59 protein-coding genes and 2 tRNA genes (2 of these 61 cut by a window edge) are annotated in these 54,737 nt (G+C 66.8%); 31 read left to right on the forward strand and 30 right to left on the reverse strand.

Annotation, left to right across the window (positions count from 1 at the left end; genetic code table 11):
• On the reverse strand, positions 1–948 hold the 5' portion of the coding sequence (locus G432_RS18260) for a sulfotransferase family protein (protein ID WP_015460303.1). It extends 222 nt beyond the left edge of the window; 948 of the gene's 1,170 nt are visible here — the first part of the coding sequence; its start codon is at positions 946–948; its stop codon lies off the left edge, out of view.
• Between the two features lie 232 nt (positions 949–1,180).
• Between G432_RS18260 and G432_RS18265 the strand changes: the two genes are divergently transcribed.
• Positions 1,181–2,206 carry a DUF2268 domain-containing putative Zn-dependent protease gene (locus G432_RS18265; RefSeq protein ID WP_015460304.1) on the forward strand — a complete coding sequence of 342 codons (1,026 nt, stop codon included), beginning with the start codon at positions 1,181–1,183 and terminating at the stop codon, positions 2,204–2,206.
• Here G432_RS18265 and G432_RS18270 read toward each other — a convergent pair.
• Together G432_RS18270 and G432_RS18275 are read right to left on the reverse strand one after the other, a co-directional pair.
• Positions 2,167–5,166 (reverse strand): TonB-dependent receptor plug domain-containing protein, encoded by a 3,000-nt coding sequence (locus tag G432_RS18270; RefSeq protein ID WP_015460305.1) that lies wholly within the window; start codon positions 5,164–5,166, stop codon positions 2,167–2,169. The genes G432_RS18265 and G432_RS18270 overlap by 40 nt on opposite strands.
• 212 nt (positions 5,167–5,378) lie before the next feature.
• The gene (locus G432_RS18275) at positions 5,379–6,980 is read right to left on the reverse strand and encodes an ABC-F family ATP-binding cassette domain-containing protein (RefSeq protein WP_015460306.1); all 1,602 of its coding nucleotides are present in this window, start codon (positions 6,978–6,980) and stop codon (positions 5,379–5,381) included.
• Positions 6,981–7,149: 169 nt separating this feature from the next.
• Between G432_RS18275 and G432_RS18280 the strand changes: the two genes are divergently transcribed.
• Both G432_RS18280 and G432_RS18285 read left to right on the forward strand, forming a co-directional pair.
• Positions 7,150–7,596 carry a DUF1801 domain-containing protein gene (locus G432_RS18280; RefSeq protein ID WP_015460307.1) on the forward strand — a complete coding sequence of 149 codons (447 nt, stop codon included), beginning with the start codon at positions 7,150–7,152 and terminating at the stop codon, positions 7,594–7,596.
• A 25-nt stretch (positions 7,597–7,621) separates the two neighbouring features.
• A complete protein-coding gene (locus tag G432_RS18285) occupies positions 7,622–8,026 on the forward strand; it encodes a DUF1801 domain-containing protein (protein WP_015460308.1) in 405 nt (134 codons plus the stop codon).
• Between the two features lie 22 nt (positions 8,027–8,048).
• Here the strand turns inward: G432_RS18285 and G432_RS18290 are convergent, their stop codons facing one another.
• From G432_RS18290 to G432_RS18310, 5 genes are all read right to left on the reverse strand, one after another.
• Complete coding sequence (locus G432_RS18290) at positions 8,049–8,450, reverse strand: DUF1801 domain-containing protein (RefSeq protein WP_015460309.1); 402 nt, start codon at positions 8,448–8,450, stop codon at positions 8,049–8,051.
• A 117-nt stretch (positions 8,451–8,567) separates the two neighbouring features.
• Positions 8,568–8,643 (reverse strand) — tRNA-Thr (locus G432_RS18295).
• A 17-nt stretch (positions 8,644–8,660) separates the two neighbouring features.
• A complete protein-coding gene (locus G432_RS18300; RefSeq protein ID WP_015460310.1) occupies positions 8,661–9,527 on the reverse strand; it encodes a hypothetical protein in 867 nt (288 codons plus the stop codon).
• A complete protein-coding gene (locus G432_RS18305; RefSeq protein ID WP_015460311.1) occupies positions 9,527–9,868 on the reverse strand; it encodes an MmcQ/YjbR family DNA-binding protein in 342 nt (113 codons plus the stop codon). Before G432_RS18305 ends, G432_RS18300 begins: the two co-directional genes overlap by 1 nt.
• The gene (locus G432_RS18310; protein WP_015460312.1) at positions 9,865–11,175 is read right to left on the reverse strand and encodes a replication-associated recombination protein A; all 1,311 of its coding nucleotides are present in this window, start codon (positions 11,173–11,175) and stop codon (positions 9,865–9,867) included. The genes G432_RS18305 and G432_RS18310 overlap by 4 nt, the downstream gene beginning before the upstream one ends.
• Positions 11,176–11,292: 117 nt before the next feature.
• Between G432_RS18310 and G432_RS18315 the strand changes: the two genes are divergently transcribed.
• Together G432_RS18315 and G432_RS18320 are read left to right on the forward strand one after the other, a co-directional pair.
• On the forward strand, positions 11,293–11,940 hold the full coding sequence (locus G432_RS18315; RefSeq protein WP_015460313.1) for a PadR family transcriptional regulator: 648 nt from the start codon (positions 11,293–11,295) through the stop codon (positions 11,938–11,940).
• Between the two features lie 140 nt (positions 11,941–12,080).
• Positions 12,081–12,407, forward strand: a complete 327-nt coding sequence (locus G432_RS18320; protein ID WP_015460314.1) for a DUF2218 domain-containing protein — start codon at positions 12,081–12,083, stop codon at positions 12,405–12,407.
• Positions 12,408–12,483: 76 nt separating this feature from the next.
• Here the strand turns inward: G432_RS18320 and G432_RS18325 are convergent, their stop codons facing one another.
• The 4 genes from G432_RS18325 to G432_RS18340 form a co-directional block, all read right to left on the reverse strand.
• Positions 12,484–13,107: a YceI family protein gene (locus G432_RS18325; protein ID WP_015460315.1), complete on the reverse strand. Its 624-nt coding sequence runs from the start codon at positions 13,105–13,107 to the stop codon at positions 12,484–12,486.
• A 229-nt stretch (positions 13,108–13,336) separates the two neighbouring features.
• On the reverse strand, positions 13,337–13,558 hold the full coding sequence (locus tag G432_RS18330) for a hypothetical protein (RefSeq protein WP_015460316.1): 222 nt from the start codon (positions 13,556–13,558) through the stop codon (positions 13,337–13,339).
• A gap of 272 nt (positions 13,559–13,830) precedes the next feature.
• Entirely contained in the window at positions 13,831–14,310 is a 480-nt protein-coding gene (locus G432_RS18335) for a glutathione peroxidase (protein ID WP_015460317.1), read from the reverse strand.
• Between the two features lie 87 nt (positions 14,311–14,397).
• Positions 14,398–14,880 (reverse strand): MarR family winged helix-turn-helix transcriptional regulator, encoded by a 483-nt coding sequence (locus G432_RS18340; protein WP_015460318.1) that lies wholly within the window; start codon positions 14,878–14,880, stop codon positions 14,398–14,400.
• Positions 14,881–15,058: 178 nt separating this feature from the next.
• Here G432_RS18340 and G432_RS18345 point away from each other — a divergent pair, with 178 nt between their 5' ends.
• Positions 15,059–16,381, forward strand: coding sequence for a methyl-accepting chemotaxis protein (locus G432_RS18345; RefSeq protein ID WP_236626819.1), 1,323 nt, complete (start codon positions 15,059–15,061; stop codon positions 16,379–16,381).
• Between the two features lie 35 nt (positions 16,382–16,416).
• Here G432_RS18345 and G432_RS18350 read toward each other — a convergent pair whose 3' ends face one another.
• The 3 genes from G432_RS18350 to G432_RS18360 form a co-directional block, all read right to left on the reverse strand.
• Complete coding sequence (locus G432_RS18350; protein WP_015460320.1) at positions 16,417–16,920, reverse strand: MliC family protein; 504 nt, start codon at positions 16,918–16,920, stop codon at positions 16,417–16,419.
• 88 nt (positions 16,921–17,008) lie between these two features.
• Positions 17,009–17,084, reverse strand: a tRNA-Lys gene (locus G432_RS18355).
• A gap of 84 nt (positions 17,085–17,168) precedes the next feature.
• Complete coding sequence (locus G432_RS18360; RefSeq protein WP_015460321.1) at positions 17,169–18,314, reverse strand: helix-turn-helix transcriptional regulator; 1,146 nt, start codon at positions 18,312–18,314, stop codon at positions 17,169–17,171.
• A gap of 117 nt (positions 18,315–18,431) precedes the next feature.
• On the opposite strand from G432_RS18360, the gene G432_RS18365 reads away from it, so the two are divergent.
• The 7 genes from G432_RS18365 (at position 18,432) to G432_RS18395 (ending at position 24,824) form a co-directional block, all read left to right on the forward strand.
• Positions 18,432–19,364 carry an alpha/beta hydrolase gene (locus G432_RS18365; protein ID WP_015460322.1) on the forward strand — a complete coding sequence of 311 codons (933 nt, stop codon included), beginning with the start codon at positions 18,432–18,434 and terminating at the stop codon, positions 19,362–19,364.
• Positions 19,365–19,528: 164 nt separating this feature from the next.
• A complete protein-coding gene (locus G432_RS18370; protein ID WP_015460323.1) occupies positions 19,529–20,317 on the forward strand; it encodes an SDR family NAD(P)-dependent oxidoreductase in 789 nt (262 codons plus the stop codon).
• A complete protein-coding gene (locus tag G432_RS18375; protein ID WP_015460324.1) occupies positions 20,314–21,072 on the forward strand; it encodes an SDR family NAD(P)-dependent oxidoreductase in 759 nt (252 codons plus the stop codon). Before G432_RS18370 ends, G432_RS18375 begins: the two co-directional genes overlap by 4 nt.
• A 12-nt stretch (positions 21,073–21,084) precedes the next feature.
• Entirely contained in the window at positions 21,085–22,341 is a 1,257-nt protein-coding gene (locus G432_RS18380) for an NADH:flavin oxidoreductase (protein WP_015460325.1), read from the forward strand.
• On the forward strand, positions 22,331–23,110 hold the full coding sequence (locus G432_RS18385; protein ID WP_015460326.1) for an SDR family oxidoreductase: 780 nt from the start codon (positions 22,331–22,333) through the stop codon (positions 23,108–23,110). Before G432_RS18380 ends, G432_RS18385 begins: the two co-directional genes overlap by 11 nt.
• 134 nt (positions 23,111–23,244) lie before the next feature.
• Positions 23,245–24,327: a DUF1214 domain-containing protein gene (locus G432_RS18390; protein WP_015460327.1), complete on the forward strand. Its 1,083-nt coding sequence runs from the start codon at positions 23,245–23,247 to the stop codon at positions 24,325–24,327.
• Entirely contained in the window at positions 24,324–24,824 is a 501-nt protein-coding gene (locus G432_RS18395; protein ID WP_015460328.1) for a nuclear transport factor 2 family protein, read from the forward strand. Before G432_RS18390 ends, G432_RS18395 begins: the two co-directional genes overlap by 4 nt.
• 114 nt (positions 24,825–24,938) lie before the next feature.
• Here G432_RS18395 and G432_RS18400 read toward each other — a convergent pair whose 3' ends face one another.
• From G432_RS18400 to G432_RS18430, 7 genes are all read right to left on the reverse strand, one after another.
• Positions 24,939–25,703, reverse strand: coding sequence for a phosphoadenylyl-sulfate reductase (locus G432_RS18400; RefSeq protein WP_015460329.1), 765 nt, complete (start codon positions 25,701–25,703; stop codon positions 24,939–24,941).
• Positions 25,696–26,121, reverse strand: a complete 426-nt coding sequence (locus G432_RS18405; RefSeq protein WP_015460330.1) for a DUF934 domain-containing protein — start codon at positions 26,119–26,121, stop codon at positions 25,696–25,698. The genes G432_RS18400 and G432_RS18405 overlap by 8 nt, the downstream gene beginning before the upstream one ends.
• Positions 26,114–27,748, reverse strand: a complete 1,635-nt coding sequence (locus G432_RS18410; protein ID WP_015460331.1) for a nitrite/sulfite reductase — start codon at positions 27,746–27,748, stop codon at positions 26,114–26,116. The genes G432_RS18405 and G432_RS18410 overlap by 8 nt, the downstream gene beginning before the upstream one ends.
• Entirely contained in the window at positions 27,748–28,044 is a 297-nt protein-coding gene (locus tag G432_RS18415; RefSeq protein WP_015460332.1) for a DUF2849 domain-containing protein, read from the reverse strand. Before G432_RS18415 ends, G432_RS18410 begins: the two co-directional genes overlap by 1 nt.
• Entirely contained in the window at positions 28,041–28,829 is a 789-nt protein-coding gene (cobA, locus tag G432_RS18420; RefSeq protein WP_015460333.1) for a uroporphyrinogen-III C-methyltransferase, read from the reverse strand. The genes G432_RS18415 and cobA overlap by 4 nt, the downstream gene beginning before the upstream one ends.
• 84 nt (positions 28,830–28,913) lie before the next feature.
• A complete protein-coding gene (gene astD, locus G432_RS18425; protein ID WP_015460334.1) occupies positions 28,914–30,326 on the reverse strand; it encodes a succinylglutamate-semialdehyde dehydrogenase in 1,413 nt (470 codons plus the stop codon).
• Between the two features lie 102 nt (positions 30,327–30,428).
• Positions 30,429–31,826 (reverse strand): protein adenylyltransferase SelO family protein, encoded by a 1,398-nt coding sequence (locus tag G432_RS18430; RefSeq protein ID WP_015460335.1) that lies wholly within the window; start codon positions 31,824–31,826, stop codon positions 30,429–30,431.
• Between the two features lie 37 nt (positions 31,827–31,863).
• Here G432_RS18430 and G432_RS18435 point away from each other — a divergent pair, with 37 nt between their 5' ends.
• Both G432_RS18435 and G432_RS18440 read left to right on the forward strand, forming a co-directional pair.
• Positions 31,864–32,733, forward strand: coding sequence for an alpha/beta fold hydrolase (locus G432_RS18435; RefSeq protein ID WP_015460336.1), 870 nt, complete (start codon positions 31,864–31,866; stop codon positions 32,731–32,733).
• Positions 32,734–32,818: 85 nt separating this feature from the next.
• The gene (locus G432_RS18440) at positions 32,819–33,109 is read left to right on the forward strand and encodes a hypothetical protein (protein WP_015460337.1); all 291 of its coding nucleotides are present in this window, start codon (positions 32,819–32,821) and stop codon (positions 33,107–33,109) included.
• Between the two features lie 31 nt (positions 33,110–33,140).
• On the opposite strand, the gene acs is transcribed toward G432_RS18440, so the two are convergent.
• Entirely contained in the window at positions 33,141–35,081 is a 1,941-nt protein-coding gene (gene acs / locus G432_RS18445; protein WP_015460338.1) for an acetate--CoA ligase, read from the reverse strand.
• 68 nt (positions 35,082–35,149) lie between these two features.
• Complete coding sequence (locus tag G432_RS18450) at positions 35,150–36,136, reverse strand: bile acid:sodium symporter family protein (RefSeq protein WP_015460339.1); 987 nt, start codon at positions 36,134–36,136, stop codon at positions 35,150–35,152.
• Between the two features lie 403 nt (positions 36,137–36,539).
• On the opposite strand from G432_RS18450, the gene G432_RS18455 reads away from it, so the two are divergent.
• Positions 36,540–36,995 carry a PEP-CTERM domain protein gene (locus tag G432_RS18455; protein WP_015460340.1) on the forward strand — a complete coding sequence of 152 codons (456 nt, stop codon included), beginning with the start codon at positions 36,540–36,542 and terminating at the stop codon, positions 36,993–36,995.
• Between the two features lie 74 nt (positions 36,996–37,069).
• On the opposite strand, the gene G432_RS18460 is transcribed toward G432_RS18455, so the two are convergent.
• A complete protein-coding gene (locus G432_RS18460; protein WP_015460341.1) occupies positions 37,070–37,957 on the reverse strand; it encodes a class I SAM-dependent methyltransferase in 888 nt (295 codons plus the stop codon).
• Between the two features lie 56 nt (positions 37,958–38,013).
• Between G432_RS18460 and G432_RS18465 the strand changes: the two genes are divergently transcribed.
• The 7 genes from G432_RS18465 to G432_RS18495 are packed head-to-tail and all read left to right on the forward strand — an operon-like array spanning position 38,014 to position 42,879.
• Positions 38,014–38,793: a ComF family protein gene (locus tag G432_RS18465; RefSeq protein WP_015460342.1), complete on the forward strand. Its 780-nt coding sequence runs from the start codon at positions 38,014–38,016 to the stop codon at positions 38,791–38,793.
• A 56-nt stretch (positions 38,794–38,849) separates the two neighbouring features.
• Positions 38,850–39,107 carry a glutaredoxin 3 gene (gene grxC / locus G432_RS18470; protein ID WP_015460343.1) on the forward strand — a complete coding sequence of 86 codons (258 nt, stop codon included), beginning with the start codon at positions 38,850–38,852 and terminating at the stop codon, positions 39,105–39,107.
• Positions 39,107–39,934 carry a carbon-nitrogen hydrolase family protein gene (locus tag G432_RS18475; protein WP_015460344.1) on the forward strand — a complete coding sequence of 276 codons (828 nt, stop codon included), beginning with the start codon at positions 39,107–39,109 and terminating at the stop codon, positions 39,932–39,934. Before grxC ends, G432_RS18475 begins: the two co-directional genes overlap by 1 nt.
• Positions 39,935–39,976: 42 nt before the next feature.
• The gene (gene npdG / locus G432_RS18480) at positions 39,977–40,645 is read left to right on the forward strand and encodes an NADPH-dependent F420 reductase (RefSeq protein WP_015460345.1); all 669 of its coding nucleotides are present in this window, start codon (positions 39,977–39,979) and stop codon (positions 40,643–40,645) included.
• Positions 40,645–41,421: a coenzyme F420-0:L-glutamate ligase gene (cofE, locus tag G432_RS18485; protein WP_015460346.1), complete on the forward strand. Its 777-nt coding sequence runs from the start codon at positions 40,645–40,647 to the stop codon at positions 41,419–41,421. The genes npdG and cofE overlap by 1 nt, the downstream gene beginning before the upstream one ends.
• Complete coding sequence (gene cofD / locus G432_RS18490) at positions 41,418–42,380, forward strand: 2-phospho-L-lactate transferase (RefSeq protein ID WP_015460347.1); 963 nt, start codon at positions 41,418–41,420, stop codon at positions 42,378–42,380. The genes cofE and cofD overlap by 4 nt, the downstream gene beginning before the upstream one ends.
• Positions 42,381–42,423: 43 nt before the next feature.
• Complete coding sequence (locus tag G432_RS18495; protein WP_041865565.1) at positions 42,424–42,879, forward strand: DUF1178 family protein; 456 nt, start codon at positions 42,424–42,426, stop codon at positions 42,877–42,879.
• A gap of 28 nt (positions 42,880–42,907) precedes the next feature.
• Here G432_RS18495 and G432_RS24170 read toward each other — a convergent pair whose 3' ends face one another.
• Complete coding sequence (locus G432_RS24170; RefSeq protein ID WP_236626820.1) at positions 42,908–43,045, reverse strand: hypothetical protein; 138 nt, start codon at positions 43,043–43,045, stop codon at positions 42,908–42,910.
• Between the two features lie 32 nt (positions 43,046–43,077).
• Here G432_RS24170 and G432_RS24175 point away from each other — a divergent pair, with 32 nt between their 5' ends.
• Complete coding sequence (locus G432_RS24175) at positions 43,078–43,257, forward strand: hypothetical protein (protein WP_015460349.1); 180 nt, start codon at positions 43,078–43,080, stop codon at positions 43,255–43,257.
• A 19-nt stretch (positions 43,258–43,276) separates the two neighbouring features.
• On the opposite strand, the gene G432_RS18505 is transcribed toward G432_RS24175, so the two are convergent.
• The 3 genes from G432_RS18505 to G432_RS18515 form a co-directional block, all read right to left on the reverse strand.
• Positions 43,277–43,717, reverse strand: coding sequence for a MaoC family dehydratase (locus G432_RS18505; RefSeq protein ID WP_041865566.1), 441 nt, complete (start codon positions 43,715–43,717; stop codon positions 43,277–43,279).
• 22 nt (positions 43,718–43,739) lie between these two features.
• Positions 43,740–44,042 carry a DUF1330 domain-containing protein gene (locus G432_RS18510; protein WP_015460351.1) on the reverse strand — a complete coding sequence of 101 codons (303 nt, stop codon included), beginning with the start codon at positions 44,040–44,042 and terminating at the stop codon, positions 43,740–43,742.
• A 128-nt stretch (positions 44,043–44,170) separates the two neighbouring features.
• On the reverse strand, positions 44,171–44,710 hold the full coding sequence (locus tag G432_RS18515; RefSeq protein WP_041864998.1) for a helix-turn-helix domain-containing protein: 540 nt from the start codon (positions 44,708–44,710) through the stop codon (positions 44,171–44,173).
• Between the two features lie 68 nt (positions 44,711–44,778).
• Between G432_RS18515 and G432_RS18520 the strand changes: the two genes are divergently transcribed.
• From G432_RS18520 to G432_RS18535, 4 genes are all read left to right on the forward strand, one after another.
• A complete protein-coding gene (locus tag G432_RS18520; RefSeq protein ID WP_443024294.1) occupies positions 44,779–45,972 on the forward strand; it encodes a cytochrome P450 in 1,194 nt (397 codons plus the stop codon).
• Positions 45,973–46,049: 77 nt separating this feature from the next.
• Positions 46,050–48,560, forward strand: a complete 2,511-nt coding sequence (locus G432_RS23815; RefSeq protein WP_051128759.1) for a TonB-dependent receptor — start codon at positions 46,050–46,052, stop codon at positions 48,558–48,560.
• A 28-nt stretch (positions 48,561–48,588) separates the two neighbouring features.
• Positions 48,589–49,623 (forward strand): NADPH:quinone oxidoreductase family protein, encoded by a 1,035-nt coding sequence (locus G432_RS18530; RefSeq protein ID WP_015460355.1) that lies wholly within the window; start codon positions 48,589–48,591, stop codon positions 49,621–49,623.
• 13 nt (positions 49,624–49,636) lie between these two features.
• Entirely contained in the window at positions 49,637–50,800 is a 1,164-nt protein-coding gene (locus G432_RS18535) for a sulfotransferase family protein (protein WP_015460356.1), read from the forward strand.
• 21 nt (positions 50,801–50,821) lie between these two features.
• On the opposite strand, the gene G432_RS18540 is transcribed toward G432_RS18535, so the two are convergent.
• On the reverse strand, positions 50,822–51,934 hold the full coding sequence (locus tag G432_RS18540) for an aldo/keto reductase (RefSeq protein WP_015460357.1): 1,113 nt from the start codon (positions 51,932–51,934) through the stop codon (positions 50,822–50,824).
• Positions 51,935–52,042: 108 nt separating this feature from the next.
• Between G432_RS18540 and G432_RS18545 the strand changes: the two genes are divergently transcribed.
• From G432_RS18545 to G432_RS18555, 3 genes are all read left to right on the forward strand, one after another.
• Positions 52,043–52,936, forward strand: coding sequence for a LysR family transcriptional regulator (locus tag G432_RS18545; RefSeq protein WP_015460358.1), 894 nt, complete (start codon positions 52,043–52,045; stop codon positions 52,934–52,936).
• Between the two features lie 284 nt (positions 52,937–53,220).
• Positions 53,221–53,592, forward strand: a complete 372-nt coding sequence (gene mobC / locus G432_RS18550) for a plasmid mobilization relaxosome protein MobC (protein ID WP_015460359.1) — start codon at positions 53,221–53,223, stop codon at positions 53,590–53,592.
• Positions 53,589–54,737, forward strand: the 5' portion of a protein-coding gene (locus G432_RS18555; protein WP_015460360.1) for a relaxase/mobilization nuclease domain-containing protein. 201 nt of this gene lie beyond the right edge of the window; only the first 1,149 of its 1,350 coding nucleotides appear in the window; its start codon is at positions 53,589–53,591; the stop codon falls past the right edge of the window. Before mobC ends, G432_RS18555 begins: the two co-directional genes overlap by 4 nt.

A 54,737-nucleotide genomic window follows, 5' to 3' on the forward strand; every position in this document is an offset into this window, starting at 1 on the left:
CTGTTCGGTATAGCGCACGTCGATGAAGTTGCGGCCGCCCACCTTCTCGCGCTCGGCAACGAAGGTGTTGAGCAGTTCCGCCAGGCGATCGATCCAGAAGGCGCCGACTTCCTCGCGCGTCACTTCATCCGATACCATCGAATAGAGATTGGCCATCATGCTGGAATAAGACGGCACGGTCTGCACCGGATCGCGGTGCGTCATGACGATCTTGGCCTCGGGGAACACCTCGATCACGCCATCGATGCCCATCAGGTGGCCCGGCGTCTTCAGCACCCACTTGGCGCCCTTGCGGCTGGGATCGGACCATTGCAGCAGCTTCAATATCTGCTTGAGGTCGCGATAGACCTGGATGCGATCATGCTGCATCAGCCAGCGCGCGAAGCTCGGCACGAAGAAAGTGCCCTCGATCATCGTCGAGGAGAAAAGCTGCCCCATGATGATCAGCTCTTCATCCGGCTGGTCGATATCCATCGGATGGATCGACATCAGTTCCGGGATGGCCTGCACCATATAATCCATCAGCACCTTCGCCTCGGCGCGGCGCGGCTCGGGATTGCCGCGTTCCTCGCCGGGGAAGGGGACGTAGTTCTTGGTTTCGTACCAGCGGCACCCGGTCATCCCCGGCGCCGCCGCCAGCATGCGGTGAAGCATGGTGCTGCCAGTGCGCGGCAGGCCGACGACGACGGCCGCGACCTCGACCTCCTCCTCGTCGATTTCGGGATGCTGCTTGAACATCTCGACGAAGCGGAGGCGGTTCACCAGCGACGTGACCACCGTTTCGCGCGCATAGGCCGCGCCCGCATCGCTCAGCTTCGCCTCGCCGTTGAAGGCGGGGATGAGGGCATCGATGTGCGAGAAGAACCAGGTATCGCCGAAATCGTCGAGCCCGGTCTTCGCCTTCGCTTCCGCGATCAATGCCTCGCGATCGGGAACCTTCGCCGTCATATCCCCTCCATATTCCGCATTTTGTCAATCATAGCGGTTGTAAATGATGAACTACGCAATCCCATATGGCGGCGGGTGCGCATGAGCGTCAACGCCCCCGCCATCGCGCATCGGACGCGGATTTATCGTGGCGGACATTAATGGCCGTGGGAAGTCAGTGCCGGAATTTGACCCGTGCGGTCGCCCCGAACAGGATGGCTGCCGATTGCCGTCGATCGAAAAGGAATAGCCCGTGCCCAGCGCCAACAGCCTTCGCCAGCGCCTGCTGATCTGCGCCGCGCTGGGCTTCGCGGCGGCACATGCGGGTGGGGCAGGCGCCGGGCCGCCCGCTACGCCGATAATCGACGTCGATGACGTGACGCGCTTCTACAGGCTTTATGACGCGACCGGGGGCAAGCCGAGCGCGGAGCGGCTGCAGCGCGAATATCTGGATGCGGGATCGGCGGGGCTCCACCAGTTGGCGGCGCAGCGCAACGTGACGGGGGCGACGATCGCGGCCGCCATCGCCGCGCGGCCCCAGGCTTATGAGAATGCACGGGCGTGCATGGCCGTGCTGCCGCGCGTAAAGCCGAGAGTGGCTGTCGCGCTGGAGCGGTTCCGCGAACTTTATCCCGAGGCCCGCTTCCCGCCGATCACGATCGCCGTATCGCGGACCAAGCCCGTGGGCATGACGGACGGGGAGGGCGTGCGCATCGGTCTGGAGGGGCTTTGCGCCACCCGTTACATGAACCCCGATCCGGAAGATCGCTTCGTCCACGTGATCGCGCACGAATATGCCCATATCCAGCAGAGCCCCGAGCCCGAGGATGGCCGGATGACCGTTCTGGAAGCGGCCTTGCGGGAAGGGGGCGCGGAGCTGGTGGCGGAGCTGATTTCAGGCAATGTCGGCAATATGGCGCCCGCTGCGATCGCCAAGGGGCACGAGGCGGAAATCGAGGCCCGGTTCATGGCCGACCAGGACAAGGCCGACCTTTCGGACTGGTTCTACAACGGCACGAACGAGACGCCGGGCGATCTGGGCTATTGGGTCGGCTACCGCATTGCCAAGGCCTATTACCAACGCGCGAAGGACAAGCATCGGGCGCTGCGTGACCTGTTCGAGCTGCGCGATCCGAAGGCTATCCTCGCGGCGAGCGGCTGGCGGCCGGGGATGGCGTTGCAACAGGAGGCGGGCGATGCCGGCGCCGCCCGGCGATGGAGCGGCGCCGAGAGATCGCTTCAGAAGATATCGGTCAGCTTCACCTTGGCACCGGCGTAGAAATAGCGGCCGACGCCGGAGATAGGCAGGAAATCCTCGGCAAAGTCCGGTTTCTGGTCGAATAGGTTGTTGACGCCGAAATAGACGTTGAACCGTTCGTTGATGTCGTAGCTCAGCTGGATTTCATGTTCCTGCTTGGATTTCAGGTGGAAATATTTCTTCTCCACATAATCGTCGTCCCCGGTCGTGGTGGACCGGAGGAAACGCAGGGTCTTGCCGAAATAGTTGAAACCGTAATTGACGGTGAGCGGGCCGTGCTTCCACGTCGCGTCGAAGTTCAGCAGCCATTTCGGCGCGGGGCCGCCATTGACGCTCTGGGCGACGTTGCGGTCGTTGGAAGGGTCCGCCCCCGGTGAGCCGATGAAGGTCAGCTTGTCGAGATAGCCGCCGACCAGGTTCAGGGCGATGCGATCGGCCTCGCCCACCGCGAACTGGTAGTTGACGGTGAAATCGACGCCGCGCGTGTGGAAATTGGCGACGTTCTGGGGCAGCAACGTGAAGCCCGTTATCCCGCCCGCATTGGCGCCGCCCACCTGCCGCGTGATGTTCGCGCAGAACTGGTTGTCGATGGTGGCCTGATCGACGCAGAGATCGGCCAGGCGCTGCGCCGTCACCGTGGTGATCGCGCTCTTGAGCTTGATATTATACCAGTCGACCGAGGCGGTGAGGCCGGGCAGGAAGCGCGGCTGCAGCACGATGCCGGCGGTGGTCGTCTTGGCGGTCTCCTCGGTCAGATCGGGATTGCCGGTCTGCACGCCGGGAATGGAAGCGGAATTGGGGTCCCGGAAAGTATTGGGATCGGCGCCCGCTGCGGTGAGGAGGGCCGCGCAATTGGCCCGCCGGGTAGAGGCGCCATTGTTGACGTTGTTGACGTCGCATGGGTCATCAATGAACAGGAAGGTCTGGTTCGCCGGATCGAACAGTTCGGAGATGTTCGGCGCGCGCACCGCTTCGGCATAGGTGGCGCGGAAGCGGACGTCGCGGATCGGTGCGTAGACGCCGTCCACCTTCCACGTCCATGTGCTGCCGACGGTGCTGTAATCCGAATAGCGGACGGCACCGCCGAAGCTCAGCTCCTCGGCAAAGGGCCTGTCCTTGAGCAGCGGCACATTGATTTCGCCGAAAATCTCCCAGACATCATAATGCCCCTTGGAGGGCAGCAGCACATTGTTGAAGGTGAAGCCGGCCGTGTCGGCCGGATCAGGCGTGGATTTGCTGCCTTCCCGCCGATATTCGGCGCCGATCGCATAGCCGACGTCGCCGCCCGGCAGCGAGAAGAGGCCACCGAGATCGCCGCTGACCGACCCGGACACGACATGCTGGGTCAGCTTGTCGCGGGCGATGCTGGTGAGCGTGACCCAGTCGATCGCCTGCTGGCTGGGCGATCCCTCGCCGAACGGATTGAGCGGCACGCACCCGCTATTCGGGCCCGGAGTGAAGGAACCGAAATTGTTGATGCCGGGGCTCGCCAGCGGCTGGAAAGGCAGGGCCGTCGGATCGAGGTTCGATCGGCAGACGATATTGCCGTTGGGCGTGCCGGTGAGGAACTGGCCTTCGTCCACCGCGTCCACCGCCGCGTAGAAGCGGTCATTGTAGCGGTTGCCGATCTGGCGGTTCTTCACCTTGGTCTGGCCATAGACGTAGCTGATCTCGAACCGGGCGTGCGAGCTGATATCGCCTTCGAAGCCGACGACGCTGCGGATCGTCTCGCGATCGACATCCTCGCCCCGCGTCCCGAGATCGAAATTGTCGCGGTTGAGGAGGACGCCCGCCATCTCGATATCGGGATTATTGGCGTTATCCAGCGCGATCTGGCGCAGATTGGCGGGAAGATAGGGATTGTCCGGCTGGATCAGCGAGTAGAAATCGAAGGTCGGCTGGCTGATCGTGAAGGTCTTGGTCTTCACATATTTGCCCTGGACGAAGAAATCGATGCCATCCGTCACTTCGTAGCGGAACAGCGCATTCACATTATGCCGTTCGATGTCCGGCAGCAGATCGCCGATATAGTCCGATCGCGGCGTGCCGTCGCCGCCCTGCTGGTAGAAGGGCGGCACGAAGCGGCCTCCATCCCAGGGTGAACCGTCCCACCGATAATCCGGCACGCCATCGAAGTCGACGTCGATGCCGCCGGCGCGTGAACTGTCGTAGAAGCGCACGTCTTTCAGCGGCACGTTGTCGGGGATGTTGGGATCGTCGTCGGGATCGTCCGGATTGTTCTGGAAGGTGGTGCGGTTCTGGGTGAGGTTGCGCTTGCGCTGATACGCCTGAAGCCGTTCGTCGCGATCATATTCGTAATTGAGCGTGAAATTGCCGCGCCCGTCGGCGAAATTCTTGCCGGCGGTGATCGAGAAGAAGCGGTTGCCGGCGTCGCCGCGCTCGGAGATGCCCATCTGGCCGCGAGCGAGAATACCCTCGAAATCCTTCTTGGTAACGAAATTCACCACGCCGGTGACGCCGTCCGCGCCGTATATGGCTGAAGCGCCGCCGGTGAGGACGTCCACACGCTCGATCAGGTCGACCGGGATGGTGTTGATATCGACCGCGGCCGTGCCCGGCAGCGAGGCGACATGGCGCCGCCCGTCCACAAGCACCAGGGTCCGCTGCGGGCCCAGATTGCGAAGGTTGAGAAGGTTCAGGCCGCTGGTGCCGATCGCGGCATTGGAGCCCGCGTTCGTGTTGCTGGTCTGCGAACCCACCAGCGCCGGTGTCTGCGTCAGCAGATCGGTGATGTTGGTGCGCCCCGATTCCTGGATCTGGGTGGCGGTGATCGCGGTTATGGGATTGGGGAAATCGATCTGCGGCCGGGCAATGCGGGATCCGGTGACGATGATGTCCCCGCCCTGCTCGGGTTCCGCGTCGGCCGTCTGGGCCTGGGCCAGCGCCGGCCAGGCGAGGATGGCGATCGTCGCTTGCGAAATCCCGGCCAAAAGGCGCGGCTTGATGATGATGCGGGTCATGGCGGTCGCTCCCTGTCAGCTCCCGATCCGGCACAGACGCCGCCGACCCCGATTTGATCCCCTTGCCGGCCGTGAAAGGATGCCAGCGGCGATTTTGTTTCAGCGCCTGATGCCGTTGTGCAACAGGATGCGCGCCTCGGGGCCGCTTCGGACCCATTTTGCGACCAACGGCTGCAACATTTCTGCAAACGGCGTTCGCAGCCGGCCGTCGTTCATTCGTCGATGCCGTTCCCGCCGCCGAGCCTTATCCGGCGGGTGATGCCGATGGCTTCGAGAAAAGCCTCGTCGTGGCTGACGACGATCAGCGCGCCGTCATAGGCGCGCAAACCCGCTTCGACAGCCTCGATGGAATCGATGTCGAGATGGTTGGTCGGCTCGTCCAGGATCAGCAATTGCGGCGGCGCCGTTCCGCCCAGCGCGCAGGCGAGGCCCGCGCGGAGCATCTGGCCGCCGCTGAGCGTGGCGACTTGCTGGAGCGCGGCATCGGCACGGAACATGAAGCGGGCGAGCGCCGCGCGGCAGGCATTCTCGTCCGCGCCCGGATGGAGCCGGCGATAATTGTCGCGGATGGAGGATGACGGGTCGAGCAGATCGACCTGCTGGTCCAGCATCGCCATGTCGACCATCACCCGCACCGACCCAGCCTGTGGCCGGAGCCGGCCCGCAATCAGTGCCAGCAGGCTGCTTTTCCCCGATCCGTTGGGGCCGGCGACGGCGATCCGCTCCGGCCCGGTGACGGTGAGGGAAAGATCGCGGAATAGCGGGCGGGCGGCATCATGGCCGAAGCCGAGGCCATCGATGCGAAGCACCGTCCGGCCGGCGGGGAGGCCGGTGGGCGGCAGGGCGACGGTGAGCGGCTGGAGCACTTCGATCCGTTCGCGCAGCGATGCGGCGGCGCTTTGCGCATCGTCGCGCTGCCGCTCGGCCAGCCGGGCATTGGTGCCGCCGGTCGCCTCCGCGCGGTTCTTGCGGGTGCCGAGCAGGATGCGGGGCATATCGCCCTTCGCGGCCTTGCGCCGGCCGCCGGCATCCTTGCGCGCCTTGCGCTCGGCCATCTTCTGGGCATCGCGGGCGGCATCGGCCACGCGCTTTTCGGCATCGGCCAGGTCGTGGCGGGCGGCGGCCAGCTCCAGCGCCTTGCGTTCGCGATAAAGGCTCCAGTTGCCGCCATAGCGCGTGGCGCCGAGCGACGTCAGCTCGACGATCGCGTCCATCGTCTCCAGCAGCTCGCGATCATGGCTGACGACGATGGCGCCGGCGCGCCAGCCGTGGAGAAGATCGATCACAGCGCGGCGGCCGTCGCGATCGAGATTGTTGGTGGGTTCGTCCAGCAGGATGAAATCGGGCTCGGCGAAGATCAGGGCGGCCAGCCCGGCCCGCGTGCGCTGCCCGCCGGACAAAGCGGCCAGCGGCGTTTCGGGCGGCACGTCGAGCTCGACCGTGGCAAGCGCCTCGGCGAGGCGGGATTCCAGCAGCCAATCGGCGTCGCCCAGCTCCTCCATCGTCGCCTCGCCGCGTTCGGCGCGGGCGAGAAGGGCGAGCGCGGGGGCGATGCCGAACAGGTCGGCGATCGTCTCGCCCGGCCGTGGCTGGACGGCCTGGTGAAGGAAGCCGAGGCTGCCGTTGATCGTGACGGTGCCCGAGCGGGGTTGGCGCTCGCCCGAGATGAGCTTCAGCAGCGCCGTCTTGCCGACGCCGTTGCGGCCGACGAGGCCGGTGCGTTCCGTGGTGAAGCTGAGCGTGAGGCCCGAAAGGACCGGATGGCCTTCAGGCGTGGACCAGGCGAGGTTGGAAAGAGCGATCGAGGCGGACATGGATGCGGGTTTCCCGAGCAGCGGAACGGACAAAGGTTGCTGTCGGGTTGAAATCCATGATCTGGTATATCCGCTTATGCGATTGACGGGCAATGAGATAGGACATGCGAGGGCCATGTTCAACCACCCGTCCGCCCGGCCGGATGGGTTGGGCCCAAGGAGAGGATGGATGGCGCGCAAGGCATCCGGGGGATCGGCGAAGGGCGGGACAAGGCAGCCCGTGCTGCTTTCGGGCGGCAATCCGCAGATCGCCAAGGGCGACGGTGATGGCCCGGTGCAGGCCTATATCGCCGCCATGCCCGGCTGGAAAAGCGAAGCCGGGCGCCGGCTGGACGCGCTGATCGAGCGGACCGTGCCCGGCGTGCGCAAGGCGGTGAAGTGGAACTCGCCCTTATATGGCGTAGAAGGGCAGGGCTGGTTCCTCGGCGTGCATTGCTTCACCCGCTATATCAAGCTGGCCTTCTTTCGCGGCGCCGCACTGCGGCCGCTGCCGCCGGTGGACTCCAAGGACAAGGATACGCGTTACTTCCACATCCACGAAGATGATGCGCTGGACGAGGACGCGCTGGCGGACTGGATCAGGCAGGCGGCGGCGCTGCCCGGCTGGGTTCCGTAGCGCAAGGCAAGGAGGAAGGATCGACATGGCCAACGGCGCGACCGCGGACGACAAATCCCCATCCAGGCTGATCGACGAGCGGATCAGGGCGTTGGGCGACTGGCGCGGCGAGATGCTCGGCCGCTTGCGCGCGCTGATCCTCGAGGCCGACCCCGACATGGTCGAGGAATGGAAATGGCGCGGGGTTCCGGTCTGGTATCATGACGGCATGGTCTGCACCGGCGAGACCTACAAGACGGCCGTGAAGATGACCTTCGCCAAAGGCGCGGCGCTGGATGACCCCGCCGGCCTGTTCAACGCGAGCCTCGACGGCAATACCCGCCGCGCGATCGACTTCCACGAGGGCGATGCCATCGACGAGCCGGCGCTGAAGGCGCTGGTCCGTGCGGCGGTGGCGCTGAACGGGAAGAAGGGTGGCAAGAACGGCTGAGAAGCGTCCGCCGGAATAGCCTTTACGATGCGCTTTCCAGGCGCAGGCGGATGTCGCGATAAGCAGCCGCCAGCAGCGCGCCCAGCGCGGCGTCGTCGACCGGCTGGCCACGGCGCAGCTTTACGTGCCGCATGCGCTTGCCGGTGCCTTCCAGGAGGCCCGCCGGGTCTTCCAGCGCCGCGCCATGGAAAAACCCGACGTTCACGTGACTGGTAAAGGCGTCGACATATCCAAATGCAGCGCCGCCGACGCAGGCGGTGGGCTGCCCGTCATGGAGCAGTTCGCGAACGTCGGGTCCGCACGCCCGCATGCGATCGAACCACAGCCTGGCCAGGCTTCGCAATTCATCCGCGCCCGCCGCGAACCATGGATCGACGTTCGGATCCCTGCTGACGGCGCCGGAAAGGCGAAAGAGCTGGTTCATGCGGCAAGATTGCCACCGCTACCCGCGATGTCGAGCAGGATCGTCTCCATGTTATCCGGCAGCATCAATGAGGGTGAAAACTTGCTCCGGCGTCATGGCTTGGTGCCAAGGCGGTGCTGGTGCCGGCTACAGGATTCGAACCCGTGGCCCCCTGATTACAAATCAGGTGCTCTACCAACTGAGCTAAGCCGGCGACCGACGCTCCATGCTTCAGGCGACGCCGAAGGTCCAGCCCTCCGTTGCGGTGATGGCGGGAGAAAATGGCGGGGCGGGATGCCAGAGGTGCGGCTGGCCGGCGGCGATGCGGAGCCAGGCGGCGGTGACGAGCGCCTCGGCGCTGTGATCGTCATGATGCTCGGGCGCGGGCGGCGGGGCGCTGCCGAGGGCGGCGAGGGCCTGGGCGATGCTGGTCGCGTCGCGCATCTTGGTGCGGCCGGGCGGGCGGCCCGCGGCGACAGCGGCGATGCTGGTATATATCTCCACGATCAGCGGCCCTTTTTCGGGAAGGGGATCGAAGGGCCAGACCGGGATGCGGCCGGCGAGGCGGTGGAGGAGGCGCATGCCCGTGAGGCTGGATTTGCCGACCTGCTTGGCGCCGACCAGGTTGAAGCAAGAGGCCGGGCGAGCCTGCGTGCGGGTTTCGACCAGACGCATCCGGCCGGCGCCGCCGCCGAAATCCACGCCTTCCCGCCCGCGATGGCGGCGGAAATGGCGGGCGGCATCCTCATGATCGACAAAGCCGTTGGCGCCGAGATGGGGTTCGTCTTCACAGATGCCGTCCACCAGCGCCCAGAGCGCGCGGGCATCGGCGGGCGATCGATCCCAGCCGGGGAAGAAGGCGCCGCGATCGGCGAAAGGGAAGGAGGCGGAGAAATCGAAGCCGATCAGCATGTCCGCGCTTTCGTCGGCGCGATCGACCAGCCAATCGAGCACGGTTTGGCGGGACCAGCTTCCGGGCGGGCCGGCGAGGCGGGGCGGCCCGGCATCGGCATGGCATTCGGCGACCGCAATGCCGGGAAGCCTCTCCCCCCGTGCGCCCGACCAGTCGATGCAGGCGAAGCGGGTGAAGCGGCGCATCAGCCTTTCTTGACCGGGCGGGGCCTCGGGCGCGGGCGGCTGGCGGCCTGATCGCGCGCGCGTTCGATCATCAGCCGCACGCGATCGGTATCGGCGCTCTCATGGCGCACCAGCACGGCGGGCCAGCCGGCGTAATGGGGCGTCTGCCACCAGTTGTCTGGATCGGTCTCCATCAGCATCTCGACGGTGTCGCGATCGATATGGAGGCAGAAGGAACCCGCCTCGCGTCCCGGCGAAAGGATGGTGTGGCCATTGGCCTTGACCGCCGGCGCGCCATAGCTGGTCGACATTTCCGTGCCCGGCAGCGAAAGCGCGAAGGCGACGGCTTCTTCCCAGTTCATCCGCCGTTCCGTTCGCGGCGCAGCCTTTCCCAATAGGCCAGGCGTTCGGCGATCTTCGCCTCGAAACCGCGCGGGGAGGGGGCGTAATAGGTCTGGGGCCCCATCTCTTCCGGCCAATAGTCGGCGCCGGAAAACGCATCGGCCGTGTCGTGGTCGTAGGCGTAGTTCTTGCCGTAGCCGACATCCTTCATCAGCCGGGTCGGCGCGTTGAGGATCGACTTGGGCGGCATCAGCGAGCCGGTTTCCTTCGCGGAGCGGAACGCCGCCTTCTGCGCGGCATAGGCCGCGTTCGATTTGGGCGCGGTGGCGAGATAGAGGCAAGCCTGCACGATCGCTAGCTCGCCTTCGGGCGAACCCAGGAAATCATAGGCATCCTTGGCGGCGAGGCACTGGACCAGGGCCTGCGGATCGGCGAGGCCGACATCTTCCGATGCGAAGCGGACGAGGCGGCGCAGCACGTAGAGCGGTTCCTCCCCCGCCGTCAGCATGCGCGCGAGATAATAAAGCGCGGCCTGCGGATCGGACCCGCGCAGGCTTTTGTGGAGCGCCGAGATCAGGTTGTAATGGCCCTCGCGATCCTTGTCGTAGACCGCGACGCGGCGATGGAGGAGCCCGGCGAGGCCGGCGGGATCGAGCGGCTCCGGCAGATCGACCGAAAAGAGCGTTTCCGCCTGGTTGAGGAGGAAGCGGCCGTCGCCATCGGCCGAGGCGACCAGGGCGGCGCGGGCTTCGGCCGTGAGCGGGAGGGGGCGGCCTTCGGCTTCCTCGGCGCGTGCGAGCAGGGTTTCCAGCGCCTTCGCGTCCAGCCGGTTGAGGATCAGCACCTGCGCGCGGGAGAGGAGGGCGGCGTTCAGCTCGAAACTGGGGTTTTCGGTGGTGGCGCCGACGAGGATGACGGTGCCGTCCTCCACATAGGGCAGGAAGCCGTCCTGCTGGGCACGGTTGAAGCGATGGATCTCGTCCACGAACAGCAGGGTGCGGGTGCCCATGCGGGCATGTTCGCGCGCTTCGGCGAAGATCTTCTTGAGATCGGCGACGCCGGAGAAGACGGCCGAGACCGCCGCGAAGCGCAGCCCCACCGCGTCGGCGAGCAGGCGGGAGATCGTCGTCTTGCCGGTGCCGGGCGGCCCCCAGAAGATCATCGAGGACAGGCGCCCGGCCGCGACCATCCGGCCGATCGCGCCATCCGGGCCGGTGAGATGTTCCTGGCCCACCACATCGGCGAGCGAGCGGGGACGCAGCCGATCCGCCAGCGGGGCGGTTTCCGGCGGAGTGGCGGCAAGGGCGGGAGCGAAGAGATCGGCCATCGCCCCGGAATATAGGGATGTGGGCGCATCGGCACAAAGGGCGGATGGCATGCGGGAGGGGGCTTGCATTCGTCACATCAAGATATATCTTAGACGCATCTAAAGGAGATATGACAGATGCGATTCGGATTTGGATTCCATGAAGGGCATGGCCGCCGCGGACGTGGTGGGCATTTCGGCCCGGGATTTGAAGGCGGCCGGGAGTTCGGCCATGAATTCGGCCGGCACGGCGGGCCGCGCGGCTTCCGGGGCGGGCGCTTCGCCATGGCCTGGGGCCTGGAAGGCGAGGAAGGCGGCGGCCGCCGGCGCCGCGTGTTCGACGGCGGCGAGCTGAGGCTCGTGCTGCTGAAGCTGATCGGGGACCAGCCGCGCCACGGCTACGACCTCATCCGCGCGATCGAGGAACTGACCGGCGGCGCCTATGCACCGAGCCCCGGCGTGGTCTACCCTACGGTGACCCTGCTGCAGGACATGGACCTGATCGCCGAGGCGGAAGCCGAGGGCAACCGCAAGGCCTTCGCCATCACCGAAGCCGGCACGGCCCATCTGGCCGAGCGGCAGGCCGAGGTGGAGGCGCTGTTCGCGCGGTTGGCCGGGCTGGCCGAGGAGCGCGGGCGGCCCGACGTGATGGCGGTGCGCCGCGCGATGCACAACCTGCATGTCGTGCTGCGGCACCGGCTTTCGCGGCCGGACGTGACCACCGAGACGATCCACGACGCCGTGGCGCTGATCGACGAGGTGGCCCGCAAGATCGAGCGGATGTGAAGACATCTCGGCTCGATATCATGCGGCGGCGGCTGGGGATCGACCCGGCCGCCCCTACATATGCGCGATCCGCGGGCGCGCGTTGGGGCCGTATCGCCCCCACGCGCTTTCCCGCACGGACATGGGAAGGGAGTAGCCCGTTGACCAACCCGACGACGACCAGTGCCGCCGCCAGCGTGCCGACCAGCCATGGCAGCCGTTACCTGCAGCAGCTCTGCAAGCATTGGGCGCATAATCTGAAGGTGGAGTTCACCGCCGATCACGGCACGGTGACCTTCCCGAAGGACGCGCGCGGCGCCGATTTTCCGGGCGACGCCGTCGCCACCTTCGATGCGGCGGCGGATGCGCTGACGGTGCGGATCGATGCGAGCTCGCCCGAGCAGCTGGAGGCGCTGAAGGGCGCGGTGGCCCGCCACCTCGACCGCTTCGCCTTCCGCGAGGCGCCGCTGGCTTTCGACTGGCGGTAAGCCGATCCCCCGATCAGGGTAAAGACAGAGGCCGGGCCGCCTCCGTGGCGACCCGGCCTTTTCATGTCCTGGGGGATCAGCCCTCGCGTTCGAAGGCGACGCTGATCTTCAGCTCCACCTGGTCCGGCACCATCGGGATGCCGTAGCTGATCCCGAAATCGCTCCGGCGGATCTTGGTTTCGGCTTCGAAGCCGACCGTATCCTTCTTGTTCATCGGGCCGACGCCGGCGCCTTCGAACTCGGCATCGAGCACGACCTGCTTGGTCACGCCCTTGATGGTGAGATCGCCGGTGATCTTCGCATCGTTGCCGTCGACGGTGATGTTCGTCGATTTGAAGGTGGCGGTGGGGAATTTGGCGGCATCGAAGAAATCGGGGCCGAGCAGATGCTTGGTGAGGCCATCGCTGTTCGTGGCGACCTTGGCGATCGGAATCTCGATCGCGACGCTGGCGGCGGCAGGATTGGCGGGATCAAGCTTCAGCGTGCCGGTGGCGTTGCCGAACAGGCCGAAATAATCGTTGAAGCCGAGGTGGTTCACCTCGAACAGCACCTGGGTGTGGGCGCTGTCGACGGTGTAGGTTCCGGCCTTTACCCGCGACGGATCCTTGGCGCCCGGCGCGGTGGTGGGCATCTGGGCGATGACGGGGATGGCGACGGCGGACGTGACGGCAAGCGCCGCGGCGATCATGATCTTGCGCATTTCAGGCTCCGGTCGTTGAAAAGCCGCGCGAGGCTGACGGTGCGGCGCGCGACTGTCAAACCATCATTAGTGAAACGAAATGTTTCCGGAATGAGCGTGGAAAGGCAGGAGCGGCGGCGGCCGGAACGGAGCATGCCGGGGCCGCAGCGGGGTTCGCCGGCCGGCGGATCAACGGGGGGAGCGATCCGGCCGGCCGACGATGCTGGCAGGTGCCCCGCGGGCGGGGCTCCTAGCGATCGGTGCCCTTCCTGTCGGCGATGGCGTTCAGCACCGCGCGCTTGGCCACTTCGACCACCGCTTCGGCGGCGTCGACGGCGGCATTGGCGTCATCCTCGCTCTTCTTCGGCTTGCCGTCGTCGATCGGGCTGTCCTTGTCCTTCTCCTCGGCTTCCTTGAAGGCTTTGTCCGTCTTTTCGGACAAGGCTTTGAGGCGCTTGATCGGTCCGAACATGCTCAGTGCTCCTGCGGGATCAGAACCGCGACCGGCGATGAGCATCCGCTGGCGCCGGACCGGAGTCAATCGACGGCCCGGCCCCCGTCAGGCGCGCGGGGACGCGGCGGGGCCGGCGGGCTGCGGTGGCAAAGGTGCGGGAACGAAATGATTTTAAGGCACGAGGCGCAAGCGGAAGGCCCCGCGCGGCGGCGGGGAAATCTTAGGAGGTAGCAGCGGCGAATTGGGGTAGCCGCCGGCCGCCGCCCGGAAAAGCGGCCGGGGCAGGGCCGTCAGAGCAGCTTTTCGATCGCGCCGCGCAGATCCTCGGGCTTGGTGGTGGGGGCGAAGCGATCGACGACATGGCCCTGGCGATCCACCAGGAACTTGGTGAAGTTCCACTTGATGCCTTCGGTGCCGAGCACGCCCTTCGCCTCATGCTTGAGATACTTATAGAGCGGGTGCGCATTTTCGCCGTTGACGTCGATCTTGGCGAACATCGGGAACTTCACGTCATATTTCAGCGTGCAGAAATTGGCGATTTCGGTCGCGTCCCCCGGCTCCTGCGCGCCGAACTGGTTGCAGGGAAAGCCCAGCACGGCGAGGCCGCGATCGGCATAGGCCTCGTGCAGCTTTTCCAGCCCTTCATATTGCGGGGTGAAGCCGCACTTGCTGGCGGTGTTCACGATCAGCAGCACCTTGCCGCGATAATCAGCGAGCGAGGCTTGAGCCCCGTCGATCGTTTCCGCCTGGAAATCATAGATGCCGGCCATGCGATTCGTCCCCTCCAATGTCTTTGCCGGAGGATGCCCGCATGGCGCGGCGTTGCAAGCGGCCAGAATTGGCCCGGGCGCAGGCTTTCAGCGGCGCAGATCGGCGACGCGGGCGCGTTCCTCGGCGGGGATCAGCTCCTCCAGCACCGTCCAGAAGCCGGCGACGGCGCCCTGGCCCGCCTCGGCATAAGCGCGCGACAGGCGGGCGCGCAGCGCCTCGAACAGCTCGGCCTCCAGCGCCGCGCCGGCGGGCGTGAGGCGAAGCAGGCGCTGGCGGCGATCCTCCCGCCCGACGCGGCTTTCGATCATGCCGCGCTCGCTCAGCTCGTTGAGGACGCGGCCGAGCGACTGCTTGGTGATGCCCAGGATGCGGAGCAGATCGCTGACGGTGAGATCGGGCTGGCGGGCGATGAAATAGAGCGCGCGATGATGGGCGCGGCCCAGGCCCTGGCGGCCGAGCCCGGCCTCGATCTCGCGATAGAGATGGCTGTAGCCGAAATAGAGCAGCTCGACGCCACGGCGGATCTCGGATTCGCGCAGAAAGAGAGGGGATGCAGATTGGACAGCCATATTGCCCTATATAGCTATTTGCCCGCTGCCCGCGCAACCGGCGAGCGGATTTCTTTGGTCATGGTCCGCGGATGATCCCGAAAAAGCCTGTATTTCATATAATTGTCACATAAGCCTTACGCCCTGTTTACCCTTCGGCGCCTATCCGGCGGCATCGGAACCGGAAATGGGGCGACGGGTGACGCGAGCGGGCGAGGACAGGGCGCGGGCGAGGGTGGATGCCGCCATGGCGGATTGGGAAGCCGCCGCGCATCCGGCGATCCGCATCGATGCCCCGCTGGCGGATGCGATCGACATATTCCGCGCGGCGCCGACCCTGCGGCTGCTGCCCGTGATCGACGGCGATGCCCGGCCGCTGGGCGCGATATTCGAGGCGGATCTGAAGCGCATATTGTTCAATCCGTTCGGCCATGCGCTGCTGAGCAATCCGGGGATCGGCATCGGCATGGCGCTGGCCAACCATGTGCGCCCTTGCCCCACCGCGCCGCATGACATGGCGGCGGGCGCGTTGCTGGATGCTTATGCCGCGAGCGGCGGGCGCGAGGGGCTGATCCTGACGCGCGAGGGCCGCTATGCCGGGGTGATGGCGAACGGCGCGCTGCTGCGGCTGGCCGCCCGGCGCGAGGCGGAACGCGCGGCGGGCGCGGCCGCGCGGCTGGCGGCGATGGATGCCGCGAGCGAGCGTTTCCGCAGCGAGGCGGCGGCACTGGCGGACGAACTAAGCGCGCTTTCGACCACGGTGCTCCACGCCGCGAGCGGCATCGCCGAGCGCGCGACGCTGAACGGCGCGCGGGTGAGCGCGGTCGCGAGCGCGGCATCGCAGGCGTCGGTCAACATGGCGGAGGTGGCGGCGCAGGGCCACGGGCTGGCCGGCGCGCTGGATCATGTGCGCGAGACGATGCGCGTGGCCAGGGCATCGACGGTGGACGCGGTGGCGATCGTGGCCGATGGCGGCACGCGGGCGGCGGGGCTTGCCGAAGCCGCCAACGAGATAGGCGGCGTGGTGACGCTGATCGAGACCATCGCCGGCAAGGTGAACCTGCTGGCGATCAACGCCACGATCGAGGCCGCGCGGGCCGGCGAGGCGGGGCGCGGCTTCGCGGTGGTGGCGCATGAGGTGAAATCGCTCGCCTCGCAGACCAAGGCGGCGGCGGCCGGCATCCACGGCCAGGTCGCCCATATCCGCCAGGCGATCGGCGCGGTGCATGCGGGACATGGGGATATCGAGACGATCGTGTCGCGGATCGACGCCTTTGCCGGGGCGATGGAGGAGGCGGTGGCCGAGCAAGGACGAGCCACCCACGCCATCGCCGCCAATGTGAGCGAGGCGGTGACCGCATCGGCCCACATCCATCAGAATGCCGAGGCGATCAACGAGGCGGCGATGGCGGCGGCGGCGAAGGCCCGCGACATGGAGGAGATGGCCGCCGTGCTGGCCGACCGATCGGGCCGGCTGCGCGGCAAGGTGGGCGCGTTCCTGGAGGAGATACGCGCCGCCTGAAACCGGGGACGAGGGACCGCTTGGGCGCGTGCGCCTCAGGCTTTCTCCTTGCAGGTCGCGATAACCTTGTCCTCTTCCGGCTTGCCGCCCTTCGTGCCTTCGTAGAGCGTCGCCTCGAAGCCCTTGGTCCACCAGGTCAGCGTCTTGCCGGGGCCCCGGCCATCGTCGCTGGTGTAGCGGGCGCCCGAGGCGGAGCGCGCGATATCGAGATCGTAGACCTTGCCCTGGAAGCTGATCTTCACCTCGGCATCGTCGGGATCGCTATTGTCGTAATGCGCGATGATCGTGGTGGCCGGCACGCAGCTATAGGTCACTTCGCGCAGCGCCGAGGCCGGAGCGGCGGCGTTTGCGTCCACCGCATTGGCATCGGCGGCATTTGCCGCATCCGCCATGGACGGCGCGGACGTGACCATATTGTCGACCGGCTCGATTTCCGTGGCGGTCGGCTGGCTGGTGGGGGAAGGGCTGCCCGAATCGCCGCAGGCCGCCAGCAGGGCGAGCGCCGCGATCGGAGCAGTGCGGAGCAGATGGTGGGCCATCGCCTGATCCTCTTGCAATTTGCCGTGGCGGCAGGCTGCAAAAACCGGCGGCGGCTGTCGAGCCAATTCGATGGAAAAAGTGGAGCGATGGTGGGTCCGCCGGGACTCGAACCCGGGACCTCTCGATTAAAAGTCGCTTGCTCTACCGACTGAGCTACGGACCCGCACCGATCGTTGCGGCCTCCTAAGCGTGGGCGGGCAGGTGGTCAACCATGCTTGTCCCGCCCCGCTATCCGCGACGGCGGGGTTCAGGGAAGGCGGGCGTTGAGCAGGTGGACGAGCTGGGATTGCCGGCGCACGCCCGTCTTGGCGAAGATGGCGCGCAGGTGGCCGCGCACGGTGTTGTGGGTGACGCCGAGGCGATCGGCGGCGTCGATCAGCGAGACGCCGTTGGCGAGCGCGGCGGCGAGCTGGGCCTCGGCCGGCGTGAGCTGGAAAAGGTCGCGGATCGCCTCCGGGCTGGGGCCGGTGCGGCTGCCCGGTTCGGTGACGAACAGCGCCAGCGCCGCCGCGGCGCCGCCGCGCATGAAGGCCGGCCCGGCGACCGGCTGGGCGACGACGGCGAGATCCCGCTCGCCGGACGGCCGCTCGATCCTAAGGCGGAGCGGCGGGATGACGTGGGGATCGCTTTCGCTGTCGAGCGTGCGGAGCAGCGCATCGAGCGCCTTCTGGTCGTCTCGGCTGCCGACGATCAGGCGATCGCGCCCGCTGCCCGCGCTGGTGCGGGAAAGGCCGTCGTTGCGGGCCAGCAGCACATCGGCGCGCGCGTTCGTCCTCAGGATGCGGCCGCCATGATCGAGGATGATCGTGGCCACCGCCATCTGATCGATCGCGCCCTGGAACACGCCCTGTTCGGTGCCGATCGTCGCCAGCCGCTCATAGAGGCGGACGGCGGTGCGCAGATGGGGGACGAGCGCCTGGAAGGCATCGCGCTCCGTCCTGTCGAAATCCGGGCGGCTGCGATCGCGCGTGGCGCGGAAACGGGCCTCGAAGCCGGACGCGGCGCGCAAATCGACGCCGAGGATCTGGTTGCCGCCCACGGCATCCAGGAAGGCGCTGAGGAATTCGGCGCTGCGATCGGTTTCGGGATCGACGAACTCGGCGAAATGGACGACCTCGCCCTCCGGCAGGCCGATGAAGGGATCGGCGGTGAAGAAGGATTGGTAATCCTCCTCCACCTGGGGATTGGCGCCGGGCGTTACGGACATGCCCGGCGTGCTGGCGCCCGGCACGGTCAGCAGCAATGTGGCGAAGGAGCTGTTGAGATGATCGGCGAAGGCGCGCAGAAACCGTTCCCACGGCGTGGGATCGAGCAGGCTGCCATAAAGCGTTTCGAGTAGTGCGGACGGGAGCAGCGTTTCGGCCGCGTCGTCCATTTGGATGGGGTTGGGCATGATGGGCTGTTCTATCCTGTGGCGACACCACGGCAAGCGGCGTTTCACCCGTGCCCGCCCCATAGGCGGCGGGACAGCCGAAAACGACCGGAAATGAACGATCGAGAGGAGAGCGGAATGGCCCTGGACCCGATGACCCAGCAGATATTGGAGATGATGAAGCAGTCGCCGCTGTGCACGCCGCCCTTCACGGTGGCCAATGCGCGCGCCGGCGACGACCAGCCGATCCCGCTGCCCAGGGCCGACATCGCCGAGGTGCGCGACATCCGCCTGAGCCATGGCGGGCGCGAGGTGGCGGCACGGCTCTATCACCCCGAGCCGGGGCGGGTGCTGCCGGTGGTGGTCTTCTTCCATGGCGGCGGCTGGGTGCTGGGCAATCTGGAGACGCATGACCCGCTGGCCCGCGCCATCGCCGAGGCCGCGCATGTCGCGGTGGTTTCCGTCGATTATCCGCGCGCGCCGGAAGCACGCTTCCCCGAGCCGCTGGAGGCATGCTTCGCGGCCGTCGCCGCCGTGGCGGAGGGCCAGGTGGACGGCGTGGACGGCGGCCGGATCGCACTGTGCGGCGACAGCGCCGGCGGCAATCTGGCGGCGGCCGTGGCCCTGTTGGCGCGCGACCGGGGCGTGGCGATCGCCCACCAACTGCTGCTCTACCCGGTGATCGATACCGATTTCGGCAATGCTTCCTACACCGAATCGGGCGCGGACTTCTTCCTGACCGGGCCGATGATGCGCTGGTTCTGGGAGCAATATGTGGGCGAGGAGAATGTGGCGAACCCCGATCCGCTGGCGGCGCCCATCCGCGCCGCGAGCCTGAAGGGGCTGGCGCCCGCCACCATCATCACCGCCGAGCATGATCCGCTGCGCGACGAGGGCGAGGCCTATGCCGAGAAGCTGGAGGAAGCGGGCGTCGCGGTGACGCTGCGTCGCGCCGACGGCATGATCCACGGCTTCGTCAGCATGGTCGGCGTGCTGCCGGCGGCCGCCGAAGCCCTTGCCGTGGGAGCCGAGGGCCTGCGCCGGTCGCTGGCCGAAGCCGTGCCGGCCTGACGGAAGCGATTACGCAATAGCGACATCGATGTGATCCCACGGGCCATTTTGCGGATCGTTCGCCGGGTTTTGCGCGCGCATCCCGCTTGACAGGCCCGTGCGTGACGGGAAGGATCGGTCCCAAGAGCCGGGGCCGATCCCGGCCGGCATTTCATGGAGAGGGCATGGGCAGGCTTGAGGGCAAGGTGGCGATCGTCACCGGCGGATCGCAGGGCATGGGTGCTGCGACGGCGCGGCTTTTCGTGGAGCGCGGCGCCAAGGTGGTGATCGGCGACATCCTGGTCGAAAAGGGCGAGGCGCTGGCGAGCGAGCTGGGCGACGCGGCGGTGTTCGTGAAGCTGGACGTCCGCAACGAGGACGATTGGAAGGCTGCCGTGAAGGCCGCCACCGACAATTTCGGCAAGCTGACGACGCTGGTGAACAACGCCGCCGTCGTCCACTATACCGCCATCGAGCAGGTTTCCCCCGACGATATCGATCGCGTGCTGGGGATCAACGTGAAGGGCGTGATCCTGGGCGTGAAGCATTGCGCCCCGGCGCTGACGGCAAGCGGCAATGCCTGCGTCGTCAACATCTCCTCGGTCGATGGCCTGCGCGGCTGCAACGGCCTGACCGTCTACACCGCGTCGAAATGGGCGGTGCGCGGGCTTTCCAAGAGCCTGGCCTATGAGCTTGGCCCGCGCGGCGTGCGCGTCAATTCCGTCCATCCCGGCGCGATCAACACCGAGATGGGCAATCCGAGCGGCAAGAGCGGCGGCGCCGAGAATGAGGGCATGGAACGGATGCCGCTGCAGCGCATCGCCGCGCCCGAGGAAGTGGCGCGCGTGACCGCCTTCGTCGTCAGCGACGAAGCGAGCTACGTCACCGGGGCCGAATATGCCGTGGATGGCGGCTGGTCTTCCGGCTATTTCCAGCCGGTGCTGCCGGGCGCGCCAGCGGGGCTGGGCGCGTGAGCGACGGCGAGCTGAAGGGCCAGGTCGCCATCGTCACCGGCGGCGGCCAGGGCGTGGGGCGGGGCATCGCCCTGTCGCTCGCCCGGCGCGGCGCGACGGTGGCGCTGGGCGGCCGCACGCTCGACAAGCTGGAAGCCGTGGCCGCCGAATGCGGCAACGGCGCCCGCGCCTTCGCCATCGACATCAAGGATGGCGCCGCGATCAAGGATATGGTCGCCAAGGTGGTGGATGCCTTCGGCGGCGTCGACATCCTCGTCAATAATGCCCAGGAGGTGCCGCTGGGCACCTTGCTGGATGTGACCGACGAACAGTTCCAGGCGGGCTTCGACAGCGGCCCCCTGGCGACGATGCGCTTCATGAAGGCTTGCCAGCCGCTGATGGCGAAGCGGGGCGGCGGGGTGATCATCAACCTCACCTCTTCCGCCACGGTGCGCTGGGACATGGCGGGATACGGCACCTATGCCGCCATCAAGCAGGGCATCCGTTCGCTGAGCCGCGCGGCGGCGGCGGAATGGGGGCCGGACGGCATCCGCGTGCTGACGATCGCCCCCCATGCCGACAGCCCCGCGCTGAAGGGCTGGATCGAAAGCCGGCCCGAGGAAGCGGCCGCCTTCTTCAAGACCATCCCGCTGCGCCGCATCGGCCGTTGCGAGGAGGATATCGGCGAGGCGGTGGCGGCGCTGTGCGGGCCGAGCTTCCGCTATCTGACCGGGGCGACCATCCCGCTCGACGGCGGACAGGCCAATTTCGACTGAGGTGATGTGACCATGGCCGCCGACCCCTTCTCGCCCGTCCAGATCGGGCCGATCACGATCAAGAACCGCTTCATCCGTTCCGGCGCGAACGAGACGAAGAACAAGAATATGAACCCGACCAAGGCGTTGCTGGAATTCCACCGCGCCTATGCCGAGAATGAGGTGGCGCTGACGACGCTGGCCTATATCGCGGTGTCCAAGGACGGGCGGACGCTGCCGGGGCAGGGGACGCTGAGCGACGAGAGCGTGCCGCATTATCGCGCGATCACCGATGCGATCCACGCGGCGGGCGGCAAGGCTTCCGCGCAGATCACCCATGGCGGCAGCTTCTGCCAGATCAAGGATCTGTCCACCTCGCGCTGCATGTCGTCCTCCGGCGGGATCGACAAGATGGGCGTGATGATGGGCCGCCCCTTCCAGCGGGCAATGACGCGCGCCGACATGGACATGGTGCGCGACGAGTTCGCCACTGCCGCACTGCGCGCCGAGCAGGCGGGGTTCGACGCGGTCGAGCTGCACATGGGTCACGGCTATCTGCTGAACCAGTATATCTCGCCGCTCAGCAACTTCCGCCGCGACGAATATGGGGGATCGGCCGAGAACCGCGTGCGCTTCCCCGCCGAGGTATTGGCGGCGGTGAAGGCCGCCGTGGGTGGCCGGCTGGCCGTGCTCGCCAAGATCAACCTGGTGGATGGCGTGCCCAAGGGCGCCACGATCCAGGATACCATCGTGACGGCGAAGGCGCTGGAGGCGGCGGGCGCCGACATGCTGGTGCTTTCCGCCGGCCGGAACATCGAATCCACCTGGAAGATGTTCGGCAGCCCGCTGCCTTATGACGAGATGGCCGGCATGCAGAAGAGCCTGCTGGCCAAGCTGCAATTCGCCATATTGAAGCGCAGCACGCCCAAGATGCCGCCCTTCCATGAGAATTACCTGATGGAGGATGCGCTGACGCTGAAGGCGGCGCTCGGCCCCGATCGCAAGGTGAAGCTCAGCTATCTGGGCGGCGTGCAATCGCTGACATCGGCCAGGGCGGCGCTGGACGAGGGCTTCGACGCCGTCGCCGTCGCCCGCGCGCTGATCCACGATCCGACGCTGGTGGCCCAATGGAAGGCCGGCACGCGCGACAAATCGGGCTGCACCGCATGCAATCGCTGCGTGGCGGTGATGTATGGCCCGTCGGGCACCTATTGCCCGGAAACCGGCAACGCCATCGATGCGGCGTTGAATCAGATATATGCGGGGGAGGAAACACGCCATGCTGCTTAAGGACAAGGTCGTCATCGTCAGCGGCGTCGGCCCCGGCATGGGCCAGGCGCTGGCCCGGATCGCCGCCGCCGAAGGCGCCAGGGTGGCGCTGGGCGCGCGGAGCAAGGACCTGATCGAGGAGGTGGCCGCCGACATCAAGGCCAAGGGCGGGCAGGCGATCGCGGTGCCGACCGACATTTCCAGCGCGGCCGCGTGCGAGGCGATGGCCCAGGCCACGATCGACGCCTTCGGCACGATCGATGGCCTCGTCAACACCGCCTATATCCACGGCGCCTGGCTGCCCGTGGACGAGGCGGACCCCGAGGATTACGCCCGCGTGTTCGATGTGAACTGCCTGGGCGCGATGCGCATGGCGCAGGCGGTGATCCCGACCTTCAAGGCCAAGCATGACGGCGCGATCATCAACGTTTCGACCATGTCGACGGTGAACCCGTTCACCGGCGAGGGCGGCTATGCCACCGGCAAGGGCGGCCTCAACGTGCTGAGCCGCCACATGGCCAACGACTTCGGCAAATATGGCGTGCGGGTGAACCATACCCGCATGGGCTGGATCGGCGGCAAGCCGGTCTATGACTATATCGACCGGGCCGTGGCCGCCGGCGGCGATCGCGACCAGATCACCGCCGAGATCACCGGCCGCATCCCGCTGGGCATCATCCCGCCCGAGGATGATTGCGCCAAGGCGGTGCTGTTCTTCCTTTCGGATTATGCCCGCGTCGTCACCGGCGCGGTGCTCGACGTCAACGGCGGCCAATATATGGCGCCTTGAGCGCAACAGGGCATCTTCGCGGGCTAGGCCGTCGCGGTTGCGGGGCGCACATGCAGGATGTGGCGCCCGCACGCCCCCGGCCATGCGCCGGCAGGCGCGGTGCCTTGATGGCAGGAATATCGGAGTAAAGTGTGATGAGCGAGGACAAGGTCATGTCGGGCGAGGCCTGGCGGGACTTCTGCCGCAAGCTGGAAAAGGCCGGCGATGTGGTGCTGGCGGCGGATGCCGCCGCGACGCCGATCGACCGGGCGGAGGGCTATCGCTACCTCACCCGCCTGCTGCGCATCGCGCTGGAGATGAACCTGGAGTTCGCCGACCCGGATTTCCCCGCTTTCTATCAGGCGAGCCACCAGACCGGGAAGATCGGCGCCGACAATCCCGACAATCATTATCTGAACGCGACCGTTACGGGCGACCGCACCTATCGCATCAGCGGCAATCGCGGCACCGTGCCGATCCTCACATTCGGATCGAAGGCCAACCGCTATGCCATTGACGGCACGATGGCTTCGACCGGCGAGCTGGACGTAGAGGAGATGGAGATCGGCCCCGACGACAGCTTCGAGCTGATCGTCTCCAAGACAAAGCCGGCGAGCGGCAACTGGCTGCCGATGGCCGACGACACCAGCATGATCCTGGTGCGCCAGACCTTCGGCGACCGGAGCAAGGAAAAGGGCGTCGACATCCGCATCGAGACGGTCGACGGGCCGGCGACGCCCGAGCCGATGACGCCCGCGCGGCTGGAAACGGCGTTGCAACGGGTGGCGGGTTTCGTCGAGGGCACGGCCAAAACCTTTGCCGCCTGGACCGAGGGCTTCCGCAAGGATCATATGAACAAGCTCGACACCGTCGACCAGAGCCTGTTCATCAAGGGCGGCGGCGACCCCATGATCCATTATCTCCACGGCGCCTGGGAATTGGGGCCGGACGAGGCGCTGGTGATCGAGACGGCGATCCCCGAATGCCGGGTGTGGAACTTCCAGCTCGACAATTACTGGATGGAATCGCTGGATTATCGGTATCACCGCATCCACCACAACAATACGAGCGCGAAGCTGAATCCCGACGGCACGGTGACGCTGGTGGTGGCGCCGCGCGATCCGGGATTCGGCAACTGGATCGACACAGCCGGCCACAGCCACGGCACGATGCTGTGGCGCTGGACCGACGCCAAGGACAAGCCCGTTCCATCAACGAAGGTGATCAAGCTGCCATGAGTGACCTCGAAGCCCGCATTGCCCGCCTGGAAGCGGAAAGCGAGATCCGCAAGCTGAAGGCGCGTTACCTGAATGCGTGCGATGCCAAGGATGTGGATCAGATCCGCGGCTGCTTCACGCCCGATGCCGTGATCGATTTCCCGCCGCTGGGCGAGTTCGACGTGGACGGGCTGATCGGCATCTTCACCCAGATGGCGGTGAACACGCCGATCACCGACGTGCATCACGGCCATAATGGCGAGATCGACATCGACGGCGACACCGCCAGCGCGCGCTGGAACCTGGGTTATGTGAACTATGACCCGCGCGAGGGCAGCTTCCGCCTGCTCGCCAACTTCTATGCCGACAAATATGTGAAGACGGCGGACGGCTGGCGGATCAGCTATTCCAGGGCGATCCAGCGCGCCGTGGTGACGGGCAAGCTGGCGGAGGACGTGAAGGCCGAATGGGTGCCGCTGCCGGGCCTAAGGCACCCGATCACGGATTGCCGGAAATGAGGAGCCGGGCGCCCCATGCGGGTGCCCGGTTTTTTGCGGGCCGGCGCCGGAACGTCGCCCCGCCAGCCACGCCCGCGCATCGCCTCTGCCCCCCTTTGAAGGGGGAGGGAGATATCAGAATACCGGTTCTTCGTCCGGTCCGGGCGTGCGGCCGCCGTGGATGCCGCATTCCACCTTGTCCCAGCCGCGCCAGCGGCCGGCGCGGGGATCTTCGCCGGGCTTCACCACGCTGGTGCAGGGCGCGCAGCCGATCGAGAGATAGCCCTGCGCCTCCAGCGGATGGCGAGGCAGGTCATGTTCGTGGAAATAGGCTTCCAGCCGTTCCTTCGGCCAATCGGCCAGCGGATTGAGCTTGAGCCGGCCCTCGTCGATCTCGAACCGGGGAAGCGCGGTACGGGTGCCGGACTGGAAGCCCTTGCGGCCCGAAATCCACGCCTGGAAGGGCGCGAGCGCGCGGCGCAGCGGCTCCACCTTGCGGATGCCGCAGCAGCCGTCGGGATCGTAGGACCAGCGCAGGCCGGTCTTGTCCCGTTCGGCGAGGATACGGGGATCGGGGCGGAAGACGCGCAGGTCGACGAAGCCCAGCCGTTCGGAAAGCTCGTCCCGATAGGCCAGCGTCTCGCCGAACATCTTCTGCGTGTTGACGAAGATCACCGGCGTTTCGGTATCGACCTGGGCGACGAGGTGCAGCAGCACCGCCGATTCCGCGCCGAAGGAGGAAACCACCGCCGTGCGGCCGGCCAGCTCGCCGGTCAGCAGCTCGCGCAGCATATCGGCGCTATCCACACCTTCGAAGCGCGCGTTGAGGCGCGCCGCATCCTCCGCCGTGAAGGGCGGGGCGGTGTCGATCATATCGATGCTGCGCGCGGCCTCAGCCATGGCGGAGCGCCCAGACCGGGGAGCGGCCATCCGCCGCCTTCTGATAGACATGGTCGTAGCGGCCGAGCGCCCGGGTGAGGGCATCCGGATCGATCGCGGCGTCGGGCGCGAAGCTGTCGAACCCGCAGCGGCGCATGAGCGGGATCTGATCGACCAGCACGTCGCCGGCCGCGCGCAGTTCGCCCGCATAGCCCGCCTCGCGCAGGATGCGGGCGGCCGAATAGCCGCGCCCGTCGCGGAACTTGGGGAAGGCGATCTCGATCAGCGCGAGCTGGCCGAGCTGGGGGATCAGCTTGCGCGCATCCTCATCCGATTCCAGGCGGACGGCCGTGGCGTTGGACTGGCCGAGAAAGGCATCCAGCGTGACGGCCGGTTCCTCATGCGGGGCATCGTCGCGGAAACGCAGGAAATCAGCCATAGATCGCTTCCTTGAACGGTTCGAAGCCGACGCGGCGATAGGTATCGAGGAAGCGTTCGCCATCCTCGCGCAGCTCGCGATATTTCTCGACCGCGCGTTCGACCGCATCGACCACGCCATCCTCGCTGAAGCCGGGGCCGGTGATGCGGCCGAGGCTGGCATCCTCCGCGCCCGATCCGCCGAGGAGGAGCTGGTAATTCTCCACGCCCTTACGATCGACGCCCAATATGCCGATATGGCCGGCATGGTGGTGGCCGCAGGCGTTGATGCAGCCGGATATCTTGAGCTTCAGCTCGCCCAGGTCGCGCTGGCGATCGAGGCTGGCGAAACGCTCGGCGATCTTCTGCGCGACCGGGATCGAGCGCGCATTGGCGAGGCTGCAATAATCGAGGCCGGGGCAGGCGATGATATCGCTGATGAGATCGAGATTGGCGGACGCCAGCCCCGCCGCATCCAGCGCCTGCCAGACGGCGTAGAGATCCGCCTTCTTCACATGCGGCAGCACGATGTTCTGCGCATGGGTGACGCGCAGCTCATCGAGGCCGTAGCGTTCGGCGAGATCGGCCATCAGATCGATCTGCGCGGACGTGGCATCGCCGGGGATGCCGCCCACCGGCTTCAGGCTGATATTGACGATGGCATAGCCCGGCTGCTTGTGCGCCTTCACATTCTGGTCGAGCCAGAGCGCGAAATCAGGATCGGAGCGATCGACCGTATCGGCAAGGCCGGTTTCGAAGGCCGGCGGCGCGAAGAAGGCAGCGATGCGTTCGAACTCGCCCGGCGGGGGATCGAGGCCGAGCGTCTTCACATGCGCCCATTCCTCCTCGACCTGGCGGGCATATTCCTCCGCGCCGATCTCATGCACCAGGATCTTGATGCGGGCCTTGTAGATATTGTCGCGCCGGCCATAGCGATTGTAGACGCGCAGGCACGCCTCGACATAGCTCAGCAGGTCGCCGATCGGCACGAACTCGCGGATCACCGGCGCCACCATCGGCGTGCGGCCCATGCCGCCGCCCACGAAGATGCGCGCGCCGACCTCGCCCGCCGCATTGCGGTGAATCTGGATGCCGATATCGTGCAGCTTCACCGCCGCGCGATCCTCCTCCGCCGCGATCACCGCGATCTTGAACTTGCGGGGCAGGTAGCTGAATTCGGGGTGGAAAGTGCTCCACTGGCGGAGCAGCTCGGCCCAGGGGCGCGGGTCCGTCACCTCATCGGCGGCGGCGCCGGCGAACTGGTCCGACGAGATGTTGCGGATGCAATTGCCGCTGGTCTGGATGGCGTGCATCTCCACCGTGGCGAGATCGGCCAGGATATCGGGCGCGTCCTCCAGCTTGATCCAATTATACTGGATATTCTGGCGGGTAGTGAAGTGCCCGTAATCCTTGTCATATTTGCGGGCGATATGGGCCAGCATCCGCATCTGGCGGCTGTCGAGCGTGCCATAGGGGATGGCCACGCGCAGCATGTAGGCGTGGAGTTGGAGGTAGAGGCCGTTCATCAGGCGCAGCGGCTTGAACTGGTCCTCGGTGATCTCGCCCGCCAGGCGGCGCTGCACCTGATCGCGGAACTCATCGACGCGGGCGTCGACGATCGCCTGATCATATTGATCGTACTTGTACATCAGATCACCCAGCTTCCCGCCGAGGGATCGGCGGGCTTGATATAGAGATCGGGACGGACCGTGGGGCCGAGCGCGCGGATGCGATCCTTGATATGGGCGGGGCGGGGGCCTTCCGGCGTGGCCTCGGCATCGATCACATAGGGCGCGTTGACGCGGCGGGCAGCTTCTTCCGCCGCGCCGATCGCCTCGCCATGATTATCGACATCGACCGCTTCGGCGACGTGGCGGGACCAGTCGCTGCCCGTCCACCAGACGACGTCCCCCGTCGCCAGATCATTGCCCGTCAAAATCCTCAAGACATGGCCTCCGCCTGCTGCGCCAGCGCCTGGAGCCGGTTTTCGGCATCCGAAAGCAACACCACCTCGCCCACCACGATGATCGCGGGGCTGACCACCTTTTCGCGCTCCACCATGCCGCCGAGATCGGCGAGCAGGGTGCGGAGCGCGCGCGCGCCTTCCAGCGTGCCGCGTTCCAGCACGGCGACCGGCATGTCCGGCGCCACGCCATCGGCCATCAGCTTGTCCGCGATCAGGCCGGCGCAGGCGACGCCCATGTAGATGACGAGCGTGCGCCCCTGGCCGGCGAGGCCGGACCAGTCCTGCTCCGTCAGCCCCTTGCACTGGCCGGCGACGAAGCTGACCGCGCTCGACCAGTCGCGATGGGTGAGCGGCAGCATCGCATCGGCGGCGCAGCCGAGCGCGGCGGATACGCCGGGGATCACCTCCACCGGCAGGCCCGCGGCGCGAACGGCCTCCACCTCCTCGCCGCCGCGGCCGAAGACGAAGGGGTCGCCGCCCTTGAGGCGCACGACGATCGCACCCGTCTTCACATGGGCGATGATGAGCGCGTTGATCGCATCCTGCGGCAGGGTGTGGCGCGCGCGGCTCTTGGCGACGGAGATGCGCTGTGCCGTGGCCGGCGCGAAATCCAGCACGCGCGGGTCGATCAGCCCGTCATGCACCACGACGTCGGCCTGGCGCAGCGCTTCCACCGCGCGCAGTGTCAGCAGCCCCGGATCGCCGGGGCCGGCACCGACAAGGATGACGCGCCCGCGCGCGTGGGGATCGAGTAGCGATGACATCGGCACGGCAGATGGCCCCGAACGCCGCACCGTGCAATCGAAGGATGCTTTTGCGGGGGTTAGGAAAGCTTGTCCCGCACCCGGCTATTCCCGCAGACCCACGCCGATGCTGGCGCGGGGCTGGTCCGCCTCGGACGAGGTGACGGGGTAGGCGCAGTAATCGGCGGCGTAATAGGCGCTGGGGCGGTGGTTGCCGGACAGGCCGATGCCGCCGAAGGGGGCGTTGGAGGGGGCGCCGTTGGTGGGGCGGTTCCAGTTGATGACACCGGCGCGCACCGTGCCCCAGAAACGATCGTAGAGATCGGGATCGCCGGCGACGAGCGAGGCGGACAGGCCGAAGCGGGTGTTGTTCGCTTCCGCCAGCGCGGCTTCGAAATCGGGGACGCGGATGAGCTGGAGGACAGGGCCGAAAATCTCCTCGTCCGGGCGGGCCGCGATATCGGTGACGTCGATCAGCGCGGGCGTGAGGAAAGGGAGCGCCGGATCGGGGCGGCCCATCTGCTTGATAGGGCGGCCACCCTTCAGCATCAGATCGAGGAAGCGTTCCTGCACCTGATCGGCGGTGGCATTATCGATCACCGGGCCCATCAGCGGCTGCGGATCGGCATGGGGGTGATCGACGATGATGCGATCGATCAGGCGGCCGATCTCCTCCACCAGCGCATCGTGCGCGCCGTCCTTCACGATCAGGCGGCGGGCGGCGGTGCAGCGCTGGCCGGCGGACATGTAGGCGGACTGGACGGCGATCACCGCCGCCGAGGCGATGTCGGGCGTGTCCCAGACGACCAGCGGGTTGTTGCCGCCGAGCTCCAGCGCGAGGATCTTCTGCGGCATATCGCCGAATTGGCGGTGGAGGGCCTGGCCGGCGCGGGCGGAGCCGGTGAAGAGCAGGCCATCGATGCCGGGATCGGATGCGAGCGCGCGGCCTTCATCCGGCCCGCCGATCAGCAGGCGGACGGCACCTTCGGGCACGCCGGCGGCATGGAAGCATTCGACGAGGAAGGCGCCGGAGGCGGGCGTCTTTTCCGATGGCTTGAAGACCACGGCATTGCCGGCGATCAGCGCTGGGACGATGTGGCCGTTGGGCAGGTGCGCCGGGAAGTTGAACGGCCCGAGCACCGCGAGCACGCCGTGCGGCTTGTGGCGGACGGCGCTCTTGGCGCCCAGCGCGCCTTCGAACCTGCGCTGGGCGGTGCGATCCGAATAGGCCGTGATCGAGATGTCGACCTTGTTGATGACGCTTTCGACCTCGGTTCGCGCCTCCCACAGCGGCTTGCCGGTTTCGCGGGCGATGAGATCGGCGAAGGCTTCCAGCCGGCCGCGCACGACATTGGCGAAGCGGCGCAGCGTTTCCACGCGCACGGCCAGCGGCTGCGCGGCCCAGGCGGCCCAGCTGTCCCGCGCGATCGCCACCTCGCGGGCGGCATCGCCGATCTGGCCGCGCCACAATTCCGCGCCGGTGGCGGGTTCGGTGGAGATGATCTCGGTAACGGACATGGAAAGGGAAATCCTGGAAATGGAGGCGGCGCTGCGGCCGGGATGATGGCGGCCATCTTGGCCGGTGCGGCGATTTTTCGCAACTCGGGCCGGTGGCCCCGGCTAGCCGGCCATCGCATCCCCCATGCGGCGGATCGCGCCGATCTTGGCGTGGAAATGTGCCCAGTCGTCATCGTCGGCGATGCGGGACCAGATCGCCTCCACCTCGTCGATATGCATGGAGCAGGGCGCGATATCGGACCAGTAGCGGTGGCGGCTCCCGGCGACCTTGCGGAAGTTCGGAAGCAGGGCGGCGAATTGGGCGAAATCGGCTTGGCGATAGGCCTCGTCGGCGGGCGAAGGGCCGCGCCGCGCGCCGCCGCGCCAATCGAAGAAGAAGCGATCGATCTCCACGCCGGTGGCCATCAGGCCGTTTTCCATGGCCTGGAGCAAGGCGAGGTCGCGTTCCTCATCGAGGGGCGCGATGCCGAGGCGGGCGAAGACGGCGTCGCGGAAGGCGGCCTCGTAAAGGGCGGGGAAAGCCTCCAGCGGGGGGATCAGGTCTTCCGCCTCCGCGATGGCGCGGAGCGCCGTGGCGAGTTGGACGACATCCCAATGGATCGCCTGCGCCTGCCGGCCGAAGGCGTAGAGGCCGTTATCGTCGAAATAAGCGGCGGTGAAGCCCGGTTCCCAGCGCGGGGTGAAGCGCCAGGGGCCGTAATCGAAGCTTTCGGCGGTGATGGCGATATTGTCGCTGTTGAGCACGCCATGAACGAAGCCCGCCGCCATGTAGGAGGCCGCGAGCCGGGCGGTGCGATCGACGACGAGGGTGAGCAGGCGGATTTCCGGCCGTTCGCCCGGTTCCTCGCCATAAAGCGCGCGGAGCGAATAATCGACGAGACGGCGGATCGCATCGCCATCGCCCAGATAAGCGAGGCGCTGGAAGCTGCCGATGCGGATATGGCCGTGGCTGAGGCGGACGAGGACGGAGGAGCGGGTGGGCGAGGGTTCGTCATGCCGGTCCAGCGCCTCGCCGGTTTCGATGAGCGAGAAGCTTTTGGAGGTGTTGACGCCCAGCGCCTCCAGCATCTCCGTCGCCAGCACCTCGCGCACGCCGCCCTTGAGCGTGAGGCGGCCGTCGCCGAAGCGGCTGTAGGGCGTCTGCCCCGATCCCTTGGTGCCGAGATCGAGCAGCCGGCCGTCGCGATCGCGGAGCTGGGCGAACAGGAAGCCGCGGCCGTCGCCGATATTGGGATTGTAAACGCGGAACTGATGGCCGTGATAGCGCAGCGCCAGCGGTTCCGGCAGGTTATCGGCCAGCGGGCGGAAACGGGCGAAATGTTCGATCCAGCCGGCATCATCCAGCGTATCGAGGCCCACGGCGGCGGCCCAGCGATCGTTGCGGAAGCGCAGCTTCGCCGCAGGAAACGCCGCCGGCGCGACGGGATCGTAGAAATCCGGGCCGAGCCCGAGAATTGCGGGATCGGGGCGATAGGGGGCTGCTTGCGGGCGCTTCGTCATGCAGCGATATGGGGGCGGCACATCGGGAGACGCAAGCATGGCGGAATGGAGCGACGGCTATTGGTGGTCGAAGGATGGCCTGAGGCTCCATTATCGCGACTATGCGGGCGGCGCGGACGGGCGGCCGCCGATCCTGTGCATCCCCGGCCTGACCCGTAACGTGCGCGATTTCGCGCCGATGGCGGACCGGCTGGCGGGGGAATGGCGGCTGATCTGCGTCGACCTGCGCGGGCGCGGCGAGAGCGCCTATGCCAAGGACCCGATGACCTATGTGCCGCTGACCTACCTTCAGGACCTGGAGGCGCTGCTGGAGGAATTGAAGATCGATCGCTTCGCGGCGTTCGGCACCTCGCTGGGCGGGCTGCTCGCCATGCTGCTTTCCGCCACCAGCCGGGATCGGATCGCCGGCGCGCTGCTGAACGATATCGGGCCGGTGGTGGAACCGGGCGGCATCGCGCGCATCCGCACCTATGTGGGCAAGCAGGCGAACTGGCCGACATGGCTGCACGCCGCGCGCGGCATCCAGCAGGGCAATTTCGCCGTCTATCCCGATTATGAGATCGAGCAGTGGCTGGCGATGGCCAAAAGGCTGTGCCGGCTGACGCCCGCGGGCCGCATCATCTACGATTACGACATGAAGATCGCAGAGCCGATGAAGCTGCCGGGCGGCGACGGCGGCGGCATGGACATGTGGCCGGCCTTCGAAGGGCTCGCCGGACGGCCGGTGACGCTGATCCGGGGCGAGCATTCCGATGTGCTGAGCCAGGCTACCGCGCAGGAGATGGCGAAGCGGGTGCCGGGCACGCATCTGGTGACGGTGCCGGGCATCGGCCATGCCCCCGTGCTGGACGAGCCGGAATGCGCGGCGGCGATCGATCGCCTGCTGGGACGCGTGCTGGCGGGATGAACCGTGGCCCGGCCGACGGCGGGGGTGGGATCATCGAGGGCGCCGGATTGTTGTTGGATCGTGCGGGGGGCGTTGGAGACGAACCATGCCCCAGGGCGACAAGGACAAATATACCGACAAGCAGAAGCGCAAGGCCGAGCATATCGAGGAAGGATATGAGAAGCGCGGCGTTTCCGACAAGGAAGCCGAGCGGCGGGCCTGGGCGACGGTGAACAAGGAATCGGGCGGCGGCAACAAATCCGGGTCCGGCCGGGGCCGCAAGGATACGCATGTGTCGTCGCGCAAGGGCGGCCGCGCTTCGGCCGGCCGCAGCGCTGCGGATCGATCGGCCGCTGCGAAGAAGGGCTGGGAGACGCGGCGGCGCAAGGCCGGGTGAACCCGGCCACCGCATCTCCTGAGATCCGGCGTCAGGCCACCCGGTTGGCGACGAGATCGTCCACCACCGATGGATCGGCCAGCGTCGACGTATCGCCGAGCGACGAGACATCGCCTTCCGCGATCTTGCGCAGGATGCGGCGCATGATCTTGCCGCTCCTCGTCTTGGGCAGGCCGGGCGCGAACTGGATGGCATCGGGCGTGGCGATGGGGCCGATTTCGGTGCGGACCCATTGCTTCAGCTCGCTGCGCAGGTTCTCGCTCGCCTCGCAATTGGCGTTGAGGGTGACATAGGCGTAGATGCCCTGGCCCTTGATGTCGTGCGGCATGCCGACGACCGCGGCCTCGGCGACCTTGCCGTGCAGCACCAGCGCGCTTTCGACCTCGGCCGTGCCCATGCGGTGGCCGGAGACGTTGATGACGTCATCGACCCGGCCGGTGATCCAATAATAGCCGTCCTCATCCCGCCGGCAGCCGTCGCCGGTGAAATATTTGCCGGGATAGGTGCTGAAATAGGTCTGGAAGAAGCGGGCATGATCGCCCCAGACGGTGCGCATCTGGCCCGGCCAGCTCCGCGCGATGACGAGATTGCCCTCGGTCGCGCCCGAAAGCAGATGGCCTTCGCCGTCCACGAGCTGCGGCTCGATCCCGAAGAAGGGCTTGGTGGCCGATCCGGGCTTCAGATCGACGGCGCCGGGCAGGGGGGTGATCATCGCCCCGCCGGTTTCCGTCTGCCACCAGGTATCGACGATCGGGCAGCGGCCTTCGCCCACCACCTCATGATACCAGCGCCAGGCTTCCGGGTTGATCGGCTCGCCGACCGTACCCAGGAGTTTCAGCGACTTGCGACTGGTTTTTACGACGAAATCATCACCTTCCTTCATCAGCGCGCGCAGCGCGGTGGGGGCAGTGTAGAGGATTTCGACCTGGTGGCGATCGACCACTTCCCAGATGCGGCTGGCGCTGGGCCAGTTGGGAACGCCTTCATACATCAGCGTCGTGGCGCCATTGGCCAGCGGGCCATAGACGATATAGCTGTGGCCCGTGACCCAGCCGATATCGGCCGCGCACCAGTAGATCTGGCCCGGCCGGTAATCGAACACCATCTCATGGGTGAGACTTGCCCAGAGCAGGTAGCCGCCCGAGGTGTGGAGCACGCCCTTGGGCTTGCCGGTCGATCCTGAGGTGTAGAGGATGAACAGCGGGTCTTCCGCGCCCATCGGTTCGGGCGGGCATTCATCCGCCACCATACCGGCGAGATCGTGATACCAGGCGTCGCGGCCGGGCTCCATGTCCACGCCGCCGCCGGTGGCGCGGACGACGACCACCTTCTCCAGCGACGGGCAGAGCGGGGCCGCCTGATCGACATTGGCCTTCAGCGGCACCTTCTTGCCCCCGCGCCGGCCTTCATCGGCGGTGACGACGATGGTGGAATCGCAATCCTGGATGCGCCCGGCGAGCGCATCGGGCGAGAAGCCGCCGAACACCACCGAATGGATCGCCCCGATCCGTGCGCAGGCGAGCAGCGCGAAGGCGGCCTCCGGGATCATCGGCATGTAGATGGTGACGCGATCGCCCTTCTTGGCGCCCGCCGCCTTCAGCACGTTGGCGAAGCGGCAGACTTCCTTGTGGAGCTGGGCGTAGGTGTAGCGGCGGGGCTGTTCGGCGGGATCATCCGGCTCCCAGATGATCGCCGTCTGGTCGCCGCGCGTCGCCAGATGGCGATCGATGCAGTTGGCCGCGACGTTGAGCTTGCCGTCGGCGAACCAGTTGATGTGGAAATCCTTCTCGTCGAACGACCAGTCGCCCGCGATCTCCGGCCGCTTGATCCAGTCCAGCCGGCGGGCCTGTTCCAGCCAGAAGCCGCCCGGATCGGCCAGCGAACGGCCGTGCAGCTGGGCATAGCGTGCCGCATCCACCTTGGCCTTCGTCTTCCATTCAGCCGGGACGGGGTAGATCGAGGCATCGGTCACTCGGGCATTCCTCCTATATGTCTCGGCCAATCCTTAGGGCCTGATCGGGGGAGGTTGAAGCCGAATCGTCAGGCTTGCGCCCCGTCCGTTTGGGCGGATTCCCCCTGGGCGGCGTAGCGGCGCGCGATCCAGGCGCAGGCCATCAGCTGGAACTGGTGGAACAGGAGGATCGGCATCAGGATCAGGCCGACATCCGCCGGCGCGAACAGCACGCGCGCCATCGGCACGCCCTGCACGATCGATTTCTTGGTGCCGCAGAACATGATCGCGATGCGATCCGCGCGGGAAAAGCCGAGCAGCCGCGCGACGCCGCTGGTGAAGGCGAGCGCGAAGGCGAGGATGGCGAGGCAGACGACGACCAGCATGCCCAGCACCGGAAGCGGCAGGCGGCTCCATATCCCTTCGATCACGGCGGCGGAGAAGGCGCCGTAAACCGCGAGCAGGATGGCGCTGCGATCGCTGAGCGCGATCAGCTTGCGGTTGCGGGACACCCATGCGCCGATCCAGGGGCGGAGCAGGTGGCCGACCACGAAGGGTGCGAACAGGACCAGGAAGATCCTGCCGACGCCCGCCGTATCCACCGTGCCGCCATGCGCATCGGCCAGCAGGCCGACGAGCGGCGGCGTGAGGAAGATGCCGATCAGCTGCGAGGCGGAGGAGGAGGCGATGGCGGCGGCGACGTTGCCCCGCGCGATCGAGGTGAAGGCTACCGCCGACTGCACCGTGCCCGGCAAGGCCGCCATGAACAACATCCCCGTCCACAGCCGCGACGGCAGCAGGCCGGGCGCCAGCCATTGGAGCAGCAGCACGAGCAGCGGGAACATCACGAAGGTGCAGGCGAGGATGGTGAGGTGCAGCCGCCAGTGGCCCAGCGCCTCGACGATCGCCTCGCGCGGCAGCTTCGCGCCGTGGAAGAAGAAGAGCAGCACGATCGCGGCGGTGGCGGCCACGTCCACGGCCCCGGCGAAGGCGCCGTGGGCAGGCAGAATCGTTGCGAGGGCGACCGTGGCGAGCAGGGCGAGGATGAACGGATCGGGAATCAGCCGGCGCAACATTGCCTTGGCGCTTAGGCGCAGGGTTCGACGCTGCCAAGGGCGGAAGCCCCTTGAACCCGCCGATCGGTGCGCGGGCGGAACGGCAAAGGGCAGGGCTTGTTGCGCATAAAGCTGTCCCAGAACAGGACCATTTTGAGGGATACCCCTTATGAGAGGGGGATTCGGGAGGGGAGGCCGTCTATTGTCCACCTCGGCGCTGTAACGGGCGACAGGGCCACGAACAGTGGAGGGAAGCATGAGAAAACGGCTTCTGATCGCGGCCTGCGTACTGGCCGGGATAACGTCAACGGCCCAGGCATCTGTTATTCCCGTGCTTTCGAGCGTTACGGAAGAGGGGGGCTTATTTCGCTTCTCCTATGAAGGAACGTTGTCGGGTGACCAGGGATTCCTTGAAGGGTCCAGGTTGGTCATCTTCGATTTCGCGGGCTTTGCCGGTGGGGTGATGACGCCGTCGCCCAACATCATCGCATCGACGGAGCTTGTGTCGTCCGTATTCCCCGATCCCGGTGGGGTGCTGCCGGTGCCGGGATATCCGGATGACCCCAATATCCTCAACCTCGTCTTCACCTGGGTGGGACCGCCGTTCCAGGCTTCCGGCGGGCCATTTCCCGACCTCGAGTTCGCCGGTCTCAGCGCGCTGTCCACCTATGGCGGCGTCAAGCTGACGGGCTACAGCGCGAGGGCGGTAACCAACAATGGCGCCGCCACCGGACTGCCGGCCTATAATGTCGGCGAAGTCGGCGCGCCGACGGTGCCCGAACCCCGGACGTGGGCGATGATGCTGGTGGGCTTCATGGCGGTAGGCCATGTGCTGCGCCAGCGCGGCACCCGGCGCGGCCGCAGGGTGCAGACCGTCTAGCGGCTGCCTGAACCTCTTGCCCCGAGAAAAGGCCCGGTGGGTTTCCGCCGGGCCTTTTTGCTTTCTGCGGGCGCCTATTGCGGGCGGGGCTTCAGCGCGTCGGCAAGCGAGGCGCGCCCGCTGCCGCGGCGCGCCGGCCTGGGCTGATCGGGGCCGGGGGACCAGGCGGTGAGGTGGATGATCTCCACAAGCTCCGTCACCCGGCCATCGTCATCGGCCCGGGCGGCGAACGCTTCGAACAGATGCGGCAGATGGGCGCGGGTGAGCGCCGTGTACCGGCGATCGCGGAGGATGTTGGTGGCGGCCATGCCCCGGAGATCGCCGATCAGCCGCAGCGGATCGGCATAGCGGATGCGGGCGTGATCCACGTCGGCCACCGGCAGGGTGAAGCCGGCGCGCGAAAGGAGGTCGCCCGCCGCGCGCACGTCGATCTGCGGGTGGATGCGGGCGACGGTGCCGCCGCCGACGGCCTCGTCCGCCGCCATCAGCGCCGCGCGCAGCCGGGGAAGCGATCCCGCCCCGAAGAAGGCGGCAAGGAACAGACCGTCGGGCCTGAGCGCCCGGCGGATGAGGGTGAGCGCGCCCGGCAGGTCGTTCACCGAATCGAGCGCGCCGGCCGAAACTACCAGATCGAAGCTGCCGGCGGCGAAGGGCAGGCGATCCTCGTCGCACTGCACGCCGCCCGCTGCCTGCGCGAAGGCGAAGCCGGCATCGGCGGCGATCGTCTCGATGCCGCGCTGGCGGAGCGCGGCGGCGAGCGAGCCATCCGCCGTGCCGAGATCGAGCGCGCGGGTGAAGCTGCGTTTCACCGAATCCAGCCGGTCGAGCATATCCTCCACCATCCGATCCCGCAGGAAGGCGTGATCGGCGAAGGTGCGCGCCGCCCGATCGCGGCGGATGCGGCGGATGCGGCGATCGAATATCTCGGGCACCGCCGAGGATGGGGCGGGGGGCTGGATCATCGCCGGGCTTGTGCCGCGCCCGCGCCGCTGGAACAAGGGGAACATTGGGGGGGCGCATGAGGGAGCTTATCGCGACCGGGGGGCGAATCGCGGGCGGCGCGATCGCGCTGGTGCTGCCGCCGCGCTGCCCCGGCTGCGGCGCGGTGACGCCTGACGATCATGGTTTCTGCCGCGATTGCTGGCAGAGCCTGGATTTCCTGGGCGACGACGGCTGCGCCAGGTGCGGCGTGGCGCTGCCCTTCGCGCCGCCGGGCACGATATGCGCGGGCTGCATGGTCGATCCGCCGGCGCTGGACGGCGTGCGCGCCGCCGTATCCTATGGCCCCGTCGCCCGCCATGTGGTGATGCGGCTGAAGCATGGCGGCCGGCCCGGCCATGCCCGGACGATCGGCCTGTTGATGGAACGGCTGATCGAGAAGGAAGCGGACGCGATATTGGTGCCGGTGCCGCTCCACCGCTGGCGGATCTGGCGGCGGGGCTACAACCAGTCGGCGTTGATCGCGGGCGTGCTGGCCCGGCGGCGGGGGCTGACGCTGGCCGTCGACATGTTGGAGCGCAGGCGGGCGACGCCCATCCTGCGGGGGCTGGGCCGCAACGCCCGGGCGAGGGCCGTGCGGGGCGCCTTCGCCGCCAATCCGCGCCGGGTGGCGGAGCTGAAGGGGCGGCGGGTGCTGCTGGTGGACGATGTCCATACGACCGGCGCGACCGCCAATGCCTGCGCCCGCGCGCTCAAGCGGGCCGGGGCGGCCGAGGTGCGGTTGATCAGCTGGGCGCGTGTCGATCTGGCACGTGTCGATCTGGCACTGGGCGATGCCACCGGCGATGTTGACAAGTGACGCACCGCACCACAGGTTTTTACGTAATTTCCCTTATGCGAGAAGAAAGGGCCGTGATGCCCAAGGTCGAAATCTATACCAAGCTGCTTTGCCCTTATTGCGTCCGAGCGAAGAAATTGCTGGCGGACAAAGGGGTTGCGTTCGAGGAATATGACATCACCATGGGCGGGCCGAAGCGCGCCGAGATGCTGAGCCGCGCCAATGGCGGCACGACGGTGCCCCAGATCTTCATCAACGGCCATCATGTCGGCGGATCGGACGATCTGGCCGCGCTGGACCGCGCCGGCAAGCTGGACCCGCTGCTGGCCGCCTGATGCGCGCCGCGCTGTTCCAGAGCCGCACCGGCATCGATCCCGCCGCCAACGCCGCCGCGCTGGTCGCGGCGATCGAGGAGGCCAAGGCGGGCGGGGCCGACATGCTCTTCACGCCCGAGATGAGCGGCCTGCTGGACCGCGACAGGACGCGGGCGGCCGATCATCTGGCCGATGAGGCGCATGACACGGTGCTGGCCGCCGTGCGCGAAGCCGCGGCGAAGGCGGGGCTGTGGGTGCATGTCGGTTCGCTGGCGCTGGCCGGCGAGCGGCGCGACGGCCGGCTCGTCAACCGGGGCTTCCTGATCGACGATGCCGGCGCCATCCGCGCGCGATATGACAAGATCCACCTGTTCGACGTCGATCTGCCGACCGGCGAAAGCTGGCGGGAATCGGCCGCTTATGCGCCGGGATCGCAGGCGGTGGTGGTCGATACGCCGTGGGGGCGGATGGGGCTGGCCATCTGTTACGACCTGCGCTTTCCCGATCTCTTCCGCAGCCTGAGCGATGCCGGCGCGACCATCCTTTCCGTGCCGGCCGCCTTCACCGTGCCCACGGGCCGCGCGCACTGGCACGTCCTGCTGCGCGCCCGCGCGATTGAGGCGGGGGCCTTCGTGGTCGCCGCCGCCCAGGCGGGCGCGCATGAGGACGGGCGCGCGACCTACGGCCATTCGCTGGTGATCGATCCCTGGGGGGATGTGCTGCTGGACATGGGGGGCGATAACGGCATCGGCTTTGCCGAAATGGACGCGAAGCGCGTGGCGGACGTGCGATCGCGCATTCCGGCGCTTCAGCACCGGCGGCCGATTGCCCCGGCGACGCTCGCCTGACAGAGCCGGACGGGTTACAGGCCGGCAATCACAGGAGAGATCATGGCTGACGGGAAACCGACGCTCGCGGTGCTGGGCGGCACGGGCAAGGAAGGCAGCGGCCTTGCCGCGCGCTGGGCGGCCGCCGGCTATGAAGTGGTGATCGGCGGCCGCGATGCGGGGAAGGCCGAGGCGGCGGCGGCCGAGCTGGCGGCGGCGATCCCCGGCGCGAACGTCCGGGGCGCCGACAATGCGGCGGCGGCGGCGGCCGGCGAGATCGTGGTGCTGACCGTGCCTTATGCCGCGCAGCAGGCGACGGCGCTGGCGGTGAAGGACGCGCTAGCCGGCAAGATATTGGTGGACGTGACGGTGCCGCTGGTGCCGCCCAAGGTGAACCGCGTGCAACTGCCCGAGGGCGGATCGGCGGCGATGGCGTTGCAGGCGGCGCTGGGCGAGGGCGTGCGCGTGGTTTCCGCCTTCCAGAACATCTCCGCCCACCATCTGCACGATCTGGGTCATGAGCTGGATTGCGACGTGCTGGTGGCAGGCGACGACATCGCCGCGCGCGAGGCGGTGATCGCGCTGGCCGAGGCCGCGAAGCTGCGCGGTTTCCACGCCGGCCCCTTATGCAATTCGGTGGTGGCCGAGGCGCTGACGTCGGTGCTGATTTCCATCAACCAGCGATACAAGGTGCCGTCCGCCGGCATCCGCATCACCGGCCTTCCCGGCTGATGGCGCAAGCCGCGCGCGAGATATCGATCCGGGCCGTTCCCGGTCTGCCGATGGTGACGGCGGGCGACGATCTGGCGGCGATCATCGCCGGGGCGCTAGCCGCCGCCGGGATGCGCATCGCCACGGGCGACGTGCTGGTGGTGGCGCAGAAGATCGTTTCCAAGGCCGAGGGGCGGCTGGTGCCGCTGGCCGATGTGGCGCCTTCGCCCGAAGCCGTCGCGCTGGCGGCCGAGGTGGAGAAGGACCCCCGCCTCGTCGAGCTGATCCTTTCCGAAACCGACGAGGTGGTCCGCAAGCGGCCGGGGGCGCTGATCGTGCGGGACCGGCGCGGGCTGGTGCTGGCCAATGCCGGGATCGACCAGTCCAACGTTGCCCATGATGGCGGCGAGGCCGCGCTGCTGCTGCCCGCCGATCCCGATGCGAGCGCGCGGGCGCTGGCGGAAGGGCTGGGGCGGCTGACGGGCGTGCAGCCGGCCGTGATCGTGGCGGACAGCCTGGGCCGGGCCTGGCGGATGGGGACGATCGGCCAGGCGATCGGCGTGCATGGCCTGCCCGCCTTGCTCGACCTGCGCGGCCGGCCCGACCTGTTCGGCCGCGCGCTCCAGACCAGCGAGCTGGGATTTGCCGACGAGGTGGCGTCTGCGGCATCGCTGCTGATGGGGCAGGCGAACGAGGGATGCCCGGTGGTGCTGGTGCGCGGCATCGCGATGGAAGAAGCGCCGGCGGGCACGGCGCGCGATCTCGTGCGGCCCCGGCATATGGACCTTTTCCGGTGATCCTGGCGCTTGCGGGCGGCGTGGGCGGCGCGAAGCTGGCGGCCGGGCTGGCGGCGATCCTGCCGCCCGAGGAACTGGCCATCGTCGTCAACACCGGCGACGATTTCGAGCATCTGGGCCTCAACATCTGCCCCGACATCGATACCGTCACCTACACGCTGGCGGGCATCGCCAATCCCGAGCTGGGGTGGGGCATTGCCGGCGAAAGCTGGGCTTTCATGGAACAGGTGGCGAAGCTGGGCGGGGAAAGCTGGTTCCGGCTGGGCGACCGCGATCTCGCCACCCATGTCGAGCGCACCCGGCGGCTGCGCGACGGCGAGAGGCTGACGGCGGTGACCGAGGCGCTGGCCCGCGCGCACGGCATCGCCCACCGCATCGTGCCGATGGCGGACGATCCGGCCCCAACCATCGTCCATAGCGACGAGGGGCGGCTGGCCTTCCAGGATTATTTCGTGCGGTGGCAGTGCCGGCCCAGGGTGGAGCGGCTGGAGCTTGCCCCCAATGTGCGGCCGAGCGCCGCCTTCGACGCGCTGATCGACGATCCGGCGATCGAGGCGGTCATCATCTGCCCGTCCAACCCGTGGCTCAGCATCGATCCGATCCTGGCGCTTTTCGGCGTGCGCGATCGGCTGCGCGCGCGGGGCGTGCCGATCGTCGCCATATCGCCGATCGTGGGGGGCAAGGCGGTGAAGGGGCCGGCGGCGAAGATCATGGCGGAGCTTGGCATCCCCGTCTCCTCCGCCGGGATCGCCGCGCACTATAGCGGCTTCGTCGACGGGCTGGTGCTGGACATGGCGGATGCGGGCGATATGGAGGCGATCGCGGGGGTGCGGACGCTGCTGACCGGCACGATCATGAAATCGGCCGGCGATCGCGCGCGGCTGGCCGCCGATGTGCTGGCATGGGTGCGGCAGTGGGATTCCCACCCGGCCGACCCCATATCGGTTGCGAAGGCGTGACGATGGCAAGCTGGAGTTGGTTTTCGATGGAACGGGCGGCGCGATGATCGTTTTCGATCTTGCCTGCGCGGAGGGCGCGCACGTCTTCGAAGGCTGGTTCGGCTCGACCGGGGATTATGAGACGCAGCGCGCACGGGGCTGGATATCCTGCCCGATGTGCGGATCGACCGACGTGACCAAGGCGGTGATGGCGCCGCGCGTGGGCGCCAAGGGCAACCAGCGGGGCGAGGCGGCGCCGGTGCCGGTTGCCAACGAAGCGCCGGAGGCGTTGCGGCGGATGATGCAGGCCCTGGCCGAAGCGCAGGCGAAAGCGCTGGAAGGTTCCGATTATGTCGGCGAACGCTTTGCCGACGAGGCCCGCGCCATGCACCTGGGCGAATCCGATCACCGCGCGATCCACGGCCAAGCCAGCGTGGAGGAAGCCAAGGCGTTGATCGAGGAAGGCGTGGCGGTGGCCCCGCTGCCATTCCCGGTCCGTCCGCCGGGCACGGACAATTGAAGTGAGCCGGGGCTGACGGGTCGGCCCTTCATGCCTCGGCGGACGGCGGGCTTGCTTCGTTCAGCAACCGCGCCCGCGTTTCGATGGGCGCGTCCTCGGCCCCGGCCAGCAGCGCATCGAGCGCCGGGCGCAGCGCCTGACCCCGGTCGTTAAGCCGATATTCCACCCTTGGCGGCACTTCATGATAAGCGATGCGCCGTGGCCACGCCGCAGGCGGTGCAATGGGAAGGCGACGGCCATAATGTCACTGCGGTTGTCTCCGGCGCGTTGGCGGGCAGCCCGATCACGCTTACTTTCCATTTCCGCCTCGGCAATGGCCGCATCGCGGAGCTGGAGATCGGCCGACGGCCCCGATCGGGCGATGGAAAGAGGGGGTGAAGCCGGCGCGGTTCCGGCCTTATGCCGGCACCCACTTCACGATGTGCGTCGCCGCGAGCACGGCCTCGGCCGCCTCATTCTCAATCGTCACCGCGCTCGTCACCCGCCCGCGCGCGACATCCACGCCTTCGATCGCGTAGCGGATGGTGATCGTCTCGCCGATCCGCACGGGCCGGAGGAAGCGCACCCTGTCGAAACCCAGCGCCAGCGGCACGAAGGCGTCCGATCCCTTCAGGCACGCCTCGCACATCAGCGTCGAGGCGCGCGACGTATAGCCGAGCAGCAGCAGCCCGTGGGCGATGCGCCCGCCGAACGGCGTGCCGCGCATATAGGCTTCGTCGATATGGTTGCGCGCGAAATCGCCGCTGATCCCCGCGAACAGGGATATGTCGCTCTCCGTCACCGTCCTGGAGAAGGCGACGGTCGCGCCGATTTCGATCGCGGCCAGGAAATCCTGCATGTCGGGTCCCTCCGGTTCGGCGTCAGGCGGCGGCCGCATCCACGCCTTCGATGAGGAACACCCGATAGTCTCCGCCCGCCTGCCGGTGGGCCAGCGCCTCCTGATAGGCAGGGCTGTCATACCAGGCGCGCGCCTCGGCCATCGTCGGGAAGGAGATGATGACGGCGCCTTCGGCCGCTTCGCCTTCAAGCTGCTCATATCGGCCATAAAGGGCGAGCGGCGTCAGCGCATGCCCGGCCCGCGCCGCCGTGGCCTTCCCGGCATAGACGGCGAGCGCCTCGGCATCCCGGGTCTGTTCCTTGATCAGCACGACATAGGCGGTCATCGCATTCCCCTTGGGCTTCGGAATCGAGCAATCGGGAACGACAAGTGCCGCACGGCGCCAGTCGCCGCCAGTGGCAGCGGGAAAATCATGGCCGCAAATCCGGCGTGGGATCGCGGAGCGTGGGCCGCCTATTGCTCCGGCCGGGCCGAAAGCGGCTTGAACACGAGCCAGTCGAGGATGGCGGCCATTGCTTCCGGCCCGATTGCCCCGCCGCGCTCCAGCCACCAGGCGATGATGTTGAGCGTGGCGCCGACCGAATGGACGCTCAGCAATTCGGTCGGCAGCCCGTCCGCGATCTCGACGCGATTCTCCGCGGCGAGCTGGATTGCCCGCACCGTGATCTCGCGGCGCAGCGTATCGCCCGCGCCGACCAGCAATGCGTGGCAGATCGGCCGTCGCGCATCGACGAAGCGCGCCAGTTCCAGCGATGCCGCGCGGGTTTCGGTCTGCTGCATCAGCGGACCCATCAGGCCCAGCATATCGCGGATCAACGCCTCGGCGATATCCGCCAGCAACGCCTCCTTGCTGGGGAAGTGGCGGAAAAAGGTGGCGTAGCCCACCGATGCCCGCCGGGCGATCTCCGCGACCGTCAGGTCCACGAACGGCTTTTCGCCGGCCAGGGCGATCAGCGCATCGCGAAGCGCCGCGCGCGATTTCAGGATGCGCACGTCGACCGCGCTTGACGGCTGCTCAGTAAAGGATAACTTATGATCCATCATATATCATATGTGGGATGATGCTCGTGAACGCTCAAGCCCATTCTGAGGCGGACTGCCCATTCCACAGCGGGGACGATCACCGCAAGTCCGCACGTGCATCGGCAGGCGGCGGCATCATCGACGCGGATATATGGACGGACACGTTCGATCGCGCGCGCGCGATCCTGCGCAGCGACGGCGCGAAGCAGGCCGGTTTCCTGGCGGAGCAGGTCGGCAAGATCGGCAGGGCCACGCGGCAGCCGATCCTGTTCCTGGAAGGCGAGGCGCATCGCGTGCGGCGCGGCGCGACCGCGCGCTTCTTCACGCCCAGGATCGTTGCCACCCGCTACCGGGAACTGATGATCCGCCTGAGCGACGAGCTGGTGGAGCGTTTCCGGCAGCAGAAGCGGGCCAGGCTCGACGATCTCAGCCTGGAACTCGCGGTTGCCGTGGCGGGCGATATCGTCGGCCTCACGGCAAGCGATCCCAACGGGCTGGCAAGGCGGCTCGACATCTTCTTCACCGGCAATTTCGATCCGCCCCGCGGCCGGTTCCGGGCGTTGGTGAAGTTCCTGCGGTCCCAATATCGGGTGCTGTCCTTTCATTATCGCGACGTGGTGCCGGCGATCAGGGCGCGAAAGAAGAAGCGGCAGGACGACGTCATCTCCCATCTGATCGACGAGGAATATACCGACCGGGAGATTCTGACCGAATGCCTCCTCTACGGTGCCGCCGGCATGGCGACGACGCGCGAGTTCATCGTGATGGCGGCCTGGCACATGCTGGAGCGGGACGAGCTTCGGGCGGCATTCCAGCAGGCGGATGAAGCCGGCAAGATCGCCATTCTCGAGGAGATACTGCGCCTTGAGCCGGTCGTGGGCTATATTTTCCGCCGGATGCGAACCGATCTGCCGGCGGCGGACGTGCGTGCCGGCAACGCGGTGGCCGTCGACGTGCGTGCCGCCAATACCGACGAGACCGCCTTCGGAACCTGTCCGCGCGAGATCATGGCCGGCCGCGAGGTCAGCGCCAAATATGGCAATGCCGGCATGTCGTTCGGGGATGGCGAGCATCGCTGCCCCGGAGCGCAGGTCGCGCTGCACGAAAGCTGCCTGTTCCTGGACCGGCTGCTGCGGGTGCCGGGGCTGAAGCTGGAGCGCGCGCCGGACCTCGCCTGGAACCGGTTGGTGACAAGTTACGAATTACGCAATGCGGTTATCATCTGCAGTTGAATCCGTCGCATTCCCGATAGTTGCGTAAGTATAAAATACAACAATCCAAAACAAAATAATATTCCGGGGAGGAAAGTATGGGGAAATTGGCTTCCGGGCTTTGCCTTTCGGCAAGCGTGATCTCGTTCATGGGCGCGGCCATTCCGGTGATGGCGCAGACAGGCCCGGCCGATACGGCCGACACACGGCGCGGCGTCGGCGAGGCCGAGATAGGCGATATCGTCGTCACCGCGCGCCGCCATGAGGAAGTGCTTCAGGAGGTCCCGGTCGCGATCACCGCGCTGTCAGGCGATGCGCTGGCGGAGCGGAGCGTCGTATCGGTCGATCAGTTGCGCAACTTCGCCCCGGCGCTGAACGTCTCCGGCCAGGATCGCGGCGACGCGACATTCTACATCCGCGGCCAGGGGCCGGGCGTCCTCGGTGGCGGCCAGCGCAATTTCACCAGCGTCGCCACCTATTTCGCCGAGGTGCCGACACCGATCGCCGGATCGGGCATGTTCTATGACCTTGCCAACGTCCAGGTCCTGAAAGGGCCGCAGGGGACGCTGTTCGGCCGCAACACGACGGGCGGGGCGGTGCTGTTCGAGCCGACCAAGCCGACCTTCGATCTGGGCGGCTATGTGAAAGGCAGCTACGGCAATTATGATTATCACGAGCTGGAGGGCGTGCTGAACCTGCCGATCGTGGAGGATCTGCTCGCGATACGGCTGGCGGGCGATTACGGGCGCCGCCACGGCTTCACCCGGAACGTGCTGACCGGCCAGCGCCTCGACAGCCGCAACAACGATTCCTACCGCATCTCCGTCCTGCTGACCCCGACGCCGGACATTGAGAATGTTACGATCGTCGACAGCAATTATCGCGACAATAGCGGCTCGGGACAGCTTCTGCGTCAGGTCTATCCGGCCGCGAACCTGGGCATATTGCCGAACCCGCTGCTCTTCGGCCCGACGGCCACGCCGGAAACGATCGGCCTCAGCGAGTTTCTTGGGCTTCCGCCAAGTTTCAACCTGACGGCCGGCAGCCCTTCCTCCAGCTATATCGCCTGCCTTCAGGTCGCCTTGCCCGGTTGCGCGACGGGGCCGTTCGGCAATGCCGTCGCCGCGCTTCAGGCCGCGGTGGTGAATGGCGGCCTGGGCCTGTCCGGGCTGACGCCGGAGCAGTTCGCGGCCGCACAGGCGCAACAGGAGGCGCTGGGCATCCGCCGCATCGCCAACCCGCGTTATCAATATCGGCGCACGCGCGATCTCGGCGTCACCAACAAGACGACCTGGCAACTCTCCGACGACATCACGCTGAAGAACATCTTCTCCTTCCGTAAGGAGAAGACGGCGGAAACGCTGGAGCTGTCGGGGCCGCTATCTTATCTTTACAGCTTCTATCCGGCCGGGACGAAACCCTATGTCCGCGGATTCGAGCAATATACCGAGGAATTCCAGATCCAGGGCAAGGCGCCCGACATCGGGCTCAGCTATATCCTGGGTTATTATCATGAGCAGGCCAAGCCCGGCATCCGGCAGGCATATCGGTCCTACAGCTTCGGCTCGGTCGTCAGCACGATCCAGGACTATGACGACAAGAGCGATGCGGTGTTCGGCCATATCGAGTTCGATATCGCCGAGGGCCTGCAGTTCAGCGGCGGCGTGCGCTATACGTGGGATAGCCGCTTTGCCTCCTCTTCGAAGCTTCTGGATGACGGGACGTGCAATCAGCCCGATCCGAGCCAGTTCGATCCCGCCACCGGCATGGCGCCGAATGTCTGCCCCCAATCGGCAAGGGCGCATTTCAGCGCGGCCACGGGCGATGCGACCATCCAGTATAATATCACGCAGCGGATCCTCGCTTATGCCGCCTATCGCCACGGCTATAAGAGCGGCGGCTTCAATCTGCCGGCTCCGACGGCGGACACGCGGACCTTCGCGCCGGAAACGGTCGACGATATCGAACTGGGGTTGAAGGCCGACTGGGATATCGGCGTCCCGCTGCGCACCAATATCTCGCTATTCCGGGATAAATATAAGGATATCCAGATTGCGCAGGGCGTTATCAGCGGCGGCACGTTCGTTTCGGCCGTGCAGAACGCTGGACGCGCGATCAACAAGGGCTTCGAGTTCGAAGGCACGATCGTCCCGTTCCAGGGCTTCTCCTTGTCGGGCTTCGTTTCGTATCTCGATGCCAAATGCCAGGTCAATGCGGGCGCGGCATGCCGCCTGGGCCGGCAGATCGCCTATCAGCCGCACTGGAAATATTCGATCAACGGCCAATATCGGCTGCCATTGCCGGGCGAGACCGACGTCACCCTGTTCGCGAGCTATTCCTTCACCGGCAAGGTCAATACCTCAGACTCCAACGCGAGCGCGGTCGGCCTGAAGGATAGCTTCCCAGGTTACGGCACGTTCGATGCGCGGATCGAATGGCACGATGCGATCGCGAGAGGCATAGACCTGGCCCTGTTCGGCACCAACCTGACCAATAAGGACTATCTTGTCGGCGGCTATTCGGTCGCGACCGATCTGGGCACGGACGCGATCCTGGCCGGCGAGCCGCGGATGTATGGAGTGTCGGCGAAGTATCGCTTCGAGCTTTGAAACAGCACTCTCAGGATGGGGATGGAAAATGAAGGCAGTTCAGGTGCTTCGGCACGGCGATCCGGCCGATGTCGTTGCCGTCGCCGATATCGCCGCGCCGGATGTCGGGCCGGGCGAGGTTCGTGTTTCGGTATCTGCGGCGTCGCTCAACTTCGGTGATATCGCGCGAGCACGGGGCGGCGTGGCGACGGTAATGGCGCAACCCCCGTTCACGCTCGGCATGGACGTGTGCGGTATCGTCGAGTCGGCGGGGGCGGGGGGCGAGGCCTGGCTGGGCCGCCGCGTCGTTGGGATGACGAAGATGGCGTTCGGCGGCATCGCCGAACAGGCGATCGTCCCGGTGACGAGCCTGTTCGATGCGCCGCCCGAGCTGGACGATGCCGAGGCCGCTGCATTCCTGCTCCCGTTCCACACCGGCTATCTGGCGCTGCACCTGCGCGCGAAGCTGCAGCCCGGCGAAGCCCTTCTCGTGACCGGTGCGGCCAGCGGCGTCGGCACGGCGGCCGTGCGGCTTGGCGCCGCGGCCGGCGCAAAGGTCATCGCGCTTGCGGGTGGCGCCGAGAAGGGGCGCTTTTGCGAAAGCCTCGGTGCCGCGGCGACGATCGATTACCGGCAGGATGACGTCTTCGATCAGGTGATGGACCTGACCGGCGGGCGCGGCGCGGAGGTTGCATTCGACCTTGTCGGCGGCGACCTTACCGAGCAGATCTGGGCCTGCATGGCGCGCGAGGGGCGCTACCTGCCCATCGGCTTCAATGGCGATACGCAGGGCGGCCTGGGCGGCAGGCCGCTGCGCAAGATCGCGATGGGCAATTTCTCGGTGCTGGGCGTGATGCTGGCTTATGGCACGCCGATCGGCCCGATGCGCCGCATGGGCATGAACCCGAATCCGCCGGAGATCGGGCAGCAGGTTCATGCCGCGCTGCGCGATCTTGTCGCGGGCGGCAGGATCAGGCCCGCCATCGGGCGCCGTATCCGCATGGATCAGGTGGGTGCGGCGCTCGCGGACCATGAAGGGCGCAGGACATCCGGCCGAACCGTCGTCGATGTCGCGGGATCGTGAGGGAGCCTCGCTGATGCAATTCCATCCCGATGCGCTGATCGCCGCTGCCTGCGAGCAGACCGGCCTTGACGATTTCGGCGGCGACGGCTTTCGCGAAGGGCTTGAGATCCTTTGCCAATCCCTGTCGTCCGAAGCGCAGCTCAACCCGTTCGGACAGATGGCGCTTCCCGGTGCCATCCATTCCGCCCTGTCCAACCGCCTGCAGATCGTCGACTGGGCGAAACGGCATCCGGACGTGTCCGATGAGCGGATCGAAGCGCCGATCGTCGTAGCCGGCCTGTTCCGCGCCGGCACGACTTTCCTGACCTATTTGCTGGAAAAGGACCCGCGCCACCGCCCGCTGCTCGGCTGGGAAGCCGGTGCCAGCGTGCCACCGCCCACGCCGGCGACCCTGCATGCAGATCCCCGCATCGATGCAGCGCGCGCCGCGTCGGCGATGGTAGACCAGATCAATCCGCGCATCCGCGTCGTGCAAAGCGAGGAGCCGGACGGGCCGACCGAGTGCATCGCGGTCATGAACCAGGATTTCAAAAGCCTCCTGTGGGAGGCGATGGCGAACGTCCCGGCCTATGGCGAATGGCTGGCGGCGACCGATCATCAATCCGCCTATGATTATCACAAGCGGACCTTGCAGACGCTGCAAAGCGGCGGCGTGCGGGGGCGCTGGTCGCTCAAGTCGCCATCCCACGCGCTGCATCTGGGCGCGCTCACCGCCGTCTATCCCGATGCCCGCCTGCTGATCATGCATCGGGATCCGGTCGTTCTCTGCGCCTCGGTCTGCAGCCTGATCACGACGCTGACCGGAACATTCTCGGATGCCGATCACCGCCGCTACATCGCCGATCACTGGACCGACATGCTCGCCCGGTCGGTCGCGGCGATCGATGCGTTTCGGGATGCCAATCCGCAGTGCCGGATCGTCGACGTCCGTTATGCCGATCTCGCCATCGATCCGATCGCCACGATGCGGCGGATCTATGCCGCGTTCGACAGCGATCTCGATGGCCCGGCATTGAGCGCGATGGAAGCCCACGTCGCCTCCCATCCCAAAGGACGCTTCGGTCGGCATGGCTACGATCCGGCAGAATTCGGCCTAGATGCCGAAGCCATCGCCGAACGCTTCCGTCCCTATGTCGAGCGTTACGACATCCCGCTGGAAACGATGCGCGAGCGATAGTCCAAGCGCCCCTCGGGATCGTCAGTTCGTTCCGCGCCGCGCCCAGGGCTCGACCGAATGCCCGCCGAAGATACGACTGGGGGGCAGGCCGAAGATGAAATAGGGATTGAGCAAGGGCGGTGCCCCCACAGCCTCCAGGCGCGACGTCTGTTCGGCCGACAACTCAATGTCGAGCGCGGCGACATTCTCCCGTAGCTGCTCCGCCCGGCTCGCGCCGATGAGAACCGATGACACGCCGGGCCGGCTTGCGACCCAGGCAAGCGCCACTTGCGCCATCGGTCTGCCGACCTCCCCGGCGATACCGCGAAGCGTATCGACAATGCGGAAGTTCGTCTCCGTAAAGAGCATACCGCCATAGGGGTTGTCGCCGTTGAGGCGTCCATCGCTTCCGCCGGTATTGGATTCCCCCGAGCGGTTGGGAAGGCTTCCGGCCGGCCCGGCTTCGGTGATCTTCTCCCGGCCATATTTACCCGTCAGCAGGCCCGCTCCGAGTGGACCCCAGGCGACGAGGCCCAGGCCGAGGGCGTTGCCGGCCGGCAGAATATCCAGTTCGACGCCGCGATCGATGAGCGAGTAGGCGTATTGCAGCCCGATGGGCTGAGGCAAGCCATGCGCCCGCGCCAGGGTCGCGATCTGCGCTGCATACCATGAAGGCGCGTTGGAGAAGCCGTAGTAGAGGATGTCGCCGCGCTGCACAGCGTCCGTCAAAGCCCGCAGCACCTCTTCGGGCGGAGTGGTCTGATCCCAGACATGGGTCCAGTAGAGGTCGATATATCCGGTTCCGAGCCGCTTGAGCGATCCTTCAATCCCGTCCCGAATGTTCCGGGCCGAATTCCCGCCGGCAAGGGGCGTATCCGGGCGTCGTGGAAAGCCGGACTTGGTCGCGATCACCATCCTGTCGCGATTGCCCTTCTCGGCGAGGAAACGACCCAGCATCGTTTCGCTTTCTCCGCCCGAATAGACGTCGGCCGTGTCCGCAAAGTTGCCGCCCGCGTCGACATAGGCATCGAAGATGGCGCGAGAGCCGGCCTCATCGGCGCCCCAGCGGCCCGCACCGAATGTCATGGTGCCGAGCGCCAACGGGCTGACGGCAAGGCCCGAGCGGCCAAGCGTGCGATAGCTGGTCAGATCCATGATTGCCGCATCTCCCGAGAAAATCGTCCTGATGGAACCGGATATAAGGTGATAGACTATGAGAATTAGCCCCGTATCTCCGTAAGGCCTTGTGAATGGATTGCAGTAATGAGGCGCGGTGATCTGGACGATCTCGCCGCATTCGCCACCGTTGCCAGAACCCGCAGCTTCACCCGCGCAGCGGCCGAGATGGACCTTTCCCCGTCCGCGCTCAGTCACGCGATCCGCAGCCTGGAAAAGCGGCTCGGGGTCGTGTTGCTCGCCCGAACGACGCGATCGGTCGCCCCGACAGCCGCTGGAAAGCGGCTGTTGCGCTCGCTCGATCCCGCGCTTGCCGAGGTTGCGGAAGGGCTTGCGGCGCTCGCGGATTGGCGCGGCGCGCCGTCCGGTGCCCTCCGTATTACGACCTTCCACTACGCAGCACGCACGATCCTCGCTCCCAGATTGCCTGCCTTTCTGTTGGAGCACCCGGACGTATCGGTCGAGGTGATCGTCGATGACCGGCTTGTGGATATCGTCGCCGACGGTTTCGATGCCGGCATCCGTCTCGGCGAGACGGTGGACAGCGACATGGTGGCGGTTCGCCTCGAGCCGGACCTCCGAGCCCTTGTGGTCGGCACGCCTGGATATTTCGAGCGGCATGGGAGGCCGGACACACCCCGGGATCTGGAAGGGCATATCTGCATCAACTACCGTCTCGTCGGCGGCGGCGGGCTGCTTCCATGGGAGTTCGAGCGCGACGGGCGCGAGGTGAACATCCGCGCCAAGGGTCAACTGATCGTCAACGATGGCGTGCTTGCCGCCGCCGCTGTCCGTGCAGGTGCGGGGCTTGGCATCTTGATGGAACATGAAGTGGCGCAAGAGATAGCGGACGGCAGGCTCGTCCAGGTGCTCGACGAATGGTGCCCGAGCTTTCCGGGATGCCACCTTTATTATCCGAACCGCCAAGTCACGCCGGCGCTGCGGGCGCTGGTCGATGCGCTCCGCTGGAAGGGATCATAATCCTCCCCTCGCGGATAAGTGATTTGAATCCAGGGGCCAGGCGGGCAGAATACGACACCTATCGGCCGTACTTCTCTGTTTTGTCTGGGAATGGCGCACCCTATGGGAGCGTCTACAAACACCCTATTCGGTATTCTGGAGGAATGGAACGCCGTTCTCCAGCATACCAGCCTTGGCCGGGAACTTCTCAAAGCTGCCAATGACGGCAAGGATGGACGCGCTCCGCGCGACGCCATCCGTGGTGTCGTGCGGAGGCGCAAGACGGCCTGACGGCGGGAGGCTGCGTGAGCGAACGCAAGCGCCCCTCACCGTTCTGCCTCCGGCTCACATTCGAGCAACGCGCCCGTCTGGAAGCGGACGCGGCGGGCATGTCGCTGGCGGCATATATCCACTGGCGGCTGTTCGATCCTGACCAGCCGCCGCCGCGCCAGCGCGGCAAGGCTCCGGTCAAAGATCAGGAGGCTATCGCGCGCGTGATCGGGCTGCTCGGCCAGTCCCGCATCGCCAACAATCTGAACCAGCTCGCCAGACAGGCCAATCTCGGCACGTTGCCGGTGACGCCTGACACGGAAGCGGCACTGACGGAAGCCGCAGCCAATATCGCCGCCATGCGGGCGATGCTGGTGAAGGCGCTCGGTCTGGACGCTGGCCCATGATTCTGAAAGGTTCCCAGCGTGCCGGTGGCAAGGCGCTGGCCTTGCATCTGCTCAACGCCGAACAGAACGAGCATGTCGAGGTCGCGGAAGTGCGCGGCTTCATGTCCGAGTCGGTCACGGGCGCGTTCAAGGAAGCGCAGGCGCACGCCAGCGGAACGCGCTGCAAGCAATATCTGTTCTCAGTCAGCCTAAGCCCGCCCGAAACCGAAACCGTCCGGCCGGAAGTGTTCGAGGGCGCGATTGCCGCGATAGAGGAAAAGCTGGGGCTGGAAGGCCAGCCCCGCGTCGTTGTGTTCCATGAAAAGGAAGGGCGTCGCCACGCGCATTGCGTGTGGTCGCGTATCGACGCCGAAACCATGACGGCCAAGCAATTGTCATTCTTCAAGACCAGGCTGCGGGAAGTCTCGAAGGCGCTCTACCTCGAAAACGGCTGGAAGATGCCGCGTGGATTGATGGACAGCAAAGAGCGCGACCCGCGCAATTTCACGCTTGATGAATGGCAACAGGCCAAGCGGGCGGGCCTTGATGCCGCTGCCTTGCGCGGCATGGTGCAGGAATGTTGGGCCGTGTCGGACAACCGCGATGCTTTCGGCAAGGCGCTGGAAGAACGCGGGCTGTATCTCGCCAAGGGCGACCGGCGGGGCCATGTCGTCGTCACCTATGAGGGGGAAGTGTTCGCCCTGTCGCGTCTCACCGATAAGAAGGTGAAGGAAGTTGCGGCGAAGCTGGGCAAGCCGGACGATCTGCACTCGGTGGAGGACGCGAAAGCGCATATTGCAGGGGTGCTTGCGCCGCGCATCAGCGGGTTTCTACAGGAAGCCCGCCGCATTGCCCGCAACGCGATGCAGCCGTTGCACGATCAACGGCAGGCGATGCAGCAGCGCCACGCCGATGAACGGCGCAAACTCGATGACGGCCAGAAACAACGCTGGGATGCGGAAACGCGTGAACGGGCCGGACGCCTGCGCGGCGGCGTCATGGGCCTGTGGGACAAACTGACCGGCGAACACCGGAAAACACAACGGCAGAACGAGATTAAGGCGTATTGGGCGATCCAGCGTGACCGCGAACAGCGGCAAACCCTTGTAGCCGCGCAACTGGCGGAACGCCGGTCGCTACAGGAGCGTATCCGGCAGACGCGAACG

Source organism: Sphingomonas sp. MM-1, from assembly GCF_000347675.2.
Classification (GTDB): Bacteria; Pseudomonadota; Alphaproteobacteria; order Sphingomonadales; family Sphingomonadaceae; genus Sphingomonas_E; species Sphingomonas_E fennica.

What these genes read in the sequence shown, in the direction of transcription:
- G432_RS18475 (WP_015460344.1), top strand. Translation starts at nt 39,107, where the DNA reads ATGCGCGCCGCGCTGTTCCAGAGCCGCACCGGCATCGATCCCGCCGCC.
- G432_RS18335 (WP_015460317.1), bottom strand. Translation starts at nt 14,310, where the DNA reads ATGGCCGGCATCTATGATTTCCAGGCGGAAACGATCGACGGGGCTCAA.
- G432_RS18270 (WP_015460305.1), bottom strand. Translation starts at nt 5,166, where the DNA reads ATGACCCGCATCATCATCAAGCCGCGCCTTTTGGCCGGGATTTCGCAA.
- G432_RS18460 (WP_015460341.1), bottom strand. Translation starts at nt 37,957, where the DNA reads ATGATCCAGCCCCCCGCCCCATCCTCGGCGGTGCCCGAGATATTCGAT.
- G432_RS18350 (WP_015460320.1), bottom strand. Translation starts at nt 16,920, where the DNA reads ATGGCCCACCATCTGCTCCGCACTGCTCCGATCGCGGCGCTCGCCCTG.
- G432_RS18275 (WP_015460306.1), bottom strand. Translation starts at nt 6,980, where the DNA reads ATGTCCGCCTCGATCGCTCTTTCCAACCTCGCCTGGTCCACGCCTGAA.
- G432_RS18405 (WP_015460330.1), bottom strand. Translation starts at nt 26,121, where the DNA reads ATGGCTGATTTCCTGCGTTTCCGCGACGATGCCCCGCATGAGGAACCG.
- G432_RS18365 (WP_015460322.1), top strand. Translation starts at nt 18,432, where the DNA reads ATGGCCCTGGACCCGATGACCCAGCAGATATTGGAGATGATGAAGCAG.
- grxC (WP_015460343.1), top strand. Translation starts at nt 38,850, where the DNA reads ATGCCCAAGGTCGAAATCTATACCAAGCTGCTTTGCCCTTATTGCGTC.
- G432_RS18450 (WP_015460339.1), bottom strand. Translation starts at nt 36,136, where the DNA reads ATGTTGCGCCGGCTGATTCCCGATCCGTTCATCCTCGCCCTGCTCGCC.
- G432_RS23815 (WP_051128759.1), top strand. Translation starts at nt 46,050, where the DNA reads ATGGGGAAATTGGCTTCCGGGCTTTGCCTTTCGGCAAGCGTGATCTCG.
- G432_RS18305 (WP_015460311.1), bottom strand. Translation starts at nt 9,868, where the DNA reads ATGAACTGGGAAGAAGCCGTCGCCTTCGCGCTTTCGCTGCCGGGCACG.
- G432_RS18495 (WP_041865565.1), top strand. Translation starts at nt 42,424, where the DNA reads ATGATCGTTTTCGATCTTGCCTGCGCGGAGGGCGCGCACGTCTTCGAA.
- G432_RS18435 (WP_015460336.1), top strand. Translation starts at nt 31,864, where the DNA reads ATGGCGGAATGGAGCGACGGCTATTGGTGGTCGAAGGATGGCCTGAGG.
- npdG (WP_015460345.1), top strand. Translation starts at nt 39,977, where the DNA reads ATGGCTGACGGGAAACCGACGCTCGCGGTGCTGGGCGGCACGGGCAAG.
- G432_RS18340 (WP_015460318.1), bottom strand. Translation starts at nt 14,880, where the DNA reads ATGGCTGTCCAATCTGCATCCCCTCTCTTTCTGCGCGAATCCGAGATC.
- G432_RS18380 (WP_015460325.1), top strand. Translation starts at nt 21,085, where the DNA reads ATGGCCGCCGACCCCTTCTCGCCCGTCCAGATCGGGCCGATCACGATC.
- G432_RS18545 (WP_015460358.1), top strand. Translation starts at nt 52,043, where the DNA reads ATGAGGCGCGGTGATCTGGACGATCTCGCCGCATTCGCCACCGTTGCC.
- G432_RS18395 (WP_015460328.1), top strand. Translation starts at nt 24,324, where the DNA reads ATGAGTGACCTCGAAGCCCGCATTGCCCGCCTGGAAGCGGAAAGCGAG.
- G432_RS18325 (WP_015460315.1), bottom strand. Translation starts at nt 13,107, where the DNA reads ATGCGCAAGATCATGATCGCCGCGGCGCTTGCCGTCACGTCCGCCGTC.
- G432_RS18315 (WP_015460313.1), top strand. Translation starts at nt 11,293, where the DNA reads ATGCGATTCGGATTTGGATTCCATGAAGGGCATGGCCGCCGCGGACGT.
- astD (WP_015460334.1), bottom strand. Translation starts at nt 30,326, where the DNA reads ATGTCCGTTACCGAGATCATCTCCACCGAACCCGCCACCGGCGCGGAA.
- G432_RS18520 (WP_443024294.1), top strand. Translation starts at nt 44,779, where the DNA reads ATGCTCGTGAACGCTCAAGCCCATTCTGAGGCGGACTGCCCATTCCAC.
- G432_RS18360 (WP_015460321.1), bottom strand. Translation starts at nt 18,314, where the DNA reads ATGCCCAACCCCATCCAAATGGACGACGCGGCCGAAACGCTGCTCCCG.
- G432_RS18430 (WP_015460335.1), bottom strand. Translation starts at nt 31,826, where the DNA reads ATGACGAAGCGCCCGCAAGCAGCCCCCTATCGCCCCGATCCCGCAATT.
- G432_RS18385 (WP_015460326.1), top strand. Translation starts at nt 22,331, where the DNA reads ATGCTGCTTAAGGACAAGGTCGTCATCGTCAGCGGCGTCGGCCCCGGC.
- G432_RS18540 (WP_015460357.1), bottom strand. Translation starts at nt 51,934, where the DNA reads ATGGATCTGACCAGCTATCGCACGCTTGGCCGCTCGGGCCTTGCCGTC.
- G432_RS18290 (WP_015460309.1), bottom strand. Translation starts at nt 8,450, where the DNA reads ATGAACCAGCTCTTTCGCCTTTCCGGCGCCGTCAGCAGGGATCCGAAC.
- G432_RS18535 (WP_015460356.1), top strand. Translation starts at nt 49,637, where the DNA reads ATGCAATTCCATCCCGATGCGCTGATCGCCGCTGCCTGCGAGCAGACC.
- G432_RS18390 (WP_015460327.1), top strand. Translation starts at nt 23,245, where the DNA reads ATGAGCGAGGACAAGGTCATGTCGGGCGAGGCCTGGCGGGACTTCTGC.
- cofE (WP_015460346.1), top strand. Translation starts at nt 40,645, where the DNA reads ATGGCGCAAGCCGCGCGCGAGATATCGATCCGGGCCGTTCCCGGTCTG.
- G432_RS18310 (WP_015460312.1), bottom strand. Translation starts at nt 11,175, where the DNA reads ATGGCCGATCTCTTCGCTCCCGCCCTTGCCGCCACTCCGCCGGAAACC.
- cobA (WP_015460333.1), bottom strand. Translation starts at nt 28,829, where the DNA reads ATGTCATCGCTACTCGATCCCCACGCGCGCGGGCGCGTCATCCTTGTC.
- G432_RS18410 (WP_015460331.1), bottom strand. Translation starts at nt 27,748, where the DNA reads ATGTACAAGTACGATCAATATGATCAGGCGATCGTCGACGCCCGCGTC.
- G432_RS18370 (WP_015460323.1), top strand. Translation starts at nt 19,529, where the DNA reads ATGGGCAGGCTTGAGGGCAAGGTGGCGATCGTCACCGGCGGATCGCAG.
- G432_RS18330 (WP_015460316.1), bottom strand. Translation starts at nt 13,558, where the DNA reads ATGTTCGGACCGATCAAGCGCCTCAAAGCCTTGTCCGAAAAGACGGAC.
- G432_RS18440 (WP_015460337.1), top strand. Translation starts at nt 32,819, where the DNA reads ATGCCCCAGGGCGACAAGGACAAATATACCGACAAGCAGAAGCGCAAG.
- G432_RS18530 (WP_015460355.1), top strand. Translation starts at nt 48,589, where the DNA reads ATGAAGGCAGTTCAGGTGCTTCGGCACGGCGATCCGGCCGATGTCGTT.
- G432_RS18505 (WP_041865566.1), bottom strand. Translation starts at nt 43,717, where the DNA reads ATGCAGGATTTCCTGGCCGCGATCGAAATCGGCGCGACCGTCGCCTTC.
- G432_RS18300 (WP_015460310.1), bottom strand. Translation starts at nt 9,527, where the DNA reads ATGCGCCGCTTCACCCGCTTCGCCTGCATCGACTGGTCGGGCGCACGG.
- G432_RS18465 (WP_015460342.1), top strand. Translation starts at nt 38,014, where the DNA reads ATGAGGGAGCTTATCGCGACCGGGGGGCGAATCGCGGGCGGCGCGATC.
- G432_RS18510 (WP_015460351.1), bottom strand. Translation starts at nt 44,042, where the DNA reads ATGACCGCCTATGTCGTGCTGATCAAGGAACAGACCCGGGATGCCGAG.
- G432_RS18280 (WP_015460307.1), top strand. Translation starts at nt 7,150, where the DNA reads ATGGCGCGCAAGGCATCCGGGGGATCGGCGAAGGGCGGGACAAGGCAG.
- G432_RS18400 (WP_015460329.1), bottom strand. Translation starts at nt 25,703, where the DNA reads ATGGCTGAGGCCGCGCGCAGCATCGATATGATCGACACCGCCCCGCCC.
- G432_RS18285 (WP_015460308.1), top strand. Translation starts at nt 7,622, where the DNA reads ATGGCCAACGGCGCGACCGCGGACGACAAATCCCCATCCAGGCTGATC.